This is a genomic window from Mesorhizobium sp. P2_A12 (genome assembly GCF_056405075.1).
The window spans coordinates 1-53,771 of record NZ_JBFUCU010000025.1; the positions used below are offsets into that span (position 1 = coordinate 1).

Below are 53,771 nucleotides of genomic sequence, written 5' to 3' on the forward strand. Positions count from 1 at the left end.
GTACAAAAATGGTACGCCAAATCGCAATCACCTTAACACTGCTCATTCAGTTTTCAGCTTCGGCATTTGCGGACACCTCCCAATATTGGGTCGCTAAGGATGCTGTTTCGAAGCAGTGCGAGGTGGTCACAAAGAAGCCGGACGGAACCCTGGTTATAGACCTTACGAAGGCCACATATAAGACCGAGGCGGAAGCGAAGGATGCCCTGAAGAAGCTTCCAGATTGCAAGTGACCGCGTCTGCTCGAAGCGCGTCAAAAATCGCCCGGCCTTGCCCTCGCCAGTACCGTATAGCCATCGGCGCCGTTTCCCTCAAAGCGTGCCGATAAGGCTCGGCGCCTTGCTGGTTAATGGTGCCGAACTGCAGACTTTCTCCCTGTAGGTGCTACAGGAAAATGGCCGACGCGGCTGCCCGGGTGGGAGCATTGCCTAAGCCGCGTCGGCGACTACGGCAATTTGAGGGGTTGCCGTCTGCCGGAGCTAGAGCGCGCAAACTGGCCGGCAATTGCAGACCAGCACTTGGTTAAAAACGTACAGTGAATCCTGATTGAAGCCCGCTCACAGCGTATTAAAATACCGAATGTCGCCGGCCTGAGTTATGGCGCGTCGGCGCTTGAGAGCAGAGCTAAGCTCCCGCCTATGAGGGGGTTGGCATCATGTCCCAGCCATGTGTTTCTGTGTCTGCTTTCGACTGCGATATCCTGCGCAGCGCCTTCATGAAATTGGTCACCGAAGAGAATATTCCAGAAGACCAATGGCGGTCAATCGCGGCGCTTTTGATCCGCGACTATACCGATGGCGATGACATCGATCCCGGCTTGTTGGAATGGCTGGTGCGGAAGTAGGCGTGGCACAGTTCATCTTAAGCATGTTGGTCAGGTGAGGCCCCGCGGCTACGACGTTGGATTTCGACGTCGAAGTTCAGCACCGCTTGCAGGACGATGTGGCCTCCATCGTCGCGCACTCTAATCTTCAGCTTGTGGTGGTCGCCGTCGGGAAGGCTTTCCCCGATCAATTCGACAAGAGATCGGATCGCTTCTTCCTTAACATGATCGAAGTCCCGGCAATCGGTCCCTTGGTCATCAGGGAAGTCGTGGCCATTGTCATTTACATCGAAATAAAAAAGAGCCATCGGCTACAACGAGCGTCGAAAAAGGAGGTTCCACGCGTGCTCATCAAAGCAACCCGTCTACCGCGCCGCCAATATGGCTCTGAGGGAGTTGCCGCGTCGACCCATCCAGGGCTTGCCAATTTGCCAGCAATAAATTGGTTCGCTTCCGTACCATCTTTTTTAATGAAGGACCGGTTTCTGAGGCCGTATAAATTCGCAATTGTCAACTAGGGGCGAGGACAATTGGGATGGATATCATTGAAGTAGGAGATACCGGCCGGACGGCGGTTAAAGTGGTCGGACCATGCGGTGAGTGGCACGTCCGAGTGATTGAGGCCGACCGCGAAAAAACCCTGACATTCGAGCTAAAGGTCCACGATGAGGCCGTTAGCCAGATCACAGCCGCGACGATACCTAGCCGTGGGGCCGCACACGGCCAATTGAATTGCGGCGCGGGCGGTGAAGCTCCCCGTTCCAGTGTCGCCCGATCTTTGCCGTGTTTAGCTATCAGTTCCTTTGGCTGCTGGACTGTTATGCCTGCCTTCTTGGTAAGTACTCGACCTCATAGTCCTCACTGCCCGACAGTCGGTCACGATCACGGAAATCGAGCTTGGTCTTGTCGTCGACCATTTCGGTTCCTCTCTGCGGTTGATGACGCCGGAAACGTGTAGCCGGCGAGTTTGTTGCAGCAGAAATCCATTGCCGTTCCGGAACCATTTTTAGAGCATGCCAATTGAACCGCGGTTTTGTTGAATCGCGGTTTTGCGGGTCAAGAAGCCTCCCGAAAGTGACGACTGGAGTCACGAAGTCAAATTCGACGGCTACCGCTCGAGGAAGACCTTCTAGAGGTCAATAGGACCGGCCGGCGAGATTATCCTGCATCAGCGCTGACGTGCCATGGCAGCGGTATTTGGGGCCGGGCATTCGGCGACCCGATACTGGTTGTCGCGATGTGCGGAAACCAGCTCATAGGACCCGCTAAGGCCGTCGATCACCAGATCGAGGAATGCGTTGCAGGCGGCAACCCAGTCCACACTATCAGACACCGCGAGCGAGAAGGTCGTGCCCTGGCAATAGTTGGCATACAAGACAGCTAGTGAGCCGCCTCCGGTGTACCCTATGCTTAGTTGAACCCATTCATCCGGCGATCCTGTCTGCTGGGGTGCAGCCCGGGCTGGAAGTCGACGGCGACTGCAACACTCCCCCAGGATCGATAGCCGCCGGTCAAATCCTCGGAGCTGGATCGTAGGCGATTTTCCCAACCTCTTGCGCGGCGCACGCCACCAGCCCGTCTGCGCAAGCACGGGATGGCCGAACGATTGCTTATTTACCAAGGCCGAAATGGCATCGGCCATAATTGTTCTGCGCGGAAGGTCTGCCCTCACATCAAACACCCCGCACTCATAGTATCCATCCTCGCGCATCATCATGGAATTCCAGTCTACGGCGCCGAACATTGACCAAGCAGTGACGGCACGCACGTCAATGCCCTCAGCCACGCATTCGCCTGCAGCCTCCCATCCCTCCATGAACCACCGCAGCTGTTCCTCACGGGTGCAGGCGTTGTGCACTTCTCCAATTGCCAACGGTAGAGAGTAGCGACGCCACACCTCGCGCAGGCGGGAGGCAAATCCGAGTTCGCAGGCTTGCGCGTCGGCGCGGACAGCGGCGAAGTCGACATAGGGATCGATGCCGTTGCCGCCGACCGGTTCTTGAGGGTGCCTTTCGACCCGATGATCGAGGAATCGATCGCTGGTGAGGTAGTAATCAACGCCGATGAGGTCCGGAGGGCAGGGCGCGCCCTCCAACTCTGCCAAGTGGGCTGCATCGACACCAGCGTCGAGGAGGCGTTCATGGAACGGATGGCTCTGACCGACATGCCCACAAAGCAGATCCAGCGATAACCATCGCCGGCCATTCTCGTATTCAGCCTGGTATGTCAGCTTTGGCGTCGCAAAAATCTTTCCGAAATCCTCGGTCTGCAGAAGGCGGGCATCGGGAATGACCTTGCGGATAGCCGACATTGTCATGGCTATCGCAAGGCACTGGGCAACAAGAAGCCGCAGGCAACTTGGCTCGTCCGCGCGGTGCGGATGCCAAAACCCATAAAGACCGCTTAGGCGGGCGGTTGCCATCGGTTCGTTGATCGGCGTGAAAGTCTTTACCCACGGGTACCGACGAGCAAGCCGCCCGCCAAACGCGGCGAGATGTTCCGCAAAATCGGGTGCGAGAATGGACGTCCAGCACGGCCCGCTCCCATGGTGGACAAGAGCTGCAATTGGACTGATGCCGAGTTGGCGCATGCGTTGGAACCGCTCGTCGAGCCAGTTCCAGTCATCCTGACCCTCCAAAGGCTCGACGTGCTCCCACAACGCAGGATATCGAAGTGTTTTGATACCGAGGGAAGCGACGAGATCTAAATCCTCAACGCGTTTTGAATGACCGGTTTCGGCGAGCTGATTGCGGGTCACGCCACCTACACGAACGACGCTGCATTCAATGCCGCCCCAAACTTCAACCATGACTACCCCGCCGCGCCCTTGGCAAGGGATAGCTCCTGCGCGCCCATCTTCTGAATGCGATTGAACGCGGCCAGCGCCTGACCAATTACTTGGTCCATATTGTAGTACCGGTAGGTTGCCAGCCGACCGACGAAAATCGCATCGGTCTGCTGAGCCGCGAGTGCCTCATATCGCTTGTAAAGCACTTCATTGTCCGCCCTGGGCACCGGATAGTAAGGATCGCCGTCATCCGTTGGATATTCGTAGGTCAGGCTTGTTTGAGGATGCTGCTGTCCCGTCATATGTTTGTATTCCGTGATCCTGGTGAAGGCCTCGGTCTGCGGGTAGTTGACGACGGCGACCGGCTGGAACCGTGGGGTGTCGAGTGTGACGTGCTCGAAACGCAAAGATCGGTACGGCAATTTTCCCAGCCTGAAGTCGAAAAATTCATCGATTGGACCGCTATAGATGAGGCGCCGATAGGGGATGACCTCTCGAACCTCGCGGTAGTCCGTTTGCAGCATCACCTTGATATTGGGATGGGCCAGCATCCGTTGAAACATGCGTGAGTAGCCGCCCCCTGGCATGCTTTGGAACGCGTCGCCGAAATACCTGTCATCGCGATTGGTTCGTGTCGGCACGCGCGCTGTCACTGACCTGCTCAGCTGCGACGGGTCGACCCCCCACTGTTTTCGCGTGTAGCCTTGAAAAAACTTCTGGTAGAGTTCGCGTCCCACCGTGCCCACGACCACGTCCTCGGCGGTGCGGATTTCTTGCACGCTCTCTCTCCGTTCGACCAGAAACTGCTCCATTTGCTCGGAGGTTAGCTCGAGGCCATAGAGACGATTGATCGTGTCCAGGTTAATTGGAATTGGCAGAAGCTGACCGTCAACCTTGGCTAGAACACGGTGCTCATAAGGGCGCCACGCCGTGAACTGAGACAGGTAGGCGACAATGGATTCAGAATTGGTGTGAAAGATATGCGGCCCATAGCGATGCACGAGAATGCCGGCTTCATCGTACCAATCAAAAGCGTTGCCGCCGATGTGACTCCGACGATCGACGACGAGCACTGTCTCGCCGCGCCGACTGGCTAGTCGCTCTGCCAAAACGCTTCCGGCGAAGCCTGCGCCGACGACAAGCCAATCAAACATGGTCGACCAACCTCTTGAACCCGGGGCGGCGCACAACCTTCCCGGGCTCAAACAGGGCGTGCATGGCACTCCAGGTCGAGTCCCAAGACATTCCGGAGAGGAACGCATCGACCTTGGCCATTGCACCGCGACCCTTGCGCAGAGCGGTGCTAAGGGCGGCTGGCATAGACCCTGTATCAGCAATCTCGACCAGTCCGCGACCGCCGTAGGTTCGCACCACATCGACGATAGCAGTCGAGACCACCGGCAGTCCGCCGGCTAGGAACTCAGGCGTCTTCGTCGGACTGATAAACCGCGTGGCGTCGTTCAAGGCGAAAGGCATCCACCCTACGTCCCAACCAGCCATGTATCTGGGCAGCTCGGCATACGGCTTAGCGCCCAACCAATGAATGTTTGGGCCGGCGGGCAGCGTGGCCGGGTCGATCTTGACCACTGGACCGATCGTGACGAACTGGACCGTAGGCATCGCTGTAGCGGTTCGAGCCATCAGGTCGACGTCGAACCGCTCGTCGATGACTCCGAAGAAGCCTACGCGGGGATGGGCAATGGTCTGCTGGTCGGCGGGGTCTGCCTGAGGCCGGCGCGCCTGATGGAAGTGTGCCGTGTCAATGCTGCTTGGAAATGCATGGACGGAGTGATGCCGACTGCGCTTGGACTCGTAAAGGCTCATTCCGCCCGTGAACACGACGTCGGCCTTGCCGAAGAGCTGCTCCTCAAGTCGCTCAAGTTCGGGAGGTGCGTTTTTGAAGGCAGAAAGTTCGTCCATGCAGTCGTAAATGCAGATATCCTCCTGCAGCGCGGCCGTGAACTTAAGGGCCATGGGCGTGTAGTACCAGGTCACCAGCTGGTCGTGCTCGATGCCCGCCACGAGATTCTCAAGCAGAATGGCGATGGCTCTGTCGACCTCCATTCCGGACTGGTGGTGTGGCAGTATCGGCGTCACAACGTCCAGGCTTGGCCCAACCGCTTTGCGACGAAGAAGAGGGATCTGGACGGGCGCGAAGACGGGTTCTTCGAAGAACACGACGGTGTAGTCGGCTGCGGCGCGCGTCATCAAATGTTGCGGGCGTTGAAAAACAAAATCCCACCGCAAATGGGAAAAACATAACAGAAGTGGGTTACTACAAGGCACGAGCAAGGGGTTGGATACAGTCTGATCCATTGCAACGATCCGCATTAGGTTTGACTTGTGCTGGTTCAAGTTCCGTCCGCAGATCGGGTTCCACGGACGACGGAATTTTGTCTTCCTTAGCCTGGCAACCCGGGAAACCACAGCCTGGCAACCCGACAAGCACGATTTCTCGTGATGGCTGGAACGGGCATCGCCTCCGTAAGTTGTGGGCGGGGAGGCGCCTATGATTGTCGATGCACACCTTCATACGTCGGGCCGAGAAACGACGGCAGATGTGCTACAGACGCTTGATGATGCAAGCGTGGATGTCGCGTTCCTGCTGGCGCCGTTCCTGACACCGCCCTATTCGCTGAATGACCGGGAGTCGTTGCGCGCTGGCAACCGCTACCTTTCCGACCTTATCAGAGGCCACTCGGATCGGCTCGTCGGGTTCGCGGTTGTCAATCCGCTCCATCCGCAGGCAGCCGACGATCTTGAGGAGGCAGCCGCGCTTCCCGGTATTCGCGCGCTGAAATTGGTTCCGACCGGATGGTATCCGTATGACGAGTGCGCCCATCGCGTGTACGCGGTCGCCGCAAGGCTCGACCTGCCCATTTTGTTTCATAGCGGAATTTTCATTGACGGCCGATCCGGCCGTTTCTGCCGGCCGTCTTTCTACGAGGCCGTTCGCGATCATCCCGGCCTTCGCGTCACCTTGGCTCACCTTGGCTGGCCATGGTGTGACGAAGCCAACGCGGTTGGTGTTATCGACCGGATAAATGGCGTTGACCCAGCCGAGAGCCAGTTTCGCTTCGACCTGTCCTTTGGACCACCTCCCATCTACCGCGACGAGGTCTTTCGCAAGGCAATCGACATGATCGGCCCACGCTCGCTGCAATTCGGCAGCGACCGATTCTTGCCGTGCAGTGGTCCTCATATCCACGCTGCTCTTGACGAGGTCACGGCAATTCTCGAGCAGCTCGACGTCGCAGCCGATGACCGAAATGCGATCATGTCGGGGACTGCAATGGATTGGCTAAGGCTACGCCCCTCGCAAGGAGGAAACTGATGGGCCGGACCCCGCGTGCGGTGCCAGGCGGCCAGACTGATGAGCGCACGCATGTGCTTGAGGTCTTGGGCAACGCCATCGTCGGAGGCATGGAAAACTACGTGCGTAATCTGGCTGCGAACCTGCCATCGAACGAGTTCAGAGTGTCGCTCCTGTGCCCGTATGAAAGCCCTTATACCGCATTGTTAAGGTCCGAAGGCAGAGACGTGTATATTGCGCCCCTGCGTGATGATCCACCTTGGAAGACAATCGAACTGATATGCACACTCGTCCGTGAAACCGGTGTCGACTTGCTCCACGCTCACCTGATGAACGCGCATACCGTGGCGGCAATGGCCGGCCGACTGAGCGGGACGCCGACCGTTGCCACGTTGCACGGGATGAGCTTGCATCCGCAGGAAATTAGTGTGGCGCGCACAACCGGGAGCCACACCATTGTTGTGTGCCGCGAAGCTTGGTCGCAAGCACTTGCGGTGGGATTGGCGCCGGAGCTTGTAAGTCTCGTTCCGAACGGGGTCGACCTCGCTGTGTATCATCCGATGTCGGCTGACCCCTTGGACTTCCGCCAAACGATTAACGTCGGCCCCGCCGATATTTTGGTCGGCTTTGTTGGCAGGCTGGCCTGGGAAAAAGGCCCTGACAAATTTATCAAGGCAGCCGAATTCATATTGCAAAGGCGCCCCGATGTGCATTTCGCAATGGTTGGCACCGGGTCAATGGAAAAGGATCTCACGGCCACCGTTCGACGTGCAGGGCTGGAGCCGCGCATCCATATGGTTGGCTTAGCGCGCGAACCACATCGGATTTATCCGGCATTTGATTTGCTGTTGCATACTTCGCGCGCTGATGCGATGCCGCTTACCATCCTGGAGGCCATGGCATCTGGCGTACCAGTCGTGGCGATCGGCGTCGGTGGCGTGCCGGAAATCGTCACTACGGGCGAGACCGGGATTCTCATAGGAACCACCGAATGGCCCGGCATCGTGTCGGAATATCCCGGCGACTGGGAAGGCGTCGCCCTCGCGGCTATCTCGCTGTTATCCAATCCCGTTAGGCTAAAATCGATGGCTGGCGCGAGCGTGAGGCGAGCGCAAGCGAGCTTCGATATCCGCCAGTCAGCCACTCTGACGGGTCATATTTTCCGGCAGTTGCGAGGATCTCGTCCCGATAAGGCCCGCCTCCACTCCATCCCCTGAATTCCAGGTAGCACGACCACAGGATTAGAATTTAGTGGCCCTGATCCCGGTAATGACAGGGTAAAGGGGGTCAACAACGTCGAGGCTTGCGCGGTCGATCTCCTCCAAAGCAAGACCTTGCAGAAAGGCTGTGGCGGCCAGAACATTGCCGAATTGCTGCACTTCCACTCCAGCCGAGCCAAACCTTTCCTCGAATAGGCGTCGTGCAGCACTCTGGGTCATGGCCCAGAACCACTTTTCTGGCCCGTCATGGGCGTCGATGGAAGTGATGCCTGGTACCGTCGCCAACACCACACCACTTGGTGCCAAGGCGCGGTGGATCGTTGCAAGTGCCCCCCGCACGTCGTAGATCATGTGCAGCGTCTGGGTCACGATGATGCAGTCAAGGCGCCCGCCCTCCACGGCATTCTCGTTCTGAAGATCGATGCGCATCGTGGCGTGAGGATTGGCACTCTCTGGCGAGTCGATAATGTCGGAAGTCAAAACCCGCTCCAGGCCAAAACGGAGCGTGTAGACATTGTCGCCGATCTCCGCGACGCGCCCTCGGATGTCCTCTGCGTGGCGCCGTAGGAAACTCTCGATGTAGTAGCGGTCGAGTGGCGTGCCCCGATCGCCCCCAAATTTCCGGCTTATAGGTTCGACCTCGCCAAGGTCTCCAAAGACCACCGAACCAGGTGCCGGGACAGCTCGCATCTGCGATTCAAACCTGGGAGCCAGGGGCGAGGATCTTGCTTGGGCTGTCATCACGTCGCTCCCTGAAGGCTTAGTTGGTGTGGCCTTGTCATGAATGCGAGGACCACTCGATCGACAGCATATCGCTGGCTCATGAGAGGCATGACCACCCAGATTGCTTCTGCCTCAGCCATCAGCTTTCTTCCTCGCTGCCGTCGCATTTTGACCGCTGGGGCCTGCAGTCTTTGCGTCCTTCGAGTGAGCTGCCAATGCAGGACCAGCCCCGGTCGCCTTGCACATGTCGCCCCTGCGCTTTTCTGGCTGTTCTTTTTTGCCCAAGAGGCCCGAAAATACTTGCCGAAGAACCCCATGATTTCCGCCTCGATTAAGCAATTCAGTCATACCTAATACGAATTTGCCGGGAGATGTTTTGTTCCTCCGGGAGCAACGTCGCTACGATTCCGGCTGTTCCTGGTTCAGGCGCTCTTCGTTTCAGCGCATTGGGACCCTCTTGGTGATTTGATGTCGTTCAAGATCCGGCAGGACGGCGCGATGCGTCGCGTTTTTAGCGGACATCGATTTGCGACCGACGCGGTGGAACGTCTTTACCCGATCGACGTTGGCACTGATCTCTACTCGAGGACACTTCGGTATGGTGATGTTCGCCGAGACCAAGGCTCAACACATAGCCGAAGACGGATTGCTTTCGACTGAAGAGAAGATCGCGCAGTTGTGCGAACTTGACGCTCGTCTCGACGCGTCAAGATCGAGACCGCTTTGTCTGATTAGGTCGGTCTGTAACAACGCTCGTTGGTGGCAGCTTCTTGTCTTCGGTGCACTGCGGAAAGCGTTCAGCGGTTTGGCGGGCCCGATGTCCAAAAAGGCGAGAGCCTTAATCAATTGCTGGGCAAACCGGTATCCGCAGTTCAATAGACGGCGATCGATTGTCCCTACTCAACTACCGCTACATCAACCCGGCCGGCTCAAGTCTTGACGTTCGCCGCAATGCGCGCGAATTTTGTGATCGTCGATCCACCTTGGCGATCGAGGAGCGGGCAATGCAGGGCCGCAGGTCGAGCGGACGGGGCAATACGGTGCAGACGAATTCGCATCGAAGCACGGCTTGTCCGAGAAGTCGGCGCGGCTCATTCTCAATCTTTATGGACCATCCAGGCCGGCATGCGATGCTGCCGCAGTGGCTTTCAAGGAAGCGGTCGCACAGCGGCAAGCTGGCCGGTTGATAAACCTCCTCAACATCGACTAGGACACGCGGCCCACTGCGGATAAAAGGATTCACATTAATCTCGTGATCTATGCGGCCTTTCTTGAGGGCCTCGACAAATCCGGACACATGCGCCGATGTGACGAGAAGGTGGCGACGGTCTGAGCAACAATCAGCCTGCCGAAATGCGGGTCGGGTGGCCCGACTTACCGTTTAATGTGCAGCCGGTTGTGACGGCTGCGCCCCTTGCTGATCACCGCCTGTGCTGAACTGCGGCGTTGGATTCTTGTCCACCTTGGGATTGTGATCGATCGGCTGGCTGTTAACACTGTCAGACTGAGATTGAACGCGATTGGTCGAGGCCGGGTTTGTGCTGGAGGCAGCGGGAGCCTGGCTGTCCTGCAGGTCTGTCGAGGGTCCTTTGATGATTACGCCATAGATCTCGACGACACCCCAGGCGGCAATGGCCAGCAGGAGCGCGGCTATGAGGACAATTAGGACGGGCCGCCCAAGAGGTCCTTGTCGAACTTGGTTTTCAGGAACGTTGTTAGTCATAGGACACCTTGGGAAAAGAGGGGTGGCCCGCGACTGCGGTCAAAGCTGCGCGGGCCGACGGAGACGAGTCAGCTTGGTCAGCGGCACGACCGATGAGAACGTGCTGCTCCGGCTTAACCTTGAACGATCCCAAAGGTTCCGGCCGTCTAGAGCGAGATGAGAAACGAACAATGAAGCTGAGTTCCCATCTGCGATCGGCTCATGAGTTCCGAAGTCATGAGTCTTGCCGTCAGCTGTTGCCTACCAATTGCGAGGGAGGGGAGAGACCTTGGAGTCCTCATACACCAGTAAATTTTGCCTGCGTTTTGACAAGCACCAGGCCCAGGCCTGCGCTGAGTCTCAACTCTCTGAGCCGGCGGTCTAAGCGTCTCTGGCCTGTCCTTCGGCGTCTATCAGCTTGCGCGCCTCGCGGTCGGCTCGTTCAAATTTTCCCTTGTCGATGCGATGTTTTTCCAAGGCAGCCTCCTGTTTTGCCGCCTTGCTCGAAATTTCGTCATCTACCAATGTCGAACTAGCTTTTTCCACACCGGATCCTCGCCTAGATCCGTGTGAAATCTGCGAGTGCCAAGCGTCGCCCTTCCGCATGGCGGGATAGTTAAGCGAGCTTGCCGCCTGTACGGGCTCAAGCGGCTGAGAGATAGGGGTGCTCGTGCTCTTGCCCCCAGACGGGAGGCAGAGCGTGAGCGAGGCTCAGTAATCGACCGCTCGCAATGTTGGAGGGCACCGGAGCCATTCGAGGGGTCACGATGCGCGATCGCGAGAAGCTGGAACATCTTGCTGGGCAGTCCTACGTGTTCGCGCTCCCTATCAAGCGAGGCCAGTGAGTTGGATGTGCGCTATTTCAACATCCGCTATCGCGGCCGTACCGATTATGAAGTCGACGAGTTGCCCGAGTCTTAAAGACCGCGACGAACCATGCCTACCTTTGTCTCTTAGGGAGGCTAAAGATGAACCACATTTTTCAGGCGCTCACGGTTGAGAAGGCAGCTGAAGCTTATGTTCTCTCCAGGAGCAAAGGGCCGGTTCATGTCCTGGCGCAGGCGATCCGCGCCATCAGAACGCTAATGCCGGACTGTGCATCTCCATAGATCTATAGCCAACGTCCTCCATAGTTTGAGGAAGACGTTGCCGCTTGACGAACATACGGATCGGGAGCTTGAGGAACTCATTGCGCTGATTGCTGTCGATACCGCAAACTGGATCCCACTCGGCATCAACTTGACCCCGCCTCCGTCGGCGTCGTCACCCAAACTCCCGCAGGTCTTTCGCTTCTCGTTCGAGGATAGCCGCCACCTCCTCATGACCGAGATGTGTAAGCATTACCGCGATGCAACATTCCAAATACGTGAGCGACGAGCGGCGCAAAAAGTCGGCAGTGGCGCTTTCTGCCAATCGGTCAATCCGCTCGACCTCACTCCTACGAACCTCACTCATCGCCTAACCTCTCAGCATTTTACGATCTGGCCAATCGCAGGGACAGCATGACAACTTCCGACATGCCAAGAAGTGTCATCTCAGTTTTCAGTTGTTCGTTCACAGCGATGCCCCTGCGGAGTGTGCTGGCCCGTGATTGGTAAAAATCGAACATTGAACCTTTTCCAACCACGGAAATTAGACGGCAATGGCGAGATATTTCTTCGATATACTGGATGCCGATATCGCTGATCCAAACGATCTTGTCGACGTGCATGACGCGCGGGAGGCAGGACTGCGAGCCCTCGCAGCGATCATGAGGGAATCACATCCGGACGGCACCAAACGCGCCTTCGAATTCAACGTTTGTGATGAAGTAGGCCGACACCATCTGCACCTCACCATCACACTCGAATGGAGGGATGCACCTGGCCATCCTTCAATGGCAAGCCATTAACCTGATTGAGGCCAGGAAGATCACCTTTGGTCGCCGCCGTGCTGCGCATCGATTTCGATCCAAGCCGGCGCGTGATCGCTTGGCTTCTCCCATCCGCGTGTCTCCACATCGACGCCGGCGCTTCGCAAATGGGAAGAGAGGGAAGGGCTCACCAGAAGGTGGTCCATTCGAAGTCCTGAACTTCGGTCATATCCGCCGCTATAGGAGAAGTTCTAGTAGGTGTAGATGGCGCTCTCTGGATGAGTATGACGAACGGCATCGATCCATCCTTGCGCGAGCATCCGGCTGTAGGCGTCCCTGCTTTCAGGGAAGTACACAGCATCGCCGATCCATCGCCTTGGCACGACCGCATCGCGTGGGGTCGGAACCACATTATAATCGCCGCAGAGCACGGTTGGCCTACCGGCTTCAAGCAACGACAACCGTAGCTGATGAGCCTTTCAAACCAGCCGAGCTTATAGTCGAATTTGGAGCCAGGCGCTGGATTGCCATTGGGCAGATAGAGACAGCCAACCACAAGCCCGTTTACATCGGCCTCGATATAGCGGCTGTGCGTATCGTCGGGATCGCCAGGCAAGCCGCGCCGGAGTTCTACGGGATCGGTCCCGCGGGCAAGGATTGCCACGCCGTTGTAGGACCTCTGGCCGTGCCAGATGGCGCCGTATCCGGCGTTACTGATCGCCCCCAGCGGAAAATTTTCGTCAGATGTTTTGAGTTCTTGAAGGCAAACGATGTCGTATTTGGTTTCATCCAGCCACCTGAGAAGCACCGGCAGCCGACCGTTGACGCCGTTTACATTGAAAGTTGCGATGTGGGTCATTCGCACCTCTTATTGGGCGGTGGCCTTCCTGCTGGAACGGGCGCGTCACTTATCCGGATCAAGACTATCGGCAACTTCATCCTTCTCATCGCGAGGCAGAACAGCAAAGGCACACGCCGTCGGTATGATGATGGGCCATTCTAGCTTCATGATGCCGAAGGCTAACCACGGAGACCAGCCCTTGTCTCGCGTTTTGATGATCTTCCAGGCCTGAGGCGTAAAGCTGGTCATGGAGCAGACGGTGCCAGGTAACCTACAAGAGTGACTGAGTTCATGCGTGCCGCCCTACCAACTCGGATCTTCAGACAGGCGTGCCCGCGGCGCCACTCGTCAAGATTATCGCGAAAATTACGCGGCTAGCTTCCCCGCTAAGGTGCAAACTCATGCCGGGAATGTGGTTTAGGTTAATTGCCCGCCTCTTCGAACGTGAAACACGCTGGGTTTTTCCGGCTGCAGCAGGTCTGACCCTTATGCACGGTCTTCCCGAGGCTTTCCCAGGTAGCCAACCTCCCAAATAGAAAAAATTAATAAAATCAAGGTGGTGACACGAGGATCTAGCATTGCCAATTTTCGCGACGCCCAAACCGGCCCGCTGCGGTTTCCAGAGCCAGTTCGGACACCGTCCTTAAGACCGGCCTCGCAGAGCCTGTGCTTCCCGTTCCAGTGTCTCGCGGCTGTTGCCGTGCTTTGCGATCAGGTCCCTCACTTGCTGAGGGGTGATGCCGGTCTTACTGGCGAAATACTCGACCTCGTAGTCCTCGTCCGCCGATATACGATCTCGGTCACGAAAGTCTCGTTTGCTTTTATCATCAGCCATTTTCGTTCCTCCACAGTAAAGCAATCGACCGAAACGCCATTCGAGGCGATTTGGCCGCCTTGCGAGTGTCACATCAAAGATCGCGTCCACGTCTATCCCGCTGTAGGTCTTCTCCGCTATAGACGTCGGCGTTCGGGTCGAAACCGGTCCAGCCGCCAGCCTCGTATTCATTGCGTCTGCCAGCGACGTCGACCGAATTGTATTGCTTGAGGATTTGTTCGGCATTCGGCGCAAGGTTATCGTCGACCTTGGCCGTGACCATCGTCCCACCGCGACGAACGCCTTCGGCATAGACATGGGCGTCGTTTTCGGGGACGCCGGCGTTTGTCATGGCGCCGATGATGCCCCCTGCTGCACCACCGACCACGGCCCCGCCAACCGCGCCGACAGCAGTGGCAGCCAACCACCCGGCTGCAACCACAGGTCCCACCCCAGGAATGGCCATCAGGCCGAGGCCTGTTGCCAGGCCGCCGGCGCCGCCAATGACGGCTCCCACGCCAGCGCCAGTAGCCGCGTCCTCGCCGGCGTCGGTCTCCTCATCCTTGTGCCAGCCGGTCGCATTGTTGGCCACAATGCTGATGTCATCGCGCGGGACGCCGGTGGCCACGAGTTCGCCTACGGCATCATTGGCATCGTCATAATTGTCGAACAGTCCGGTTACGATTTTCATCTGGGTCTCTCCTCGCTTTCTATTCACTTGGTGCCGGCCACAACGTTGCCTTGGTAATCGAGCGCGATCGGCGTCGACTTCCCGTCCTTGCTCGCTGTTCCGCGCCAGATGCCGTTGTCATCCTTTGTCAGCGCAGAGACGTCGGCATAACCCGCCTTTTCGATCGCGCTCTTGGCCTGGGCTTCGGTAAAGCTGTTGGCGCCGGGAACTGGAGCTGCCGGATTGGTGGCGCCGCTGGTGACAGCCGGTGTGCTACCGTCAGAAGCAGGCGCAGTCGTTGCAACCTTCTGAATCATGTCCTGATGCATCTTGAGTGTCGGCAAAGTTTCGGCCGCAAAGGATTTCAGGGCGGTGTTGTCGCCGTCCTTGGCGTAAGCCCCGAACAGACTGACCGCATCGGCATGGGCTGCCTTCTGCATCTCTGCATAAGGTACGTCTACTGGCGCGGTACCCGACTGTAGCTTGTCGACATCGCTCTTGTGCGCAGCATCGAGGTCGGCAGGCACCTTTAACTTCTGTTCGCCCGCGATGCTCTCAAGCTTCGCATTGGCTGCACCATGATCGGAGATCATCTTCTGGGCGAAGTCCTTGAGGCCCTGGTCCTGCAGCTTGTCTTGAGCAACCTTGCTCGATTGGACTTCGAACATCCCACCCATCGCGGCTTTCGTGACGAAGTTCTGGGCGGTCTCGGCAGCGAGGGCTGGCAAGGCAAATACCATCGACGCTGCTAACGATAGCGACGCGAGGCGGAAACTGTTTCTCATGAATGATATTCCTCAGTTGAGATTGATGAATCCAAACCTGCTCGCGGCGGGTTTGTTCCAGGCGATACGAACGCGCTGCGAAATTAACCAAGCCGCTGTTGGCGTTCACATGCATTGGCGCAGGCGACATGTACTCAGCGAATGAGGGGCCTGAGCAGTCCTCTCACTAGCTGACTTGTGCCCGGGCCGAATCCGTAACGGGGGCTCTCACGGGTTTCGCGGTGTGGATGTTCAAACCGAGCAATGGATCGCGCCGGATCAGAAGGCGCTGACCTGGCACGGCAAGAGTGACATACGCTGCGAGCAGGTGGATGACCCGATCATTGAGGACGACCGCGATGTCATCATCAAGGTTACGGCCTGCGCGATCTGCGGGTAGACCTTCATCTGATGGGTGGATTTGTCCCAGAAATGCACGCCCATGACGTGCTTGGGCACGAGACCATGGGCGAGGTCGACGAGGTCGGCAAGGGTCACTCCAGGTTCAAGATCGGTGAGCGTGTGGTAGTGCCGTTCACCATCTCCTGCGGCGAGTGCGGATGTGCAAGTGGCAGCTGTTTTCGCTCTGCGAGAGGTCGAATCCAGCCGGACGCCAAGCAAGCAGAGCAGATGGGTATCCAACTGCTGGGCTATTCGGCTATTCGCACATGTATGGCGGCTTCGCGGGCGGCCAGGCACGCCACCAAGCGCCAGCATCACAGCAAGCCCGATTGCGATGCACAGGGCCTGCGCGGCCGTGCTCGCCTTGTCGATCGCTGCGTTCGCGTCCGGCTGCAGCGGAAACCAGTCCGCGCTCACCCCTATGGGGCTCCCGCCGCCCATTCCCTGTCGAACACCTTATCGCTAGGCATCGTCGTGCGCGGCTCTCAAGGCGACAGCCCCTGGCCAGGATGGACCCTCGCCGGCCCCTGGTCGAAGAGGATTTTTGCGGGTCCGCGATTTTGTCATCGTTGCAACTGGGCGCCGCACCCTTGGGCTTGTAGGCGCCGATCGTCTGAACATAGCCCGCGAGCTGCCATATCTGCTCGGTCGCCATCCGGTCGCGAAACGCGGGCATGCCATGCGGCCGGCCGTCGCGGACGGGCGCAACGATGGAAGCGATCTCGGGTGCGTAGAGCCACCAGCCGTCCAGGAAGGACGGGCCCGCGCCGCCGCGACCATCACTATGGCAAGTTGGGCAGCCGAACCAGGCATAAAGACCTTGCCCTGACCCAGATTGTAGGCGTCCGTTTCATATGCCTTGCCCAACGCAAAATAACTCTCGGGCGGCGTTCCGCTGATGCCGTTTGGCATCAGCCGAAATCCATCAAGATCAGACGCGACAGGCGGATCCAGCCGAAGCTCTCGCGACTTGCCAAGCCATCCCAAGGCAGCACTGGCAATGCCGAGCGCTATCGCCGCAGCCGCAAAGGCGCCATTAGAGTAGCTCATCTCCCTCTTCATCATTCGCCTACAAGGGACTCAACCATCCTGGGACAGGGTTGATCGGCTCAAACGCACCGGCAAAAGTTTATACGAAGGGGTCTTGGACTTTGGATCGTGATGCGCCAAGGGAAACAGCGGATTTGTCTCAGGATAGTAAGCCGCACAACAGCCCTTGGGAATGTTGTACCGGACGATCCTGAGGCCACCGACGCTGCGAAGGCTGTTGTCGTCGATTGCTGTCGTCATGTCGACGATGTCACCATCGACAAAGCCCAGGCGAGCGATATCTTGTGCATTCATGAATACAATCCGGCGCGTGCCCTCAACGCCACGGAAGCGGTCGCTGTAGCCGTAGATGGTGGTGTTGAACTGGTCGTTGGAGCGCAGCGAGGCGAGATGCAAAACACCTGCTCTGTCGGCGGTTGAAAAGTCAGGGAAAAGCTTGTCCGGCGTGATAAAGTTCGCCTTCCCCGTTTTCGTCACCCATTTGCGCTCGCGCGCCGGCAGCGGTCTCGCGAATCCGCCGGGCTTGAAAAGCCGTCCGTTGAAATCCTTGAAAGTCTCGGGGTAAGTCCGCTCAATAGCATTGCGGATCTCGGCGTAGTCGCCAACCCAGGCGTCCCATGGAACCTTGTTTTGCCCAAGCGTAGCCTTGGCAATGCCGGCAATAATGGCCGGTTCGGAGAGAAGTTCAGAGCTCGCCGGTTTGGTCTTGCCCCGCGAGCCATGGAAATGGGCGATCGAGCTTTCCATGGACACCGCCTGCGGCCCACTCGCCTGCTGGTCGAGTTCGATGCGGCCAAGGCACGGCAGCAGATATGCGACCTCTCCATGCAGGACATGGCTGCGGTTGAGTTTGGTGGCTATCTGAACGCTCAAACGAAGTTTGCGCCATCCCTCTTCCATGGCGGCGGTGTCTGGCACCGCTCTGAGGAAATTGCCGCCAAGGCTGATAAAAGCACGAGACTGACCCGTCACAATCGCTTCGCACGTTTCCACCGTCGAGCGACCGGTCCATTGCGGCGGTTCAAAGTCATAGAGCTCGGAAAGTTTGTCGAGGGGGGCCAGGCCTGGCTTCTCCGTAATCCCGACGGTGCGCTGGCCCTGCACGTTGGAGTGACCGCGAACGGCACAAATATTCGCCCCTGGCTTGCCGATGTTGCCGCGCAGCAGCGCGAGGTTGCAGACCATGTGAACGTTCTCGACGCCCATGAGCTGTTGCGTCAGACCCATGCCGTAGACCATCATGACTGCGTTTGAGTTGGCGTATGTGGCGGCGGCCTTATTCATTTCGGCGCGTGTCAGCCCCGATACGCGCTCAAGCTCGTCCCATTGGTGGGCGCGCGCAGCTGCTGCGAATTCCTCGAAGCCGGTCGTGTGTTCCTTGATGAAATCGTGATCGAGAACGTGCTTCTTGGCAGCGGATGCCATCGATACCGCAAAGGCAATCATGGCTGCGTTGTCCGGGTCTTTTGGCGTCGCATCGCGTCCGGCGACAGGGGTTTGACCGGAGGCTTTCATAGCGTCGTCTGCTTCGATGAGCGCCTTGCAGACGCCGAACAACGCTGCGATATCGCCGCCGTTGTTGACCTGATAATAGTCCGACGAAATCGGTGTCTCTTTCCCGGTCAGCATCTGGACGGGTGATTGCGGATTGACGAAGCGCTCCAGCCCGCGCTCTCGCAGCAGGTTGAAAGTAACGATCTTCACGCCTCGGTTGACTGCGTCCTGCAGATCATGAAGCAGGCGTGGCGAGGATGTCCCGACATTCTGGGCAATATAGAATATACAGTCCGTGTTCTCGAAATCGGACAAAATGGCGGTGCCGACCGATGCGCCGATGCTCTCGGGAAGCGCAACGGAGGAGCTTTCATGGCACATGTTCGAGCTGTCGGGCATGTTGTTGGAGCCGTACATCCGCGCGAACAGCTGGTACATGTAGCTCGCCTCGAGTGACGCCCGCCCGGATGTGTAAAGATCGGTCTGATGCGGGTCCAGAGCGCGCAACTCCCTGCCGATCTCTTCGAATGCAGCGGGCCATTCGACCGGCACATATTTGTCGCTGGCAGCGTCCCAGCGCATCGGGTGCGTCAGCCGACCCTCCTCTTCGAGATCGTGATCCGACCATCGCTCGAGTTCGCTCAGCGTGTGCTTGTCGAAGAAAGCCGGGCCTGCACGTCGCGACGTGGTTTCCCAGGCTGTCGCCTTGGCACCGTTTTCACAGAATTCGAGCGGATGCGGCTGCGCTGGCTTTGCCCAGGCGCAGCTCACGCACATATATCCTTCAGGCTTGTTCTGGGTCGAAAGCAACCGGCTCCCTTTCAAGGGAACATGTTCTTTTAGGAGAACATCAGCCACGGATTTCGCTGAGCCCCACCCACCGGCGGGCCCTTTATATGGCTTGATAATGGCTTTTCTCGTTTTCGACGTCATTTCCCGCCTCGTTTGCCACAGCGAGATTTCCGTCGATCTCGCTCTCATTTGCCGTGGAGGTCCAAGCAACGCTACCTTGGCCACGACGTCTTCCCTTCGCCGCCCACGGGATGACTTGCTGGCTGCGACATGCTCGACAATGCGAAAGGCACGCCAATCAACGTTTCCCGGCAATATGAAACTTGGGATCTGCCTGACGGTTCCACGCATGGACTGACTCGTTGTCCTCAACTTTTGCCACCGATTTCTGACGTCAGAGAAGCGTGGCGTCGGCCGCTTCGGGATTGCATGGCGGCTCTGGAACCTCGTCTCGTGTGGAAAGTTGTCCACCGTCCTCGAAGGAGATTCCCATGGCGCGTCCAGCTAGCAGACCCGTTGTCCCGCCCACCATCGGACGTATGTGATGGAGGAAAATCGATGAACTTCGCCAACCTACAGCTGGAGGGGCTGCTGATGGCGGTCGCAGCGGTCAACAACGCCCTGGTACGGAAACTCTCGATCGATGATATCGATAGGGCCTTGAAAACCGCGGAAGCCTCGTTCACCGGCGACGAGCGCCTGTTCGAGGACATGTCACCGGCAAACCGCGATGCCGTCTGCTTCCCTTTGCGACTTCTGCAACTCGCGAACACGAACCAGTTCGAGGCCGGCGTGCCGCCGTTTTCAGAGTTGGCCAAGTAGGTCGGGCTTTACCAAACAGCCTTACAATGACCAGATGTGAAGGGAGCATAGGTATGGAGGTTCTGGAAATCGTCGTTGCCAACAACGTTGTGGAATTCCGCGGCGAGGGTGGTGACAACATACTGGTTACCGTCGCGCAACCGGCGGTCTTATCCCCTGAAGAGCTGATCGAAAAATCCAAGATCATGCTTTTGCATGCCGCCAAATTTGGTGTCGACGAAGAGAATTCTGGCGAACAGCGGATAGCCGATGCGGGGGATGAGTATCGGCTTGAGTATCATGACAATGGGGAGATCCGTGACGTGGGTGGCTTGGTCTTTCCCGATCTGGACGCGGTGCGCGACGAATGCAGGCGCTCGGCGGAGGATTTGTGGAAAGACGCCCTGTCTCGGGGTGAAGCACCGGTGGGCTGGGCCGTCAGGGCGCGTGACCGTCGCGGTGACATCGTCGCCTCAGTCGATTTTTCCGACTTGCAACGCGCCGCCGCCGAGTTGGATCAACGACCTCAGTCCGAAATTTGAGCCCGTAATTCTCAAGCGTTTCAAAGGAGAGCACTATGCCGCGTAAGCCAGCAGCCGAAGCCAGCGCATCGTCCGCCACCGTCCACGACTTGACCTTGGTCAGAGGCCAGGGAGGAGAATTGCATCAAGTTGCGGAGGGCGACACTGACGTCCTGACAACAGCCCAGGGCGGGCCGGTCTCAGATGACCAGAACACGCTCAAGATCGGCGCACGTGGTCCCACGCTGATCGAGGATTTTCATTTCCGCGAGAAGATTTTCCATTTCGACCATGAGCGCATTCCTGAGAGGGTAGTGCATGCACGTGGCTATGGCGCCCACGGCTTTTTCGAAACCTACGAGTCGCTCGCAAAATATACGCGCGCCGACATCTTCCAGCGAGCTGGAGAAAAAACGCCGGCATTCGTGCGGTTCTCGACGGTGGCCGGCAGCAAGGGGTCGTTCGACCTTGCCCGCGACGTCCGCGGATTTGCCGTGAAGCTTTATACCAAAGAGGGCAACTGGGATATCGTGGGAAACAATATCCCGGTGTTCTTCATTCAGGACGCGATCAAGTTTCCCGATGTAATCCATTCGGTCAAGCCGGAGCCTGACCGTGACTTCCCGCAAGCGCAGTCGGCGCACGACACGTTCTGGGACTTTATCAGCCTGACGCCGGAATCGATGCACATGATCATGTGGGTGATGTCGGATCGCGCCATCCCGCGCTCTTTCCGCTTCATGCAAGGGTTCGGCGTGCACACCTTCCGCCTCGTCAATGCGGCCGATGAATCGACGTTCGTGAAATTTATCTGGAAGCCCAAGCTTGGCATGCAATCAGTCGTGTGGAACGAAGCGGTCAAGATCAACGGCGCCGATCCCGACTTTCATCGGAGGGACCTCTGGAATGCCATCCAATCCGGCGATTTCCCCGAATGGGAGTTATGCCTGCAATTGTTCGACCAGGAGTTTGCCGACAATTTTGACTTCGACATCCTTGATCCGACCAAGATCATTCCGGAGGAGATCTTGCCGCCAATACCTGTCGGCCGTCTTGTTCTCGACCGGATGCCGGAGAATTTCTTTGCCGAGACCGAACAGGTCGCGTTCATGACCCAGAATGTTCCGCCTGGCATCGACTTCAGCAACGATCCGCTGCTGCAGGGCCGCAACTTCTCCTACCTCGACACGCAGCTGAAACGCCTGGGCGGCCCCAATTTCACGCATCTGCCGATCAACGCGCCGAAATGCCCATTCCATCATTTCCAGCAGGACGGCCATATGGCGATGCGCAATCCGGTTGGACGGGCCAACTACCAGCCGAATTCATTCGGCGTCGGCCCGCGCGAATCCCCTGAGCGTGGGTTCCGGTCCTTCGCTGACGGGGAGGAGGGCCAAAAGGTCCAGCTGCGGCCCGAAAGTTTCGCCGATCACTACAGCCAGGCTGCCCAGTTCTTCAACAGCCAGACCCCACCCGAGCAACGCCACATCGCTCAGGCCTTGACCTTTGAACTGAGCAAGGTTGAGACCCCAGCCATCCGCGAGCGGATGATCGCGCACTTGCTGAACATCGATGAGGGGCTTGCTGTCACGGTCTCCGACAAGCTCGGCATCACCGAGATGCCGAAGCCGGCCGACGCAGGTGTATCGCCGCGCACGGATCTCGAGCCCTCGCCAGCGCTGAGCATCATTGCCAATGGTCCGGAGAGCTTTGCTGGCCGCAAGGTTGGCGTCCTGATTGGCACCGGCACGGACGCCGGTCTCTTCAAAGCCTTACAGGCTGCCATTGAGAATGAAGGGGCCGCCATGGAAGTAATCGCGGCAAAGGTCGGCGGCGCGGTGGCCAGCGATGGCACCAAGATTGTGGCCAAGCATATGATCGATGGCGGCCCATCGGTATTGTTTGACGCGGTCGCCATCCTGCTCACCGAAGAGAGTGCCAATCCGCTGGCCGGCGAAGCAGCGGCTCGTGATTTCGTGGCGGATGCGTTTTCTCATTGCAAGTTCATCGGCTTCACACCCGGCGCCGTGCCGCTTCTGGCCAAAGCGGGCGTCGAGCCCGGGGCTGACGAGGGAATGCTGCCGCTAGCTGACAAGGCGAGTGCCACGGATTTCATTGAAAGTTGCAGGGGTCTGCGGCTGTGGGCACGGGAGGCCGCAGTCAAGCTGTGAGGCCGCGTCTTCAGGCTTGCAAAAGAGGGGCCCGCAAAGTGGGTCCTTCATTTTGCTGAATTTCTGACAGAGCACAGCCCCGAATGGTGTGCACATCGTGTCGGCGCTGACCGACGCAGCTTTTGCCGCTACGACTGCTCGCTAATGTGAACGGTTGCTACGTTTCGCTGGTGACGTTAGGCACTTCGACGACGATTCTCACGCCGCGATCTAACCATTCGCGCTCGGTAGATCCTTGAAGCTGCCGCCGTATCGTAGCTTCGGCGATCACAGTGCCAAAGCCTGCCTTTCGGATGCCCGCAGGCGGCGGGCCTCCCGTTTCTTCCCAAACGAGCGCAAGCCCTTTGGTTTGCGGGATTTCGTTCCAACTGATTGCGACCTGGCCAGTGTCCTGCGAGAGTGAGCCATGCGACGCCGCGTTTACGGCGAGCTCATGAATGAACAACGCAAGCGGTTGGACCGCATGAGCTGCAAGCATGATCTCCGGGCCGCTCAAAACTGCCCGTGTCGCCCCGTAAGGCTCTATCTGAGTCCGAATGGCCGCCCGTAGCGGAATCTGATGCCAGCCGCGCCGGGAAAGCAGAGTATGGGCTCGGGCCAGAGATTGCACACGCTGCTGTACGGAGGCCGCATACAAGGCAGCGTCGTCCGATCGAGTAAGCCGAACGATGCTGTCGACAAGCGCAAGCACATTGTTGGCGCGATGGTCCACCTCTAGCAGAAGCCGGTGCTCGGAGTCTTCGAGAGACTGGATCCTGCGATAGTCTGTGCGGTCGATTTGAGAGCCGAAGTGATATACAACACGGCCGCTGTCATCGTGAATTGGGCTGAAGTGAAGCTGGTTCCAGAAGGGCGATCCATCCTTGCGGTAGTTGAGGAGTTCGACACTGGCCTCGCGCTCCTCTCTTATCGCGGCTCGTATTTCGGAAACGGCGATTTTGGATGTTGCCGGACCCTGCAGGAACCGGCAGTTTTTGCCGAGAACCTCTCCTGCATCGTATCCTGTTAATTTCAGGAAAGCTTCGTTTGCCAACACTATAGGGTAATCCTGCTGTGTGGCATCGGTCACCACCATCGGCATGCGTGTCCGCTGAAACGCTGTGGCCGCCAACTCTTTGCGGTCTGGCAGCGCATCCGCCGTCACTGCGGCCGGCTGATCACGTGAATATGGGACAGGTCTTTTTCGTCCATTAAGGCTTCCTTGGTGCCGACTAAGACCTTGAACGTGAGAGGCGTTAAAGCGTTGCCGATCGTTGGCGAATTCGCTGCTGATGCCAATCTGGTCGCGACAATCGTTGACGAAGTTGACGCCTTCTGCCCGAGCGGTGGAACAAGGATCGGGTCCGCAGATTGACAGCGATTGAAGGTCGGGCGGTTCCCTCCAAGGGCGCCGGTCACGGTTGATCTGGGTGGAGGATCAAGATGTCACACGAGGTAGAGGAGCGCCGCCTCAAAATGCTTATCGAGCAGTACGTCGAGGTGCGGAAGAAGCGGCACGATGTTGTGTCCGTGAGTCAGGCAGCAGCGGCTGTCCTGACTGTCATGAAAGCCTGTCCGGTTTCTAGAAGCGAGCTCGACGACATGATCGCCGCAAGCGCCGTGGCTCATGGCCTGAGTGTTGCGTTCGATGTGCAGCAATCCCCGTCGCAATTTGCGATCTCGCGCTGACATGGCCGCTGACCTACGCTGCGCGAGGAACCCATTGGCCGCAACGCAGTGCACATCTGCGTCGACATGCAGGCGATGTTCCGCGACCCGTCCCAATGGTCGTTGCCATGGATGGACCGTGTGCTTCCCAGGATCGTAGATCTTTGCAGCACACAGCCGTCGAGATTGGTCTTCACGCGGTTTATACCGGCCAGGCGGCCCGGCGCCGGGCAGGGGACTTGGAAACGCTACTATGAACGATGGGCAGACATGACGCTTGAGCGCCTTGGCCCGGGAAAGGTGGACTTGTTCCGGAACTTCGAGCGTTTACGCCGCCGGCGCCAGTTGTAGACAAGCCGGTGTATTCGCCTTGGCTTGGCTCAAGCCTTCGCACTCTACTGGCGCAGCGGCGCTGCGACACAGTTATCGTCACCGGCGGCGAAACAGATATGTGCGTGCTTTCAACGGTGTTGGGCGCGGCAGACTATGGCTTGCGTACCATCGTGGTCCAGGATGCGGTCTGCAGCGCCTCGGATGAGGCCCATGATGCCATGATCGGGCTGTTCAGCAATCGCTACGGCCAGCATATCGAGACCGCGACCACTGAGCAGCTTGTAAACTGTTGGATTGGTGGGTGACCGACCCTAACGGTAAGGGCCACGACGATGTCGCCGTGGCCCTTTTTTAAGTGCGTGGGATCAAGCCGCTTTTTGCTGCTCGGCCGCCCTGTCATTCACACCTGACTCACCGAGGGAGGTGAGGGCTTCGTCGGTGGCCTTCTCCTCTTCGAGTGTGGCGTTGAGGAGTTCGACGATGTCATCCTTGCCCAGCGATGTCGCCCAGGCGATCAGCGTGCCATAGCGCGCGATCTCATAGTGTTCGACGGCCTGCGCGGCGGCGACAAGGCCCGCGTCGATCGAGGTCGAACCCTTGTATTCCTCCAAGATCTCGGATCCTTCCTCGATGATGCCGTCGATGGCGGGGCAGGTTTTGCCGCGCGCAGCAATGCCAAGGATATCAAACACCTGCTCGAGTCGCTCAACCTGGTCCTCGGTCTCGACAAGATGTTTCTCGAAGGCGGCGGACACTTGGGCGTCCTCCGCGCCCTTGGCCATCTTCGGCAGGGCTTTGAGAATTTTCTTTTCGGCGTAGTAGATGTCCTTAAGCCCGTCGAGGAACAGATCCTCGAGGCTCTTGGTGCCGGCACTGGCTTTCTTCGTGGCTGCCATCTGACAATCTCCTTTGGTTGAAACAACCCCTTCGGGTGCTAATCCAACTCCAATCTTCAAGGCAGGTTCCTGCCAAAGTTAGGTGTGACTGATTTTTCTTTAGGTCTCGAAAAGCTGTCCAAATGCGACGGGAAAGATGAGCGAGCTTTGGCGCGCGACGCGCCTGAACAAGATGCCTTGCGGCCAGCACCATAGGTGTCCCTGGTGGTCGAGGCGAGCTGGTCAATGCTACGATCGTTGATGGGTTGTCGAAATCGGATCTCTTGGCTAGGGCGATTTGGGCACGACGTGGAACAATCGCAATGGCAGACCGTTCCCAAGCGAATTTCCTAGGTTAGGGATTCCTCTTGTTGCAGCGATCAAATGAAACCCACAAAGAGCGCCCGCAAACGGCTGGCGGTTCCAGCGGGAGTGGGGCTTTACGGGGCGCGGGAAAGCATCCAGACGACAATGCCGACCCGTGTCGTTTGGTTGTTGTCTCGAATAGGCTGGGGAATATTCGCGATCTGTCGCAAGCCGGAGGCCTCGCTATAGGCGTCGCGGATGCGTTGGCCGAGCGTGGAGGTCTCTGGCTGGGAGCAAGCGCGGAGCATCGAGATACCGCTCCGGGCGACGAACCCGTCATTCACCTTGAACGCCTGGGAAGGATCGAGACAGCCGCGCTCAGCCTGCCGCGCGAGGCGTACTCCCTCTACTATAACGGCTACGCCAACAGTACCCTGTGGCCGCTTTTCCATTACCGGCTCGACTTGGTGGATCATCGCAGCGAGTTTCTTCACGCCTACAGGCAGATCAATGCGCGGTTCGCCGAGGCGCTTGCACGATTGCTGACGGGCAAAGACGACCTGGTCTGGATCCACGACTATCATCTTATCCCGCTTGCCGCCGAGCTGCGGCGGCTCGGATTCGGAAATCGGATCGGCTTTTTCCTTCACATCCCGTTCCCGCCACCTGACCTGTTGGTCGCCACATCCGACCATGAAGAACTCATCGATGACCTGCTTCAGTACGATGTGGTGGGTTTCCAGACCGAGACTGACGTGACGAATTTCCGGCGCTCCGTGCGGGCGACAAATTCGATCACCTTCGACGACAATGGCGCGGCGGAGGCCAATGGCCGGACCGTTGTGTCCCGGAGCTTTCCGATAGGCATCGATGTCGGCGCGTTCGCACGCATGGCTAACGAGGCGTCGCAGGATGTGCAGATTGATTCCATGCGTCGCCAGATTCTGGGTCTTAAACAGATCATCAGCGTCGACCGGCTGGATTACTCCAAAGGATTGCCCGGCCGCATGCAAGCCTTCGCGCGGCTTCTGGAAAGACATCCCGAACATCAGCGGGCGGCTACTTATTTGCAGATTGCGTCGCCCACGCGAGAAGAGGTCGGTGCTTACGCTGAAATAAGGGCACAGCTCGAGGCGACAGCGGGCTCTGTGAACGGTAAATACGCGGATTTGGCTTGGACACCGATCCGCTACATACACCGAGCCGTGCCACGCTCGCGGCTGGCTGGCCTGTTACGCGCCAGCCAGGTCGGGCTGGTGACGCCCTTGCGTGATGGAATGAACCTCGTCGCAAAGGAATTCATAGCCGCCCAAGACCCGGCCGATCCCGGAGTGCTTGTATTGTCTCGTTTTGCGGGCGCGGCTGAAGAGCTTGTGGAAGCCCTGATCGTAAATCCCTATTCGATCGACGACGTTGCTGACGCTATCGCCAAAGCGCTCGCGATGCCACTTGAGGAAAGGATTGAGAGGCACGGTGCACTGCTCACGCGCATCAGCCGCAATGATGCAGCAGAATGGCGCCGATCATTTCTCGCTGCTCTCATGGACGAGAGCTAGCGCCCGTAGCCCACCTACTGTCTCCGGCAGGATGGGCACTGGCAGCATGGGTCTGACAACCGGGCACGCGCAGCAGAGATCACCTCTGAAAGGCCGGGGCAAGGCGTGTAAACGATTGGGGAGGGAACATCAGTCCGAGTCCTAAGTTCAGGATCGAAGCATCCACAAAGGACACATGGTCATGATATATTGCTAGAGTTGATCGAGGAGGTGGGCTGCACTGCTCCCGGGTTTTGCACCCGCGCACGCGATGCCTGAAAAGGCCCCCGACTTTCCTAACGACCTCGAGCCAGTGATACGGGCAGGACCATCCGAGCCCGGAGCCCAAGACAAACTTGAGACCGAGACGATGACAAAGTATGAGCCCTGGCGGAGCTTATTGGAAACGCTGGACACGCCAGAGATTGTCATCACTTTCGAGCAGTTGGATAAAACCGTGCCCTTACCCAAGGCGGCCCATATGGATCCGCAATGGTGGGCAAACGGCCGGACTGGCGAGCGAACGGTCCAAGCCGAAGCCTGGCACCAGGCTGGGTTCGATGTTCAAGCCGATTTCAGTCCAAAGTCGCTACATTCAGGAAAATGAAACTCAAGTAATGCGCCCGCCCGCGATTGCTGAAACGTTGCGAAGGGCTGGGGCGGTGACCTACCGCTTATCGCCCTGGCTGGTGACTGAAAAGCGCAGCACAGATAGGCGTTTTCCTGTGCTCACTAACTTGACCTGTTTCAGGTTCAAGCGCCGCCGTTGGAGACACACGAGTTTTGAACAGCTGACGACGATCACATCGCTCCTGAACTGGTTGAAGGAACCTTATTCTTCCGGCGTGTTTCGCGATCGGACATACCGAAAGAAGCCCACCTCATGGCACCGAAATCATCTCGCGATATACTTGGGCCATGGCCTCGCAAGGACACCGATAGGGATACCCGGGAGGCCATGATCAAAACGCCTGACAAAACGAACGACTGGGATCGCGACCATGTGCATGGTGATGGCGACACCATGGGATTGAGCCTGAGCAGAGGATTGATTCGAAATAGCAATCGCCATCAGCAGGATTTTCGCCTTGTCTAGGATGTCGCACTCAGCCGCTTGGCAGCCAAATACATCAAACGCTGAAGCGACGCGCGTTCGGTTCCAACCCACTTGCTCTACTCGGTTGACTAGATCGTCAACATGGGGCGCCAAGGCGTCCTGGCAGTCCAGCGTCGTAACAGGTAGCGTTTAATCGCGTTTACCTCCCGGACCGGCTGTGTAATTGGCGTTTCCTTTGTCATGAATGGGCTCGTGGAAAGCTGGGAATGTTGGCTTCGGGGACGTACGGCATCCTCGTAGGTGTCCTGGAATTTCGAGGGATCGAAAGTGGTCCACCTTCTTGTCGATGAGCATGCCGGCGATCTCTAGCAGTTCAGGACCCGTATTTTGCCTTCGTCAAACCATCGAAGACACTCTCCATCTCGTTGTGGTTTCGCAGCTCGGTCATCACCATGCCCTTTGCCATAGGGCTGGATCACAACTTCCCGGCCGCGCTAATAGAGCACGATACAGGACCGGGCTGCGACGCCCTTGTTCTTCATCGCATCGCGGATCACGCCGTAGGCCTCAACAGCCACGCGGTCGGTTGGAATCAGGTAATAGGTTTTTTCGAGATAGCGGGTGTCGATCTCGTTGATGCTCAAACTCACCGACCCAGCGTGTGATCCGAGGTGAGCTTTAGCGCCTTGATGTCGTCGGGTTCGATCTGGACATCCTTTTCGATTTCGAAACCCTTGAGCTGGTCGTCCGTTCGACCGGCTTGCCTGTCTTCTCGTCGGCATAGATGCTTTTGACCGGCAGACCGTCCTTGCGGTTCAAATATCTTGAAGTGGATCTTCGAGGCTTCGCTGGTAGCGCCGACAATCTTCACCCCGCGAGTTACCGATCCAACTTTCAGAAAGCCCTTCCAGGCAGCACGTGGCGCAACCATCAAAATCGTTCCTCAGGGCAGCTCTGGCTGGCTGGTTCCACAATGTCGTCCGGAGGCTGATCGTCTACGATTGCTGCGGTGATTGCAGCCATTATTCCGATAAGGTGCATAAGCAGCCATTTTATCGCGGCAAGGATCAACTTTTTCCTCTGATGCACGTTGTGCCGAGCAACCGAGGAGACAGCCATGCCCACTGGAACAAATACCGACACCTCCAAAACCGTCCAAAGGCAGCTGCGAATCCAGCGCAAAGTGGATGCGGACGATCGGGCCAAAACGAAATTGAAACCGGCCGGCGCGATGCAGGCCGGTGCGCGAGAATATCCGGCGCCGCCGTTTCCGAAGCAGCATCATCCAAAACCAGGCCAAGAAGCAGAGATCAAACCGGCTCCCCTCTACGATGCACCGTTTTGGCGCGGCTCCGGCAAGCTGGAGAACAAGGTTGCCTTGGTCACCGGCGGCGATTCCGGCATCGGTCGCGCGGTCGCGGTACTGTTCGCGCGCGAGGGTGCAGATGTGGCAATTGTCTATTTATCGGAGGACGGCGACGCCGACTTGACCAAGCAGACGGTGGAAAGTGAAGGCCGTCGCTGCATTACACTCCGCGGCGATGTCGCGGACCTCGCTTTTTGCCGCAAGGCCGTGGCCAATACGGTCAAGCAACTGGGAGGCCTCGACGTCCTCGTCAACAATGCAGCGTTCCAAGTGCATTCGACGGATTTTGCCGACCTGACCGAGGAGCATTTCGACACCACAATGAAAACCAACCTCTACGGCTATTTCCATATGGCCAAGGAGGCGGTGGCGCATATGAAGCGCGGTTCAGCCATCGTCAACACCGGCTCCACAACGGGAATCAACGGCTCGAAGGAGCTGATCGACTACTCCATGACAAAGGGCGGGATACACGCCTTCACAAGAGCGCTGTCAGGCAACCTCATAGAGAAGGGCATTCGCGTCAACGCGGTCGCGCCAGGTCCAGTGTGGACGCCACTCAATCCGTCGGAAAAGCAGGCCATCGATGTCTCGAAATTCGGCGCCGATACGCCGATGAAACGCCCGGCCCAGCCAGAGGAGATCGCACCGGCCTATGTGTTTCTGGCCTCACCGCAATGCTCAAGTTACATCACCGGAGAGATTCTGCCCATCATTGGTGGCTACTGAGGAACGGCGCGCCGTTCGTCTGCCTACAGCTGGAGGACCTTTAAGGCGAAGATCGCTGCCCTTTCCGAAAAGGCCAGCGCGAGGATTCCAGTTCGAACGACCGCCTCTCCTCGCGACCGTCCTCGACCAAGCGAACGAACCATTCGCCGATGGCTTCGACGACTTCGACCACAGTTTCAAGCCGAACGTCGGTACGAATTCGTACGAACGACCGGGCGGCTGCCAAAACGCCGTAGCGGCGGTAGGATTCGAGGCTGTGGTCGAGACGGTCATGCCACGCGGCGATACTTATGACGGTCCCGTATAAATTCCCTGAAGAAGCGGCCTTTCGAGAAGGCTTTCCTGAAAGCGGCATAGGTTTCGGGGGCAACGTCCTCATAGTCATAGCGTGTGCCGCTTGGCACGAACCAAACCGAAAGGATTCCGGTTGCGGGGTCGTACTTAACATTGCGGATCACGGTCGAAGGCATCTTGGTGTCCAATCGGTCACCCGATAAACCCCGCAACGATCGTCGAGTTCCGCTAACCGCTTTTCCTCCCAACCGCCGCTACCCGAACCGTTTCGGAACTCGGGCCGTCGCCGCACTTGACCTGCTGCTTACATATTGCCTAGCGATCTTACCTTGACAATCTAGCTACGATGTCGCCGCTCAAATCGAAAACAATCAGTCTTCCCCTCGCGCTCCAGCACGATCTCTTCGGTGCCAATAACGCTCTGCCAGAAGGCTTCGCCTAACAGCCCGAATTGATCACTTCGTCAGAAGAGACTTGTCAGGCATCTCGAAGGCCTGCCTTTCCAACCTTTTTGATTTCCATGGCCATCTGGCAAACCGGCTAGTCGTCGGTTTTGGCCTGCGCTACGACTATGACAGACGTGAAGTCGTCGAGGCACCTCCAATCCCTGATTTTCTGCAGCCCCTGCGCGAAAAGGTCGCTGCCTTTGCGAGCCAGCCTCCCGAAGCCTTTGCGCAGGTGCTGATCAATGAGTATCGGCCGGGCGCTGGTATCGGCTGGCATCGTGACAAATCTCATTTTGAAGATGTAGCAGGTGTTTCACTGCTGGCGCCCTGCAGCTTTCGACTCCGGCGAAAGGCCGGAAGCGGATGGGACCGCCAAACGATCGTCGTCAAGCCAAGATCAGCCTATCTCATGACCGGTCCTTCGCGCACGGAGTGGGAGCACAGCATCCCGCCCCTTGCCGAGCAACGCTATTCGATCACCTTGCGAACACTTCGCTCTAAAAAGGCATGACTACGCTCCGCTAACATCAGACACCAGGTCTCCCACTGCTAATGCCATCACGAGTTCTTGAACTCGGACCCTCCGGAAACCTCTCAACCTCATGTTGGTTTGGAGTGCATCCAGCTTGCAGCGGTGGAGAGTCGATGGTCAGTTCGCAAACAATGTTGGTGCTGGCCAAGCCCCCGCTTCATCAGACGCCGATGGCGATCGCCAATGCTTGTTTCATCGGCACGCTGCTCACCGACGTCACCTACTGGCGAACGGCGGAAATAATGTGGGCCGACTTTTCGGCCTGGCTACTTTTCGCCGGCTGGGTCGTCGGCGCTTTTGCAGTGATTGCCGCGCTTATGGATCTGTTTACCAGACGACTTTCCCGTGCTGGCAGGCCTGTGTGGCCGTATCTTCTGGACAGCCTTGTCGTGCTTGTGTTGTCGTTTTTATGCGCGGGTGCATAGCCGGGACGCTTGGACTTCGGTCGTGCCGGGGCCTCGCCGATCCGTTGTGGCCGTAATCGTCCTGCTTCTCGCAAGCCTGACAGGATGGAGATCCAGCCGTGCTCGAGTGGAGGTGGTCGAATGATTGCCCGGCTGTTTTTCAACAGGTGTATCCGGCGGGCGGCAGGCCTCGGTCTTTTGCGCGGATCGCTTGTCGCGCTGCCCGCATGCAGCGACGACGAGCCGGATCCTGGCGACCAGGTCGGAGCGAACCCGACATTGCCGGAGCCGGCCCAGTATTTGGTTCCATCGATGCATGTTGCGTCAGTCGTCGGCTGGAAACAGGATGAGACGCCTAGGCGAATCTTCCGGCTTGGTCGTTGTCGCTTTTCTTAGTATCGGCACCACGCAATTTGCCTTCTGGACATTGACCTATCCGATCAATCAGGCGACCCGAAATTGGACCGTTCTGCCCGAAAACTGGGAGCTGCTCCGGCGCCAGTTAGGAATATTCGCACGCCATCGCCGCCTCACTCAATGCCTTGGCGTTGCTGATGCCTTTCGTAGGCACTCCGCCGCAGGGTAATGGTGTTCGCTTTTTGTCGGCATGAACCCGGGTGATGGAGAAGGGGCCAGATCGATCTGCAGTCCGCCAGTGCCTCGGCGAACTCTATCTCAGAAAGCAATGCTAGCGGCGCGGACGGCGTTTCGGGATCTGCACGACATTCTCCGACCCAGGCAGATCAAAGGCCATGGCCAGCTGACGTACAGAGGCCATCTCCACGATGAGTTCCTCGATCGAAAGGTCCGGCAAACCGGTCTTGACCCTTCTTTCTCACCTTGGAAGCAAGCTCATGAACCCGGACCGGGACGAAAAGCGGGCTGTCGTCCAGCAGCCTGCTGATTTCGATCACGACATCGGCGTCGATGTCTTTTGGGCATTCCCTCATGGGCGTGACCTTGGTCCCGAAGCAGGTGCAATGTGGATGATCAGGCGTTGCGGACCAGGCGACGGGAACGGGCCGGGTCCAGCTAGATAGGTAGAATTTCATAAATCTGCTGGTGTCGAGGTGTCACGAGGAAAGTCGGCACAAAAACAACCATCAGCGCAGTTCGCCACTCCATATGCCCGGGCAGCATGTCCCGGCGGTCGTTCACCCCTTTAAATCCCCCGAGCGTCACCCCGCTTCCTCGTACAAGCCGGAACCTGATGGATCGACGCGCATTTCCTCTCCATGCGTGGCGGACCGAACCGCCGTCGAGCAGATCAATCGGTAAACAAGGAGACTTCGATGCAACGTTCGAGTGCAATTCCGGAACATCGTCCTGGTGGACTCGCCATAGAACCGTTTGCTGGCACGGTGACGGTACGATTTTCAGATGCCATAGTTGCTGCCACCGAACGGGCAAAGGTGTTGCGGGAAGACGGGCAGGAGCCGGTATTCTATGTCCCTTTCGAGGACATCTATTTCGATCTTTTCGAGAAGACCAACACAATTAGACAGAGCCCGCTCAAAGGTACCGCGAGTTACTGGCGCGTCCACGCCGTCGGCAGTTCTTCAGACGACTTCATGTGGGCATATGAAACACCGGATTCCGCCGCTCGGGCGATCGCGCGTCACGGCACTTTCGATCCGGAAAAGGCGCGTATCGATGTCGAACCTGCCGAGGACAAGCGGCATACCCCACACGTCATTGAATAGTTAGCTCTGGCAAGGCAGCGACAGCGCGATGAGCGTTTTCTACCGGGTGCCAAGATTGCGGAGGAAGTTCACGCAGCACAACGCGATAAGACCGGACGGCCTTACATCGAGCATTGCCGCCGCATCGTCGACGCTGTCGAGACACTCGACCTCGAGCGCGACCGGTCCAAGCTCGCCTACCAGTTCGGGGACCAGCTCGGCCATGTCACGGCCAACAGTTGGCAACCGGATGCCAACCCCATCAGTGGTTCCCTAAGCTAGCCCGCTGCCTCACGGCGGCGGGCTTTTTGCTTTAACGGAACGCCCGCGGTCACGGTCCTGCAGCGCAGGTTTGTACAATTTCGTACCGTCAGATATTTCAGGAAACTCGGTCGGCTTTTTTACGTTATCGATCGCCAGCATAGTCCCCTCGCTGGTCTCTAAGAGGCCCGTCACCTCTCCCGGAGGTGGCGGGCTTTTTTACCTGTTGAACGGAACGGCCTGTTGTTCGGTTTTGCTGCATCTTGAATGAGCTACAGTCGTGTGAAATCGGCAAGCCCCAGGCGAATTCGCTGACCTTCCGCATAGGCTAGGGCGTAAGCTTCCAGCTCGAATGATCGGGTTAGCTCTTGTTCGTCTTCGACCACGCGGACGAACCACTCGCCCATCGCTTCGGTCACTTCAACTAGTTTCGGGCTGGCGCCTTCCGCCGTCCTATCCATCGCTGGTCCTGCGGCTTCTGGGGGGAAATTGGCTGTTGAGAATGTGATTTCGACAGCCCGCCGCCACATGGGCGACGGGCTTCAGCCGTAAAGTCAGTCGTAGACCTTGACGATCTTGCGAGTGCCAGCATCGACTAGAACCGTCCGCTTGTCGATCACGACATAGCGGTATTTAACGTTGGGAACTTCGTGAAGCTCGACGGTATCTGGCAGCGATGAGCCGATATTGAGTTCTACGCCGGGAACCTTCACCGACGCCAGGGGCTGCTTCTTCACATATTCACGGATGACCGTATCCTGCTCAGGCGCGATGATGACGTCCTCGGCAGCGGCCACGCCGATACCTGCAAGGAGCAGAAACGCCGCAGCGGCGCCGGTAAGGTGCATTCTCATGTTTTCCTCCTATGAGATCGACGCAGAACTCCGCGCCAGCAACCAAACTTCGAGCAGGTGCAGACGTTCCCCCGGCAGGGCTTCGGTCCAGGACATCGGACCAAAGTCTAATCGAAAACCGCATTGCGCGACGTTTTCTGAGCATCAAGGCAGCGGCGAAGGATGATCTGGAGATCCGCCCGCGACATGTCCGCGATGGTAACCGCTGTTCTCAGGCCACGGCCTTAAGTGGGTGAACTGGCCCCCGTTTCGACCGGACAGTTGGCATAACGCGGGAGGCTTGAGGCTATCCTCAAGCACAGACTAAGGCTGACGATTATCGACGGATCGAACTGATCACCGGTGAGGCCGCCGACGCTGGTCGACCGAACAGAAGCTTCAGATCATCGAGGAGAGCTTTCTCCCGGGCGAGACGGTTTCGTCTGTTGCCCGACGACGTGGCGTCGCGCCAAACCTGCTCTATCGTTGGCGCCGTTGACGATGACCGCTCCGAGTTTTCCTTTGAGCTGTTGTCCGTCGCGCCACAGGCAAGCCGGCCTTCGCGCTGATGGCTGATCGTGTGACGGGGCGATATGTCGGTTCGGCCTTCATCAACTCGCGCGGCGCCATCCGAGACCGGCTGTGGAAGCGTGTCCAGGAACACGCCGGGCCGCCGCCGGAGGGCATGAAGCGGCTGGCGACGCAATGGGTTAAGCCGGGCATTATCGGTCGCGTGAAGCACCTACGCGGCGAGGCGCCTCGCTGCAGGATTTCTGGGATGAATGAACAGAGTCGGCTAACCGCCAGCCGCTGGCGTTAAATCCAAATAGAGCGCCTCTCGCAGATTTAGGTACCCGGGATCGAAGTCTGCCGCCTCGCTTAACCCGTCCCAGTTCAGAATGAGCAACCGTCCGTCTTTGTGCTCTACAAAGCGGTCAGCGCGCAGCTTCTTCAAAATACGATTTACGTGAACAACGCTCGCCCCGATAGTCTCGCCGAGCTGAACTTGAGGGATAACCATTGTCTCTTACCAGTCCCATAACCTCCATGCGCGCATAAAGCTCACAGGCGAGGTGGGCGAACCTGCCTAACGCGTCATGCCCCCCCAACACCTTGACCCACGCGCGCGCAACGGCTGCATCAACTAAACTTTCACGCCAAAACAGATTTCCCAGGCGAGGTGATTTGCGGAGAACCTCGAGGATGCCGCGGTGCGCAATGAGGGCAACCTTGCTTCGACCGATCGACGCGAGTGTGTGATCCATGGTTCGAAGGTGCAGGCCTTGCAGATCAGGTATATCGCCGGGGACGTGAATTGAGAGTGTTTGCACAGTGCCGTTGCTCAAAGTGCTGTATCGCCGCAGGAGCCCTTCAACCACCAAGCAGCAGTGGCTTGGTTCGTTCCCTTCCAGCGCAATCTGCTCACCGGGCCTCAACGCCTTACCTATAAGCGGCATAGCTTCGACGCTCTCGCGTTCATCTGATGAAAGTCGACCGAGGCTTTCGAGCTTCCGGATTAGCGGCGTTGTCAAACTGGACATGGCTGATCTTTAGCACGTTCCATGATCAGACAACTGACGTTCGCGCTCCATCCCGTTCAAACGTTAATCCAGACACCTCACGCGAGCGCCGCCGAGCTCGACAAATACTCCGTCAGGCTTGGCTGACCGATCGTCACCGCCGATCGGATTAGTTGCGTGGTTGCTATTTCAGATGCCCCAAGAAGCCCCGACTGCACCGGCCATTACTCTACGGACGGGTAGCGCCTAGCGCCCAATGATCCGGCAGATAATGCTTTCGTCCGGCTCTTCATGGCCGGTGAGCGCGAGTATCAAGTCCTTCGCGTGCTGGACCCATTGCCGCTCGACAATCATCCCTTCTGCGACCGACGCCTTGAAGGCGTTGCGGATGATCTCGAAATCATGGGCCGAAATGAATGTGGGTGGGTGTGTCTCGTCGTCCATCGCATAGGTTCCCGCAGGGGCGGGAGTACGATGTACACTCTCAATCGCCAGCGCCCGTTCAGTGGCCAGCGACAAAGCCACAATGCGCCTTATCCGGCATGTTAGCGAGTCATTCCGCAGGGGAACCAGTAACAGTAAGTTGCGTTGGGTCGTCTAAGGGATTGTTCCGATGACTGACGAACAGGACAAGACACCCGGCAAGCCTGACGATCTTGTAATCCAGCGCTTGGTGAATGAAGCCGGTATCACCGAAGAGCAAGCTCGGCAGCTTATCGCCATTCATGGCGCACACAGTTGGTCATCGCTCTTGCGAGAGGCCCGCATTATGGCCGCCCAACAAGGCTAGACCTACTTCCGCACAATCCATTCCAGCAACTGGGGATCAATGTCATCAGTGCCGGTATAGTCGGCGATCAAACGCGCGGCCTTGGCCCGCCATTGGTCTTCAGGAATGTTCGCTTTGATGACGTATCTTATGAAGGCACTGCGAATGATATCGCAGTCGAAAGACAATACCTGATCACCTGGCTTATCCATGGTGCCACCTCCCATCCAAGGGCTGGAAACAGATTGGTAACTTGGGGATTTAATAATGCGTTCGAAGCCGCTTTCAATAGGATTCGATTGTACATTTTCGACCAAAGCCCGAGGGCGTGCTAGCGGCCCAGCAGCCAAGGGCGGGGGGCTGGGTTTGACCACTGGGCCTAACCGGCAAACGAGAGGGTGCCGGCTGGCGAACTGTACGCCGTTCTCGCTTAGTCGACTATGTCGCGCAGCGGCTTCCTGCGGGTCGGCGGCCGGTACTTCCTGACCAGTTCCACCGTACTGGCTTCGACCGTGACGCGGCCAAGCACCTGCACGGTGACACGGCCAAGATCCTCGTCGACATAGATCACTTCACCCTCGAATCTCATCCTGTCACCCGGCTCCGCCTTTGGATCGATGATCGAATAGGGATTGTTGGCCGTGAGGATGTGCAGGGTGACCACGCGCTGGTGAGGCTGCTAAAGGCCGATTTGTCCCGTAATGGGTCAATCCCGTCTGGCACCGCAATTGCACCGGCAGACGTACTGTCGGACAAACCAACACCCGGCAAGTCCCCAATTTCATCAACCTCCCTGGGGGCGACCCGCCGCTGCCGTGAATGGAGCGGCGGGCTCTGTTTTGGAAATCCTTCACCGTGAAAGATTTGTTCGCCGCGCTCTCCCCGCAAAAGCGCGGGCTTTAGCTGGCCAGGGGAGAGCGCGTGGTGAAGCGGCTTTAGATGTCCCGCAACGGATCAATTAAACTTGGCACCGTAATTGCTTCGTAGATCAAACAGCTAGACGTCTCTCTAGATGATGAAAACGCTCCTAAGATTGTCTGCAATTCATGCAGGGTGCCCCTTGGCAGCGTCAGTGAGCCGCAAGGGTCCGACCCCTTATCTTGCCCCAATTGCCAGGTTTCCGACACATACGACAACGTCATGCTTGAACTTGGCCAGCGGACTGCGGACGCACTTTCGCGCGCGCTCTACCGACCTGTTCCCTCGAGGGTCTATCGTTTCGCCCTTCTCGATCAGAGCGTGATCTCCAAGCCGATACGCTCAACCCTACCGGACAGGCGGAAGAGGCGTCGCGTACGCAAGCCTCGCCCCGCGCAAGGGCGTGCTTGACGATTTGAGAGCGTCAACCTGATCGCCGGATAACCTGCCGTACTCCACCGGAGCCGCCGCGACGCGTTCAATCAATGCCCGGTGTTGGATAACGGCCAAACGCGCCTTCGCTCTTAGGCGAGCCTCATGGCCGTCGAAGACATCGTCGCCAACATTGGAGCTTTGCTGAGCGAAGGACTGGCGAAGCTCAAGGCTGGGATTGCGGCACTTGAAGCAATCCGGGCGAACGGCGGACAGCCCGACCGCAACTGAGCCTGCGCAAACTTGCGCATCCCAGGCCGCTGGCTCACGGTGGCGGGCTTTTTTTCGTTCGGGTTTCGCCAATTCAGCGTGTGGCTGGCGAGAGTGCAGACGCCGAGCGTACGCTTGCGCTGGAGAAAACCACGAAGGCGAAAAGCAGCACGGCTGCAGCCACGATCAGCGAGCCGACGGCAACGACCGGTTCGATTGCCGTATAGCCTCCATGCAGCATCAGATACAAAGCGGGAAGCATGATCATAAGCCCGACGTTATATAAGCCGTAGTGGATCATCGCGATTTTCCGCTCGGCCTTTGCCGGGTTAAGGGCGTAGTAACCGCCGAAGATTGCACTTGTAACCCATCCGAGAAGATTGATGTGCGCATGCGCCGGAAAGGCACTGTGGTCGCCCGAAATCGCCATCTGCAAGCCGGCGCCAATCCCCAGGATGAGCCACACGACTGCCGTCTTAAAGAAGAGATCCGAAACCTTAGGCATGACACTTCCTCCCCGTAATGCCGATTTCAACGGGGGGATATTAAGGTTCCCTAAAAAAGCAATGCAATCAAAATCAAAGAGCATCCACAGGCCCCCATCGCGCCTTACAGTGGAGCGCCGTTAACTGGGGCTACCAGGAACAAGTGAGCGGCGGCCCTGTTTCAGAGGACAGGAGGAAGAGCAATGCCAAACAAAACCAAAGAACCGCCGCTGAAGCCAGATCCGAGGAAGACGCCTGTCCGTCCCGACAAGGATGCATCGCCAGAGCCGGAACATGTCGATCCGCCACCGCGAGACGTGAGAGAGGCACCGGCGCCCAATCCAAATGGCAACAAGAAACCCTAACGTCCGGCTCCCAGCGCTACGTGCCCGCTGCCTGACGGTGGCGGGCTTTTTCATTCAGGCGGGTTTGGAAAATCCGGCCTGCCTTCTGGCCAGGCCCGACGCGAGTCCAATGGCGCTGCCTCACGGTGTCGGATTTCAGCGTTGGCGAGCCCTGCCGTTAGTTAGCCCCCTTGAGGAGCCGCCCACCGATGAGGACATATTGCTTCTAACGGAAACAAGACCGGAGCTTTCGCATTGTGGCAACGCAATTCCGCAGCCTGTTGCGCATTTGCTACATGGAAAGTGGACCAATCGGATTACATTAGCCTAGGCGAATGAGTCCACTGGGCTGGGGTGTTCACATGAAAAGCTTGCTCCTTGCGTCGTTTGCGGTGTTCGCGTTTGGCGGATCAGCCGCTTGGGCAGCCGACCCTCTGATCCCCATGGCCGACGCGCCAGTGGCGTCCTGGACGGGCTGCTACGTCGGCGGCAATGTCGGTGGCGGCTTGGTCCCATGTCGACCAGACGCAGGTGGGCAAGGTCGACGGCACGGTCTTGCCGGACACCGACTTTGGATCCGGCAGCGGCAGCGGTTTTATCGGTGGAGCCCAACTCGGCTGTGACTACCAGATGGACCGCTGGGTGTTCGGCGTCCAGGGCATGTTTGATTTCGGCGACATCAAGGGCAGCCACGCCATTACAGCATTCCCGACCTTCGATGTGGAAGACAAGGTCAAGGACCTTTTCACGTTCACCGGCAGGGCAGGTTATCTCTTTGATCCGGCCGTGCTGGGTTACGTCAAGGCCGGCGGCGCCTGGGCTCGCGTGGATAGTGCCGTCCACGGCACGGTGCCATCTCCCTTTCTGTCGGAAACCGCTGACTATGACCGGCTGGGCTGGACTGTCGGTGTCGGCGCCGAGTGGAAATTCGCTAGGAACTGGTCGGCCTTTGGCGAATATAACTACATTGGTTTCGGCAAGCACGACGTGAATTACTCGGCGGCGCCGGGGACCGTTGGGCAGGCAGACGTCGTTTCTACGAAACTTACCGTACAGCAGGTGGTTGTCGGCGTGAATTACAGGTTCTGATAACCCGGCGCCATGTCGTCAAAATTGCGTCCTTCGCGGATGCTCCAAGCCCGTTGCCGATGGTCTCGGGCTTTCTTATCTTGTGGCAGAAAAGTCACGCAGCTTGAATATGCAGAGCTTCAACCGGCGCGAGCTTATTGTCCAGCTAAGCGAGGCGTACCGTCTTTTTGCGGGCAAAGTGGGGCTGCCCGACCTCCTCCCGAACTAGCGCCCGCTGCTTTCCCTGGCAGCGGGCTTTTTCATTGCCGATCGTGGGTTTCTTTGAAGCCGCAGATCTTGCAACGATAAGCATGGTCTGGCTCCTCCACGGAAAGGAGCCAAGTGATAGCGCCGCGTTCAAGCCAGCAGATTGGGCAGGAGTAATCGCTTCCATACTTCGGCTTGTAACTTTTTTAGGCGCTCGGCCGCCATATCTGACCCCTTGAGATGCTCGGACAACTCAGCCAGACTTTTGTAGGCTTCCGCGATTTAGTGTTTCTCCGTCCTCAGCTTGGGCGTGTGCTTTTTCCTTCGCGCGAATAACGAGTTTCGCGGCAAACCCTTGCATTGCAACCCCTCCCGACGTTGCGCCCATGTCGCGTGGATCTTGCCGATACGCAGAAACAATTGGCGCCGCAATTGGCACTGGACAGCCAGCGCGCTGCCCGACGGTGGCGGGGTTTTTCCACTGATAGGAACCTTACGCAGCCGCTGCCGTTGGGCATTCACAATCAAGGAGTCTGAAGATGGCCGATGATCAAAATGAAGCCGAACAGCCTGGTATGACAGCGCTGCCGATCGGGCGGGCCGTACGGTCCAGGCGCTTCGGACCGGGGCTAATCGGTTTCCGGTACCGTCCAAGACAATCCGGGTACGGTGTCGACCGCCCTTGAAACACAAACTGCCAGGCTGAAGGCAGAAGGCTGCAGCATCATCCGCTCAAAGAAGGTCTCTGGGCCAGCCAGACCTGCTGACCGTTTTGAAAAGCAAGTCGGCAACACCGGGGTTTTCCGCCTCGATAGAGGTCGTATCAACCGAATTGACTGTTGACCGCCCGACAAGGGCTGCAGATCATGCAAAGGCGTCAGAAGTCGGAAACGCTGACCTCTAGCCCCTAACTTGCGACGGACGCCTCCACGGCGGCCAACGGGGCTTCCAAGCTCCAGGTGACCCCATCCGGGCCGTGGTCAAGATTTCCCTGCCCTCCAACCGCCGCTGGCGCCACCCGCTTCAATACGACGGTTCCAAAGCCGCCCTGTCCGATATCCTGGACTTCCGGCCCATCGGTTTCGGCCCAGGTAAGGTGAAAGAGCCTCGAAGCACCGGAACCGTTGATGCCCCACGTGACCGAAATCCGGCCCTCGTCTCCCGAGAGCACTCCGTATTTGGCCGAGTTGGTCGCCAGTTCATGGAAGGCGATCCCGAGATACTGCACCGCATTGGGACTAAGGACCAAGGATGGGCCTGACATCTCGATAACATCACCCCGTGGGAAAGGCTGGGCCTGGGCCGCCAAGAGTTCATTGATGGTGGCGCCCTTCCAGTCGGCCGACACCAGCAGGTCGTGGGATCGCGACAGCGCCATGATGCGCTCGCGGACCTGGGATTCAAATTGCTTGGGCGTCTCCGATCGCTTGTTGGTCTCCCGGATCATCGACAGAATGACCGAGTACTGGTTTTTCACCCGGTGGTTGACCTCGCGCATCAGCATGCGGATGCGGTGCTCGTTTTCCCTCGCCAACGTGATGTCCCGCGCAATCTTCGATGCGCCGACGATCTGCCCAGTTGCGTTACGCACGGGCGATATCGTCAGCGAAACCGGAACCAGGCTGCCATCCTTGCGCTGGCGGGTCGTTTCGAACGGTTCGACGCGTTCGCCACGGCGAATGCGTTCGAGAATTCGGGGTTCTTCGTCCTGGTGGTTATCCGGGATCAGGATGGTCACCGACTGACCGATCGCTTCGTCGGCGGTATAGCCGAACAGGCGCTCGGCGCCATGGTTCCAGCTCTTGATGATGGTGTTGAGATCCTTGCTGACGATTGCATCGAACGAGGATTCCACGATCGCCGACAAATGCTGCCTGGCTTCTTCAGCACGCTGGCGGTCCGTCAGGTCGAGCAGCATATTGACTGCACCGATGAGGTTGCCGTGCTCATCCTGCAACGGCGTGGGGTAGGGTAGGAACGGAAAGAAGGATCCGTCCGGACGTTGCGCCACGGCCTCCTCATTGCGGACCGGCCGGTTTTCCTTGAGCGCAATCGCCATCGGGCACTCGTCATGCGGCAGTTCCTTGCCGTCGGCCGTGAACAGCTTGAACGTCACACACCATTTGTCCTTGCCGATGGCGGGCTCCCGTCCTGCCAGATCGGCAGCAGCGCGATTGTAATAGGTAATGGTGCCGTCCTGGTCAGTCGTATAGATGGCGACCGGAAGGCCGTCGAGGATTTGGTGATAAGTATTGTCCTGCTGCCTGAGGTCCGTACGGGTCCGCTCAAGGTCGGTCACATCGACCATAAAGCATCTCGTGTTGATCAGCTTGCCGTCGCGGAAATGCCCGCTCGAAGTGATTTCGACATGCTTGATGGATCCGTCGCGGGCTCTCAAGCGCGCCGGATATCTCGGGATGCGCTCTCCCCTGGTGAGGCGTGCCAGAATGTCCTCTATGACGTCCCGGTCGGGATAGAAGTCTGCGATATGGCGGCCGACATAGTCTTGGGCAGGATAACCGAGAAGGTCGAGCTCCGCCTTGTTGGCTTGCAGAATGATGCCATCAGCGCTCACCAGGTGAAGCGCGACGGCGCCATTCTCGAAAAAATCCTGATAATCAAAATTCAGGCTGTCATTGGCGGGCATTTCTGGGTTCTTGAAGGCGACAACATTTGCCTGCCGCAGCTCGTCCATCCCGGTCCCCCAATCTAGCTTAAGCGTCCACAACGCAGCTCGTGCCATTTCGTTCCAAGATCGTTTTTAGTGCGTTGCACGGGACCGGCATGCCATCCAGTGACCGGATAGCTGAGCCCGCTTAAGGGTGGTCTTTGCGAAGCCTAACTCAGGCGTTGGCGGAGCAACTGCCGCGCTTCACGGAGGAGTCGGTGCCGATCAGGCGAATGAGCTCGCGCGCCTGATCCTCTGTGATGCCGGGCGCGCGGGCGCAGTCTCCCTGGCAATGGACTGCGCCAGTGTTTCAATCCCGGCCTCACGCGACCAGCGCTTCCAAAAGCGGGTGGCCGGGCGCCACGAGTTCGGCCTTCGGGTGACCGACGATCAGAGACTTCTCGAAGGTGATGCGGGCGTATCGATCAAGCACCGGATCAGACCGCCGGATACGCCCCGCCGAGCATCGTGAAAGCCTCGCGGAAGAATGCGCCGATGAAATGCGGTTGTGCCGCCGGGTTTCCTTCACCTCGCCGCCGAAATAGGAAGCGGCCATGCGGTGCGCCTCGTCACAGATGATCAGATCCCAATCGCCGGCCGCCTCCAGCTTCGCCTTCAACTCGTCGGAAGCGCGCCGCCATGTCCAGGCGCATAATCAGCCGGTTCTTCTCGACGAAGGGATTGCCGGTGACCGATGCTTCGATCTGATCGCGGGTAAGAAGATCGAAGTGCAGGCCGAACTTCTCGGCCATTTCCTCTTGCCATTGTTCGACGAGGCCGCCGGGCGCGACAATCAGACAGCGCTCCAGATCGCCGCGGATCAGAAGCTCCTTGATCAGCAACCCGGTCATGATCGTCTTGCCGGCGCCGGATCGTCGGCGAGCAGGAAACGGAGCGGCTGGCGCGGGAGCATCTCGCCATAGACGGCCGTGATCTGGTGCGGGAAGCACCTCGATCTGCGAAGCGCTCACGGCCAGGTACGGATCGAACAGATGGGCAAGCCGGATGCGGTAGGCTTCGGAAGCCAGGCGTAAGAGGCCGCCGGCCGCGCCGAAGGCGTAGCGCCAACCTGGTTGTGGTGCCGGTGTAGCTGCTGTTGCAGCCGCTCGCGGTGGCGATGGTTAGCCTTACGTTCTTGGTGGATGAGCCCGCGCGGCACCGACTTTTTGTACAAATGGATAGGCGCCAACGTTCCAGAAACGGCGGGGGCAGATATCATTTCAGTTGCCGAGCTCACGCAGAAGCTGTTCGCCGACGCCAAGTCGATAGGCATCTCAGCACGGAGATCGAGGAAGACACCGGCAGCGTCTATGAGACAATCCTTGACGTGTGAGCGTGTTCGAGACACCGCACTGGCGGACCGTGCTGACCACCAAGGACTCATCATTGCATGCGGGGTGAAAGTGCGATGATAATCGGATGGTCACTGAGCGTAATTTCGACCGAACGCACGTTGCTCAGTGTTCCGACAGGCTCAACGCCAATTGTTGGATCGTAGGTTCTTACCAACGCGCGCGTCTCGCCAAAATGGACCGTCACACGATCTTGACCGCTCAACCGTTCGCCCCACACAATAAGTTGGAACGTGCCGTCGCTGTGCTGGAGAAGTAGATCGTGAACGGTCTCGGGTTGGCCTGCGATCGTGAAGTCGAGTTGGCCGGGTTTGGCGAGGGTACCTTTGTCCGCCAAAATCGTCGTAAGGTTGTGAAGGTAGATCGCGGCCAAGCGGCGTGAATAATCAGCCTTATAGAAGCCGAAAGATTGGTTGCCGTCTTCGTCGGTACGGTCCCGCAACAGATAGACCGATGTATAGGCGTAGCCGCGCTTATACTGCGCGAGGTACAAGCTCATCAAATTCAAGCCGTGCATTTGCTCCGTGACCGGACCTCCGATCGTGGTCCCGGTCTCGGTCGTGACACGCGGCAGCGTATTGAGTTGCTCCTGGGTGTAACCCCGAAACCCTCTCGCCCACGTGACGCCGAAGTTGCCGAAAAGCCCGTCCACTTTGGATGCGGCGGTTGGATCAGCAGCGTGCCACGTCTTGTTGTCCGCTGGATACGGCGAATGTGAGTGATAGATGTAGTTGTGCACATTGGCGTAGTCGGCATACGTTGTGCCGTCCGGCATCTTGGTTCGGGCGCCGGGTGGGATCGTAAGGAACTGAAGGCCAACGTTGTCTCGCTGTGCGCCGGGTTCGGAGATCGACCAGACAGGATACGTCGCAAGCACCGGATCACTTTTGACAGCCTGGTAAAGATCGCGCTGAAGCTTTGCGACCGCCATCCATGAAGGCTCCCCACCGCCGCCTTTCTCGCCCAGATAGGTGACACCCCAGTTGTTCGGCTCGTTGTCGCCCTCGAACGCGAGTAGCGCGCCAGCTTCAGCAAGCACCTTACCTGTTTCGACCAACCTCTTCACATCAGTCCCACCACTGACCAATCCCCAACTCAGGCGCACGCCGGTTTCGCGATGTAGATCCAGAAAGGTTTGGATGGTTGTGGGACCCTTGTCGCTCAGACCTTCTATTCCCGCCCTTACCCATCGAAAGCCGCAATAGCGGACCATCTCGATGGTTCTAGCCAACGGCTGGCTGCGATCGGGGAATGTGGTAACGACGCCGATACTATTGAGAAAGTCGTTCGTCGCAACCGCGGTTTTGGGCGCAGCAAATGAATGGCGAGGTGATATGGACACAACAGCCAACGCCCCCCATGCGCCGACGAGGAAGCGAAGCATTTTGGAAGGGATGATCGTCATCGCCTGGAACTCCACCCTTCTCGCCATGGCGCATCGCATTCCCTCGGCAACACCTGGCGGGTCTTCCGTAGGCGTACCCCGGCGCCGCCGCCATTCTCGGCGATGAACTCGACGACGGCGAGGGGCACGCCCAAGGCCGGGAGATGCTTCGCAAGCTCCGCCATCCCGAACCGTTGTTGACCATCGTTGGACCGTTCCCCGGTTTCAGGTTTGACGCTAAATCCGGCAACTGGCGGAATTGGCCCACTGCCACGAGATGGCGGGCTTTTCATTTGTCGCGCTGTGCCGCGATCCGTTTTAATGATGGCCATTGGGTGGGCACGGGCGGGTTTCATGAGCGCGAACGAGATGAGGGTTTTTCTCCGGCACGACGGGAGCATTCGGAATGATCCAGGTCCGCCGCTGAACAAGCTGTACGAGAGTATTACGATCAAAACATCATCAGAGGAATATGTGTTCAACGGACGAAGCGACACGGCCCGAGGGGCGCTTGACTATTCGGTTGGCTCACGCCAAACACGGAACAGCGACTCCCAAGGATAAGGCTTGCCATGCTGCGATCAAAGCGGACAAAGGCGCCGTTGCCCACATTGTCTTCAAGAACGGCTAGCGAACGGACTGCAGCCTCACGGATGGCGGGTTTTTCTCTAATACGGGCAACGCCATGCTTTTAAGCAGGGCGGTGAAAACGAGTGTCGCTGCAGGCTTTTGCCTATCCTCCGAGTGCTCCACCAACTACTTGCAGACATCGTCCCGACCTGCTGCCCCCGACCTCCATCGGGAATGGGGTGTCAGCCTTAGCTACCCAAGCGCCCACCTACAGCCACCTGCCGGGATATAAGGTCGATATTTCGCGCGGCCATCGGATCGGCCGCGTTTCATCGGAATGGTTCTCACGCCCCGACGATCAACGCTATCTTTCGCTGGGCAAGCTTCTCGCGGCCGTTCGCGCGCATAGTCGAGCTGCCGCGGCCCGGGCGATGAAGACTGGGTGGAGGGAAAGCTGGCGTGGCCTTCGTCGCCTTCGACATCATGTATCTCGACGGCCATGACCTCCGGGCGCTGCCAGCGATCGAGCGCGAACGCAACCATGGGTGTTTCGCACTTTCAGGCAGGGAACCTATTGCAAAAAGTGGAGTTCTGACCCTGCTCGGCCGTCACTCGCCGAGCACCCACACAACTTCCCGCCATCGTTTCCCGGTGGCGGGCTCTTACGACCAACGTATGCGGAGTTATTTGCGTCGATGGTCGGTTGCTCGTTCAGCAACGTGGAAAGAGCCGTGATGATCTGGACCAAGACCAACCGCTTCGTGATCATCACGCTATTAGGCACGCCCTCAGCGCCCCAATGAATGCCGCTATCGCCGCTGATGTAGATCACGGGGAATGGAGTTGGCTTGCCGCAGATGCCTAGCCACCTCCCAACCGGACTGGCCTGCCCCTAGGCGGATATCTGTAATGAGGCCCTTAAATTTGTCAGGAGATGCATCGAAAGCCGTTATAGCTTCGGCGGAATCTCGGGCCGACGCCACTTCAAAGCCAGCTTCCTCCAATGCCGATTCGAGATCGAGCAGGATTAGGGGCTCATCCTCAACGACAAGAACCGCCCCGACGTACATTTGTTAATGTCCCCAGTGTGCGCACCCACTACGCGCAACACCGGTATTTGTTCCATATAAACAACTGCCGAAAGCATGCACTTTTCGGAAGAAAGTTACTGAGCCAGCTAACGTCCCTCTGCTGGCGTCTTCCGAGCAGCCCGCGTCACCTTTTACCCAAGGCTGCAGGCTTTTTTTGTGCGCAAGAAAGGGATCCTGCTTCGTCCCCTCAACCAGTGGGCCTGTCACGGCGTCCTCCGTGGCGGCTTTTATTAGTCAGGCTGAGACCAGCCTTGGGCCCAGCAGTTTATGCCCCGGCTCTTCATGCCAGATGACTTGCCGCAAATCACGCATGTCGACCTTCTGGCCGCAGATGGGACAATTATAGAAATGGTCCCGTTCATCCGTCAGCGGCGCGCCATGCAGCTTGCCGGGTGGTCCAAGGTCTGAAGGCTTTTTCATCTTGTTCGAACAGGCCTCGACAGTGTGGCGTTACGAAGCGTTTTCAGGCCGGGCAGAATCGACGGGCAAATCCAGCGTCAGTCGCCGCTCAGTTATGGAAGCTGCAGGCTCAACCGCCGGTCCGGATCGTGGCGTCTTGATTTCTTCGGCAATAACCAGAAGCGCTTCAACGGTCATTGCAATGCCCGACATTAGCGCGGAAATATCGGCCTTGCCGCCCGGCAATGCGAGCTCTGCCGCCCTGGCCTGCATGCTGGTGCTAAGTTCCTTCAATTTGAGGCGCATATCGTCGTCCATGACATACCTCCATCGGCTGGAGGCCTAACGCCGCGGTTGGCGACCCGTTCCTTCTATGCAAACGGCCCAGCCTGACGGCGCCCTAGCTAGGGCTGAAGCAGCGCAGCACCGTATTGCGTCCACAACTGCTCGCAGTCTTTTGCCCTCAGGCTTGGCGTTCCCGGTTCGCCATAGAAGACCATCGCCGAACGAACATCGTAACCCAGCACGGTGGCATTAGCCACGAACTGGATGGCCATTCCCAAACTGACATCGTTGATTCTAGCAGTAGCGCCGAAATTTTTGGCGTGGTCGACGCGACCAATAATGCCGAAACCAACCGGTCCTGGTGAAGGCGCGCGCCCCAGCCCAATCGAGGATCAGCTGGGCGCGGAAGCCGTCATAATTGATCTCGTGCAGCCAGTCGTCGCAAGGGCCTCGAGCACCAGTCGTGGTTCCTGGGGCTTGATGAACTTCAACCGCTCACGGTCGCTCCGCATACTCACACGCTCCCCACTCGGCATTAAATAAGCTTTAGCTAAAATGGTTCTGGAACCTTTACCGAGGTCGGTGGTTCCAGCAACCATGACAAAGCTGAGCGAACTGGGCCCGCCCATTCCCGGCCAAGCGAACCGCAGGACGAGCGGGAGAATTTTTACCCCTGCCCAACCTGCGGCTTCGTTCTGCCGGCCGAGTATGGCGGGGCAGCTGCTGATAGGCTTATCGCGGGAGGAGGCCGATGGTTTTGCGGCAAGGGCGAACAATGAAATCCTGCAGTGGAGGCCTGGTTCAAGGTCCAGGGTGTCATTGAGGGTTGTTTGAACCGATGGGAAAGCAATGCTGGCGACTGTAGGGGCGGTATGGGCAGCCAGGAACATCGACTGGTCGAAACGCTATTGGCCAGTGATCGGCGCAGCGGAAAAACTGCCGGCGAAGTCGTTCATCATCGACGGCGAGATGATCGCGCCCGATCTCGACGGCCGGCCCAACTTCCACCAGATGCATTCGCGCATGGCCTGGAACGCCGAACTACTCGCCTTCGTCGCCTTCGATGCACAAGAATGGGGAGGATCTGCGGGGCTTGCCGGCGATCGAGCGCAAGGCGATCCTGTGGGATCTGGTGAAGCCAGCCGACGGCATCATCCAGTACAGCCAGCACGTCGAGGGCGACGGCGCCGCGTTCTTGGCCGAGCAGGTGCCGACGTTCCCCGGCAGGGCTTCGGTCCCACGGGACATCGGACCAAAGCCTGATCGAAAACCGCATTGGTCTTACCCGTGACGTTGCCTGGGAACAGCTTACTTTCGCGGATGTTGTTTCTCGGAAAGTTCGGAGAAATCAGATGGATAGAAGTGTCAGTCAAGCGCACTGGTTGCTTGCACCGCTCTTTGCGACGGCCGTCACGTTTCTCGTGATCGGAATAGTTGTTGGCTGACATTTTGCGTTCGGCGCAGGCAAGTCCCATCCTGCGCTGATAGGGTTCGCTCGCCTGCCGAGAGGCGGGCGAACCCTCTATCTTCAACGATGCCCATGAGGCGATAATGTTGAGCGACAAAGAGACCCGGCTTCTAGAGACAAGCTTGCTCCTGGTAGTGCCTGTCTGCGTGGCGGTCACGGCGCTGTTCGCTTTCGCCTTGGCCTTTTGACGGACAATGGTTGGAATGAACCGCTTCCTTTTCGTCGCGGCCGACTTTCTTTCCCGACCCCCTGGATTCTATGCGATGCTCATGGCCATGGTGCTTTGCACAGCGCTGGTACCTTTTGGCCTGACAAATACGGTTACGTATGCCCTGTCAGTCGCGGCCATCGTGATCACCGGTGTTGTCCTGATATAGGGCTATCGCGACACCGCCGCCATCCACGCCAAACTCGATGAGATCATCGTTGCTCTTGATGAAACCCGAAACGACGTTGTCGGGCTGGAGCATTCTGACCCAGAGGAGATCAAGGAAAAGCTTGTGAAGCTCGAAGAAGAAGCAGGGAAAGCATTGGCCACGTTCCAATCATTATCAGATAATCGAGATCGTCCGGAAGCAATAGGAGGAGATCATGAATAATATCATTTGGCTCATTGGAGCGGTAGTCGTCGTATTACTGATACTAAGCTTTTTTTGGCCTTCGGTAAGCCTACGACGAGTCATCAACGGCATGCGGATACCGTTCTAGATGATCGGAGACACTCCTAGGATCGGCTGCAGTCGATGCAAGGTGCCCTTGGGCGGCGTCAGCGAGCCGCGAGGGTCCGATCTCTTATCTTGCCCCAGTTGCGGGGTTTCCGACACATACGAGAACGTCATGCTTCAGCTTGGCCAGCGCGCTGCGGACGCACTATCTCGGGCGCTCTGTCGACCTGTCCCCTCACGAGACTTTCGTTTCACCCTCCTTTTTCGGGCGGCGAACTCGAAGCCGACGAGTTCAACGCCACTGCAAGGGCCAGACCTGGCGATGGGTGATGAGACTGATGGCGGGGAGGGCTTGCAACGGAAGAGGCATCGACCCTCGCAAGGGCTCGCGTGACGCGTGGCTAATGACTAAAAGATTCCACAGGCCGTCTTGATGATCAAGGAAAATGTTCCTTATTCGTTCTCATGGATGGTCATTTACCTCCCTGTGACCTGCTAAGTTGAATCAGCTCCCGTGATGCGGCTCTTTCGTTTGATCTCCCTGCGAGGGCCAGGGCTCGACGAGCCCCGGCCTTCCTTCGCGAACCTCATTTGCTGCCGTTGATTGCAATGCGCTTGGCGTTTGCCTGCGCCTTTTTGGTCTTCGGCAGTGTCACGGTGAGCACACCGTTCCTGAACGTGGCCGCCACCTTGGCGTCTTCAACCTCGCGGCCGAGACTGAAGCGCCGCTCAAAGCGCCCATAATAGCGTTCGCTGAACTGGCGGTCCTTGTCCTCGGTTTCTGCTTTCTTCTCGCCGCGAAGCGTCAGAACACCATCATCCAGCATGACCTCGACGTCGTTTTCATCGAGGCCCGGGATTTCGGCCGTCACCCGGATTTCCTTATCGGTTTCCGAGAACTCCACGCTTGGCCAGGTGCCGTTGAGAGGGGCCATGCGGCCCAGCACCGAAGGCGTGTCAAAACCGCGGAACACCTCGTCGAATAGCCGGTTGACGTTGCGGTGCAACGACAGGAACGGATCCATGTCGTCACTGCGATAAATGCTCGGTGCCTGGCTGCCGTCACGGCTCCAGGGAATCAGGTCACGTACGCTCATTTGTCCTTCTCCTTTCCGTTTTGTGGGTCGCCCCGGCCCCCCACGGCAGGGACGGGGTGTCTGCTGCAGGCCGACACAAAGATTAGGCCGCCGCGCTTTCAATGCGCTTGGAGGCCGCCTTCTTGTCGGTCTCGACATTAATCGCGATGCGGCGCGGCTTCATCTCCTCGGGAATTTCCTTCTTGAGGTCGATGATCAGCAGACCGTTTTCGAGCTTTGCCCCGACAATGGTCACATGATTGGCGAGTTCGAAGCGGCGCGCGAACGACCTCAGCGCCAGGCCATGATGGAGGTACTGAATCCCGTCGTTCTCTGTCTTGGCGCCCTCGATCACGAGCATATTTGGCTCATGCGTGATCGCAAGCTCGTCTTCACCGAAACCGGCGACCGCGAGGACAATGCGGTAGGTGTCTTCGCCGAGCTTGGCGATATCGTATGGCGGCCAGCTATCCGCGTTCTGCTGGGGGCTGGCATTTTCGAGCAGGTTGAAGATGCGGTCAAAGCCGATGCTCGACCGATAGAAGGGGGAAAAGTCCAGGTTCGTTCTCATAACTACATCCTCCTTGGAGCAACATAGATACGAGGGAACGCCAAGAAGCCCCGGCGCTCCCTGACAGATCGGCCCCTTGCGCGGCGACCGACGAGAATGAATTGGGAATTGACTTCCGCGGCGTCAAGAGGGTCCGCGCCAAGGCAGTTTCGCGACCGCCTTCAAATGGCTGGTGGCAAGCGTTCCATCGAATACCCATCTGCTTCGCTGGTATTTCGAACGGAGGAAAGGGATGCCCATGACACGCCAAGACGTTGTCTCGGTCCTCGGATCCATAGACGACGCGACGATTGCGGAGATCATCGCGTCCGGTGCCTCGCTCGAGGAATTGAGAGAGGCGTGGGCCTGGGCCTTTGGTGATGAGGCGCTGATGAGCCAGGGGCGACCGCTGCCGGGAACACGGGTGGCAGCGCTAATGGACCTGATCGAGCCCGACGACGAAGGCGACCTGGCAGATCCGGCCCAGGTGCATCCAGGCGAAGCGTGAAGATGCCGCCGGCGGCTTGCCATTCAGGCAGACGCGCTTAATCGCGCGATCCGCTTGGTAGTTTGTCTGTGCTGACGGCACTTATATGAACAGACAACGAAAAGGGACTCGGCTTTCCGCTCCCCATGCCCCGGTGACGAACCGCTTTGATGCTGCGGCGGTAGATTGCCGCCGCAGTACTAACCCTGACTATCTAAAGACGGTCTACTTTGCTGATCTTCGGCCCTATCATCCAGTGCGGCGCTGCGGGCAGATCCTCGATGACGGCGGTACCGAGTCATTCCGATCCTACCGTTGCCGGGGACAACCGGCGTCTATTTCTTCTACACATTTCGTCTGGATCCCCAATCCGTGCGGGTGTAGCGCGTGCTTCATCAACAGCTTCATCCATCGACTTTGGTTGACCACGGACCTTCAAGGCAGTGCCGATTGGGAATAAGCGCCTTGATCGAAGATCGCGAGATGGTTGCTATAAGTGGACTTTCACACGGCCAACCGGATTAGAACAGCAAGCAAGGATATAGCCGTCGGCCATCTCTTCGTCGGTGATGCCGCCATTGTGGACCATATGCACGTCGCCTTCGGTTTTGCGAACCTTGCAGGTCCCGCATACGCCCATACTGCAGCCCGATCGGATCACCAGACCGGCGGCCCGTGCCGCAGCCAGGATCGTATCCGTTTCGACGCATTTCGCGGAGACGCCTATAGGACAAATTCGATCTCGGCCTCGTTGTTCTCGGCGGGAACAAAGTCATCCGGGA

At 58.1% G+C, this 53,771-nt stretch carries 58 protein-coding genes and 10 pseudogenes (1 of these 68 running past the window's edge); 29 read left to right on the forward strand and 39 right to left on the reverse strand.

From position 1 onward, the window contains the following. On the forward strand, positions 1-233 hold a 233-nt coding region (locus AC1DZU_RS31200), incomplete at its 5' end, for a hypothetical protein (protein WP_477290709.1). Between the two features lie 482 nt (positions 234-715). After that, positions 716-844, forward strand: coding sequence for a hypothetical protein (locus tag AC1DZU_RS31205; protein ID WP_477290711.1), 129 nt, complete (start codon positions 716-718; stop codon positions 842-844). Positions 845-861: 17 nt separating this feature from the next. Here the strand turns inward: AC1DZU_RS31205 and AC1DZU_RS31210 are convergent, their stop codons facing one another. From AC1DZU_RS31210 to AC1DZU_RS31225, 4 genes are all read right to left on the reverse strand, one after another. Further along, on the reverse strand, positions 862-1,131 hold the full coding sequence (locus AC1DZU_RS31210; protein ID WP_477290713.1) for a DUF6894 family protein: 270 nt from the start codon (positions 1,129-1,131) through the stop codon (positions 862-864). A gap of 860 nt (positions 1,132-1,991) precedes the next feature. Continuing rightward, complete coding sequence (locus tag AC1DZU_RS31215) at positions 1,992-3,632, reverse strand: glycoside hydrolase family 1 protein (protein WP_477290715.1); 1,641 nt, start codon at positions 3,630-3,632, stop codon at positions 1,992-1,994. 2 nt (positions 3,633-3,634) lie between these two features. After that, on the reverse strand, positions 3,635-4,765 hold the full coding sequence (gene glf / locus AC1DZU_RS31220) for a UDP-galactopyranose mutase (protein ID WP_477290717.1): 1,131 nt from the start codon (positions 4,763-4,765) through the stop codon (positions 3,635-3,637). Further along, positions 4,758-5,927: a glycosyltransferase family 1 protein gene (locus AC1DZU_RS31225; RefSeq protein ID WP_477290719.1), complete on the reverse strand. Its 1,170-nt coding sequence runs from the start codon at positions 5,925-5,927 to the stop codon at positions 4,758-4,760. The genes glf and AC1DZU_RS31225 overlap by 8 nt, the downstream gene beginning before the upstream one ends. Before the next feature lie 193 nt (positions 5,928-6,120). Here AC1DZU_RS31225 and AC1DZU_RS31230 point away from each other — a divergent pair, with 193 nt between their 5' ends. Further along, the gene (locus AC1DZU_RS31230; RefSeq protein ID WP_477290721.1) at positions 6,121-6,945 is read left to right on the forward strand and encodes an amidohydrolase family protein; all 825 of its coding nucleotides are present in this window, start codon (positions 6,121-6,123) and stop codon (positions 6,943-6,945) included. After that, positions 6,945-8,141, forward strand: coding sequence for a glycosyltransferase family 4 protein (locus AC1DZU_RS31235; RefSeq protein WP_477290723.1), 1,197 nt, complete (start codon positions 6,945-6,947; stop codon positions 8,139-8,141). The genes AC1DZU_RS31230 and AC1DZU_RS31235 overlap by 1 nt, the downstream gene beginning before the upstream one ends. A gap of 24 nt (positions 8,142-8,165) precedes the next feature. Here the strand turns inward: AC1DZU_RS31235 and AC1DZU_RS31240 are convergent, their stop codons facing one another. The 3 genes from AC1DZU_RS31240 to AC1DZU_RS31250 form a co-directional block, all read right to left on the reverse strand. Next, positions 8,166-8,885 (reverse strand): methyltransferase domain-containing protein, encoded by a 720-nt coding sequence (locus AC1DZU_RS31240; protein ID WP_477290725.1) that lies wholly within the window; start codon positions 8,883-8,885, stop codon positions 8,166-8,168. Positions 8,886-10,248: 1,363 nt separating this feature from the next. After that, positions 10,249-10,590 carry a hypothetical protein gene (locus AC1DZU_RS31245; protein WP_477290727.1) on the reverse strand — a complete coding sequence of 114 codons (342 nt, stop codon included), beginning with the start codon at positions 10,588-10,590 and terminating at the stop codon, positions 10,249-10,251. Between the two features lie 360 nt (positions 10,591-10,950). After that, positions 10,951-11,115 (reverse strand): hypothetical protein, encoded by a 165-nt coding sequence (locus AC1DZU_RS31250; protein ID WP_477290729.1) that lies wholly within the window; start codon positions 11,113-11,115, stop codon positions 10,951-10,953. Positions 11,116-11,715: 600 nt separating this feature from the next. Here AC1DZU_RS31250 and AC1DZU_RS31255 point away from each other — a divergent pair. Next, positions 11,716-12,075: a hypothetical protein gene (locus tag AC1DZU_RS31255; protein WP_477290731.1), complete on the forward strand. Its 360-nt coding sequence runs from the start codon at positions 11,716-11,718 to the stop codon at positions 12,073-12,075. A gap of 136 nt (positions 12,076-12,211) precedes the next feature. Further along, positions 12,212-12,460, forward strand: a complete 249-nt coding sequence (locus AC1DZU_RS31260) for a DUF6894 family protein (RefSeq protein WP_477290733.1) — start codon at positions 12,212-12,214, stop codon at positions 12,458-12,460. 20 nt (positions 12,461-12,480) lie between these two features. Here AC1DZU_RS31260 and xth read toward each other — a convergent pair. The 5 genes and pseudogenes from xth to AC1DZU_RS31285 form a co-directional block, all read right to left on the reverse strand. After that, positions 12,481-13,280 (reverse strand): annotated as a pseudogene (gene xth, locus AC1DZU_RS31265) (exodeoxyribonuclease III). 45 nt (positions 13,281-13,325) lie between these two features. After that, on the reverse strand, positions 13,326-13,511 hold the full coding sequence (locus AC1DZU_RS31270) for a hypothetical protein (RefSeq protein WP_477290735.1): 186 nt from the start codon (positions 13,509-13,511) through the stop codon (positions 13,326-13,328). Positions 13,512-13,905: 394 nt separating this feature from the next. Then, complete coding sequence (locus AC1DZU_RS31275) at positions 13,906-14,097, reverse strand: DUF3606 domain-containing protein (RefSeq protein WP_477290737.1); 192 nt, start codon at positions 14,095-14,097, stop codon at positions 13,906-13,908. 73 nt (positions 14,098-14,170) lie between these two features. Then, positions 14,171-14,767 carry a hypothetical protein gene (locus tag AC1DZU_RS31280; protein ID WP_477290739.1) on the reverse strand — a complete coding sequence of 199 codons (597 nt, stop codon included), beginning with the start codon at positions 14,765-14,767 and terminating at the stop codon, positions 14,171-14,173. Between the two features lie 23 nt (positions 14,768-14,790). Beyond that, positions 14,791-15,531 carry a DUF4142 domain-containing protein gene (locus AC1DZU_RS31285; protein WP_477290741.1) on the reverse strand — a complete coding sequence of 247 codons (741 nt, stop codon included), beginning with the start codon at positions 15,529-15,531 and terminating at the stop codon, positions 14,791-14,793. A 247-nt stretch (positions 15,532-15,778) separates the two neighbouring features. On the opposite strand from AC1DZU_RS31285, the pseudogene AC1DZU_RS31290 reads away from it, so the two are divergent. Continuing rightward, positions 15,779-16,214: pseudogene (locus AC1DZU_RS31290) on the forward strand (alcohol dehydrogenase catalytic domain-containing protein); the annotation flags it as partial. A gap of 183 nt (positions 16,215-16,397) precedes the next feature. On the opposite strand, the pseudogene AC1DZU_RS31295 reads toward AC1DZU_RS31290, so the two are convergent. Together AC1DZU_RS31295 and AC1DZU_RS31300 are read right to left on the reverse strand one after the other, a co-directional pair. After that, positions 16,398-16,962, reverse strand: a pseudogene (locus tag AC1DZU_RS31295) (c-type cytochrome). 30 nt (positions 16,963-16,992) lie between these two features. Further along, complete coding sequence (locus tag AC1DZU_RS31300; RefSeq protein ID WP_477290742.1) at positions 16,993-19,389, reverse strand: FdhF/YdeP family oxidoreductase; 2,397 nt, start codon at positions 19,387-19,389, stop codon at positions 16,993-16,995. Between the two features lie 417 nt (positions 19,390-19,806). On the opposite strand from AC1DZU_RS31300, the pseudogene AC1DZU_RS31305 reads away from it, so the two are divergent. From AC1DZU_RS31305 to katE, 3 genes and pseudogenes are all read left to right on the forward strand, one after another. Further along, positions 19,807-20,110: pseudogene (locus tag AC1DZU_RS31305) on the forward strand (hypothetical protein). A 13-nt stretch (positions 20,111-20,123) separates the two neighbouring features. Beyond that, positions 20,124-20,591 (forward strand): DUF6894 family protein, encoded by a 468-nt coding sequence (locus tag AC1DZU_RS31310; protein WP_477290743.1) that lies wholly within the window; start codon positions 20,124-20,126, stop codon positions 20,589-20,591. Between the two features lie 35 nt (positions 20,592-20,626). After that, positions 20,627-22,741: a catalase gene (katE, locus tag AC1DZU_RS31315; protein WP_477290745.1), complete on the forward strand. Its 2,115-nt coding sequence runs from the start codon at positions 20,627-20,629 to the stop codon at positions 22,739-22,741. A 157-nt stretch (positions 22,742-22,898) separates the two neighbouring features. Here katE and lov read toward each other — a convergent pair whose 3' ends face one another. Next, positions 22,899-24,014: a blue-light-activated histidine kinase gene (gene lov, locus AC1DZU_RS31320; protein WP_477290819.1), complete on the reverse strand. Its 1,116-nt coding sequence runs from the start codon at positions 24,012-24,014 to the stop codon at positions 22,899-22,901. Between the two features lie 149 nt (positions 24,015-24,163). Between lov and AC1DZU_RS31325 the strand changes: the two genes are divergently transcribed. Beyond that, positions 24,164-24,409 carry a hypothetical protein gene (locus AC1DZU_RS31325; protein WP_477290747.1) on the forward strand — a complete coding sequence of 82 codons (246 nt, stop codon included), beginning with the start codon at positions 24,164-24,166 and terminating at the stop codon, positions 24,407-24,409. Between the two features lie 338 nt (positions 24,410-24,747). Further along, positions 24,748-25,026: a cysteine hydrolase family protein gene (locus tag AC1DZU_RS31330; RefSeq protein WP_477290749.1), complete on the forward strand. Its 279-nt coding sequence runs from the start codon at positions 24,748-24,750 to the stop codon at positions 25,024-25,026. 60 nt (positions 25,027-25,086) lie between these two features. On the opposite strand, the gene AC1DZU_RS31335 is transcribed toward AC1DZU_RS31330, so the two are convergent. Next, entirely contained in the window at positions 25,087-25,617 is a 531-nt protein-coding gene (locus AC1DZU_RS31335) for a YciE/YciF ferroxidase family protein (protein WP_477290751.1), read from the reverse strand. Between the two features lie 350 nt (positions 25,618-25,967). Between AC1DZU_RS31335 and AC1DZU_RS31340 the strand changes: the two genes are divergently transcribed. The 3 genes from AC1DZU_RS31340 (at position 25,968) to AC1DZU_RS31350 (ending at position 28,533) form a co-directional block, all read left to right on the forward strand. Then, entirely contained in the window at positions 25,968-27,458 is a 1,491-nt protein-coding gene (locus AC1DZU_RS31340; protein ID WP_477290753.1) for an alpha,alpha-trehalose-phosphate synthase (UDP-forming), read from the forward strand. A 349-nt stretch (positions 27,459-27,807) separates the two neighbouring features. After that, entirely contained in the window at positions 27,808-28,044 is a 237-nt protein-coding gene (locus AC1DZU_RS31345) for a DUF7662 domain-containing protein (protein WP_477290755.1), read from the forward strand. A 351-nt stretch (positions 28,045-28,395) separates the two neighbouring features. Then, positions 28,396-28,533: a hypothetical protein gene (locus AC1DZU_RS31350; protein WP_477290757.1), complete on the forward strand. Its 138-nt coding sequence runs from the start codon at positions 28,396-28,398 to the stop codon at positions 28,531-28,533. A 455-nt stretch (positions 28,534-28,988) separates the two neighbouring features. Here the strand turns inward: AC1DZU_RS31350 and AC1DZU_RS31355 are convergent, their stop codons facing one another. Both AC1DZU_RS31355 and AC1DZU_RS31360 read right to left on the reverse strand, forming a co-directional pair. Beyond that, positions 28,989-29,138: a Ku protein gene (locus tag AC1DZU_RS31355; protein ID WP_477290759.1), complete on the reverse strand. Its 150-nt coding sequence runs from the start codon at positions 29,136-29,138 to the stop codon at positions 28,989-28,991. A gap of 2 nt (positions 29,139-29,140) precedes the next feature. Beyond that, positions 29,141-29,425 (reverse strand): Ku protein, encoded by a 285-nt coding sequence (locus AC1DZU_RS31360; protein WP_477290761.1) that lies wholly within the window; start codon positions 29,423-29,425, stop codon positions 29,141-29,143. Between the two features lie 186 nt (positions 29,426-29,611). On the opposite strand from AC1DZU_RS31360, the gene AC1DZU_RS31365 reads away from it, so the two are divergent. Next, a complete protein-coding gene (locus tag AC1DZU_RS31365) occupies positions 29,612-30,589 on the forward strand; it encodes an SDR family oxidoreductase (RefSeq protein ID WP_477290763.1) in 978 nt (325 codons plus the stop codon). A 269-nt stretch (positions 30,590-30,858) separates the two neighbouring features. Here AC1DZU_RS31365 and AC1DZU_RS31370 read toward each other — a convergent pair whose 3' ends face one another. Next, a complete protein-coding gene (locus AC1DZU_RS31370; RefSeq protein ID WP_477290765.1) occupies positions 30,859-31,071 on the reverse strand; it encodes a KTSC domain-containing protein in 213 nt (70 codons plus the stop codon). A gap of 286 nt (positions 31,072-31,357) precedes the next feature. Between AC1DZU_RS31370 and AC1DZU_RS31375 the strand changes: the two genes are divergently transcribed. The 3 genes from AC1DZU_RS31375 to AC1DZU_RS31385 all read left to right on the forward strand — a co-directional run bounded on the left by AC1DZU_RS31375 (position 31,358) and on the right by AC1DZU_RS31385 (position 33,968). Continuing rightward, positions 31,358-31,840 (forward strand): alpha-ketoglutarate-dependent dioxygenase AlkB, encoded by a 483-nt coding sequence (locus AC1DZU_RS31375; protein WP_477290767.1) that lies wholly within the window; start codon positions 31,358-31,360, stop codon positions 31,838-31,840. Positions 31,841-31,974: 134 nt separating this feature from the next. Continuing rightward, on the forward strand, positions 31,975-32,286 hold the full coding sequence (locus AC1DZU_RS31380; RefSeq protein WP_477290769.1) for a DUF2231 domain-containing protein: 312 nt from the start codon (positions 31,975-31,977) through the stop codon (positions 32,284-32,286). 1,271 nt (positions 32,287-33,557) lie between these two features. After that, positions 33,558-33,968 carry a DUF427 domain-containing protein gene (locus tag AC1DZU_RS31385; protein ID WP_477290771.1) on the forward strand — a complete coding sequence of 137 codons (411 nt, stop codon included), beginning with the start codon at positions 33,558-33,560 and terminating at the stop codon, positions 33,966-33,968. A 39-nt stretch (positions 33,969-34,007) separates the two neighbouring features. On the opposite strand, the gene AC1DZU_RS31390 is transcribed toward AC1DZU_RS31385, so the two are convergent. The 4 genes from AC1DZU_RS31390 to AC1DZU_RS31405 all read right to left on the reverse strand — a co-directional run bounded on the left by AC1DZU_RS31390 (position 34,008) and on the right by AC1DZU_RS31405 (position 35,062). After that, a complete protein-coding gene (locus tag AC1DZU_RS31390; protein ID WP_477290773.1) occupies positions 34,008-34,172 on the reverse strand; it encodes a hypothetical protein in 165 nt (54 codons plus the stop codon). A 66-nt stretch (positions 34,173-34,238) separates the two neighbouring features. After that, complete coding sequence (locus tag AC1DZU_RS31395; RefSeq protein ID WP_477290775.1) at positions 34,239-34,370, reverse strand: hypothetical protein; 132 nt, start codon at positions 34,368-34,370, stop codon at positions 34,239-34,241. 110 nt (positions 34,371-34,480) lie between these two features. Continuing rightward, positions 34,481-34,669: a hypothetical protein gene (locus AC1DZU_RS31400; protein ID WP_477290777.1), complete on the reverse strand. Its 189-nt coding sequence runs from the start codon at positions 34,667-34,669 to the stop codon at positions 34,481-34,483. Between the two features lie 93 nt (positions 34,670-34,762). Further along, positions 34,763-35,062 carry a DUF1236 domain-containing protein gene (locus tag AC1DZU_RS31405; protein ID WP_477290779.1) on the reverse strand — a complete coding sequence of 100 codons (300 nt, stop codon included), beginning with the start codon at positions 35,060-35,062 and terminating at the stop codon, positions 34,763-34,765. A 346-nt stretch (positions 35,063-35,408) separates the two neighbouring features. On the opposite strand from AC1DZU_RS31405, the pseudogene AC1DZU_RS31410 reads away from it, so the two are divergent. After that, a pseudogene (locus tag AC1DZU_RS31410) lies at positions 35,409-35,537 on the forward strand (transposase); the annotation flags it as partial. A 300-nt stretch (positions 35,538-35,837) separates the two neighbouring features. On the opposite strand, the gene AC1DZU_RS31415 reads toward AC1DZU_RS31410, so the two are convergent. The 3 genes from AC1DZU_RS31415 to AC1DZU_RS31425 all read right to left on the reverse strand — a co-directional run bounded on the left by AC1DZU_RS31415 (position 35,838) and on the right by AC1DZU_RS31425 (position 37,005). After that, positions 35,838-36,062 (reverse strand): helix-turn-helix domain-containing protein, encoded by a 225-nt coding sequence (locus AC1DZU_RS31415; protein WP_477290781.1) that lies wholly within the window; start codon positions 36,060-36,062, stop codon positions 35,838-35,840. Continuing rightward, positions 35,977-36,582, reverse strand: a complete 606-nt coding sequence (locus AC1DZU_RS31420) for a Crp/Fnr family transcriptional regulator (RefSeq protein ID WP_477290783.1) — start codon at positions 36,580-36,582, stop codon at positions 35,977-35,979. Before AC1DZU_RS31420 ends, AC1DZU_RS31415 begins: the two co-directional genes overlap by 86 nt. Before the next feature lie 225 nt (positions 36,583-36,807). After that, entirely contained in the window at positions 36,808-37,005 is a 198-nt protein-coding gene (locus AC1DZU_RS31425; protein ID WP_477290785.1) for a hypothetical protein, read from the reverse strand. 169 nt (positions 37,006-37,174) lie between these two features. Here AC1DZU_RS31425 and AC1DZU_RS31430 point away from each other — a divergent pair, with 169 nt between their 5' ends. Beyond that, positions 37,175-37,351, forward strand: coding sequence for a hypothetical protein (locus AC1DZU_RS31430; protein WP_477290787.1), 177 nt, complete (start codon positions 37,175-37,177; stop codon positions 37,349-37,351). Positions 37,352-37,353: 2 nt separating this feature from the next. Here the strand turns inward: AC1DZU_RS31430 and AC1DZU_RS31435 are convergent, their stop codons facing one another. Both AC1DZU_RS31435 and AC1DZU_RS31440 read right to left on the reverse strand, forming a co-directional pair. Beyond that, a complete protein-coding gene (locus AC1DZU_RS31435; protein WP_477290789.1) occupies positions 37,354-37,542 on the reverse strand; it encodes a hypothetical protein in 189 nt (62 codons plus the stop codon). A gap of 218 nt (positions 37,543-37,760) precedes the next feature. Then, a complete protein-coding gene (locus AC1DZU_RS31440; protein ID WP_477290791.1) occupies positions 37,761-37,994 on the reverse strand; it encodes a hypothetical protein in 234 nt (77 codons plus the stop codon). Positions 37,995-38,785: 791 nt separating this feature from the next. On the opposite strand from AC1DZU_RS31440, the gene AC1DZU_RS31445 reads away from it, so the two are divergent. Next, the gene (locus AC1DZU_RS31445; protein ID WP_477290793.1) at positions 38,786-38,911 is read left to right on the forward strand and encodes a hypothetical protein; all 126 of its coding nucleotides are present in this window, start codon (positions 38,786-38,788) and stop codon (positions 38,909-38,911) included. 73 nt (positions 38,912-38,984) lie between these two features. Here AC1DZU_RS31445 and AC1DZU_RS31450 read toward each other — a convergent pair whose 3' ends face one another. Further along, a complete protein-coding gene (locus AC1DZU_RS31450) occupies positions 38,985-39,395 on the reverse strand; it encodes a hypothetical protein (RefSeq protein ID WP_457155560.1) in 411 nt (136 codons plus the stop codon). Between the two features lie 813 nt (positions 39,396-40,208). Here AC1DZU_RS31450 and AC1DZU_RS31455 point away from each other — a divergent pair. Further along, positions 40,209-40,808: pseudogene (locus tag AC1DZU_RS31455) on the forward strand (outer membrane protein); the annotation flags it as partial. A gap of 1,093 nt (positions 40,809-41,901) precedes the next feature. Here the strand turns inward: AC1DZU_RS31455 and AC1DZU_RS31460 are convergent. The 3 genes from AC1DZU_RS31460 to AC1DZU_RS31470 form a co-directional block, all read right to left on the reverse strand. After that, entirely contained in the window at positions 41,902-43,689 is a 1,788-nt protein-coding gene (locus tag AC1DZU_RS31460) for a PAS domain S-box protein (RefSeq protein WP_477290795.1), read from the reverse strand. 295 nt (positions 43,690-43,984) lie between these two features. Then, positions 43,985-44,218, reverse strand: coding sequence for a hypothetical protein (locus AC1DZU_RS31465; protein ID WP_477290797.1), 234 nt, complete (start codon positions 44,216-44,218; stop codon positions 43,985-43,987). Positions 44,219-44,231: 13 nt separating this feature from the next. After that, positions 44,232-44,513: a DEAD/DEAH box helicase family protein gene (locus AC1DZU_RS31470; RefSeq protein ID WP_457155642.1), complete on the reverse strand. Its 282-nt coding sequence runs from the start codon at positions 44,511-44,513 to the stop codon at positions 44,232-44,234. Positions 44,514-44,804: 291 nt separating this feature from the next. Here AC1DZU_RS31470 and AC1DZU_RS31475 point away from each other — a divergent pair. Then, positions 44,805-44,995, forward strand: a pseudogene (locus AC1DZU_RS31475) (DUF768 domain-containing protein). Between the two features lie 50 nt (positions 44,996-45,045). On the opposite strand, the gene AC1DZU_RS31480 reads toward AC1DZU_RS31475, so the two are convergent. Continuing rightward, positions 45,046-46,419 (reverse strand): glycosyl hydrolase, encoded by a 1,374-nt coding sequence (locus AC1DZU_RS31480; RefSeq protein ID WP_477290799.1) that lies wholly within the window; start codon positions 46,417-46,419, stop codon positions 45,046-45,048. A gap of 788 nt (positions 46,420-47,207) precedes the next feature. Here AC1DZU_RS31480 and AC1DZU_RS31485 point away from each other — a divergent pair. Both AC1DZU_RS31485 and AC1DZU_RS31490 read left to right on the forward strand, forming a co-directional pair. After that, positions 47,208-47,408: pseudogene (locus AC1DZU_RS31485) on the forward strand (DUF932 domain-containing protein); the annotation flags it as partial. Positions 47,409-47,427: 19 nt separating this feature from the next. After that, positions 47,428-47,703 carry a hypothetical protein gene (locus tag AC1DZU_RS31490; RefSeq protein WP_477290821.1) on the forward strand — a complete coding sequence of 92 codons (276 nt, stop codon included), beginning with the start codon at positions 47,428-47,430 and terminating at the stop codon, positions 47,701-47,703. Between the two features lie 74 nt (positions 47,704-47,777). Here AC1DZU_RS31490 and AC1DZU_RS31495 read toward each other — a convergent pair whose 3' ends face one another. From AC1DZU_RS31495 to AC1DZU_RS31505, 3 genes are all read right to left on the reverse strand, one after another. Then, on the reverse strand, positions 47,778-48,038 hold the full coding sequence (locus AC1DZU_RS31495; protein WP_477290801.1) for a response regulator: 261 nt from the start codon (positions 48,036-48,038) through the stop codon (positions 47,778-47,780). Between the two features lie 471 nt (positions 48,039-48,509). Further along, complete coding sequence (locus AC1DZU_RS31500) at positions 48,510-48,776, reverse strand: hypothetical protein (RefSeq protein ID WP_477290803.1); 267 nt, start codon at positions 48,774-48,776, stop codon at positions 48,510-48,512. A gap of 86 nt (positions 48,777-48,862) precedes the next feature. Then, positions 48,863-49,015 (reverse strand): hypothetical protein, encoded by a 153-nt coding sequence (locus AC1DZU_RS31505; protein WP_477290805.1) that lies wholly within the window; start codon positions 49,013-49,015, stop codon positions 48,863-48,865. 821 nt (positions 49,016-49,836) lie between these two features. Between AC1DZU_RS31505 and AC1DZU_RS31510 the strand changes: the two genes are divergently transcribed. Then, entirely contained in the window at positions 49,837-50,034 is a 198-nt protein-coding gene (locus AC1DZU_RS31510) for a hypothetical protein (protein ID WP_477290807.1), read from the forward strand. Positions 50,035-50,414: 380 nt separating this feature from the next. Beyond that, positions 50,415-50,810 (forward strand): annotated as a pseudogene (locus tag AC1DZU_RS31515) (low affinity iron permease family protein). Positions 50,811-51,463: 653 nt separating this feature from the next. Here AC1DZU_RS31515 and AC1DZU_RS31520 read toward each other — a convergent pair. Continuing rightward, entirely contained in the window at positions 51,464-51,973 is a 510-nt protein-coding gene (locus AC1DZU_RS31520; RefSeq protein ID WP_477290809.1) for an Hsp20/alpha crystallin family protein, read from the reverse strand. Positions 51,974-52,055: 82 nt separating this feature from the next. Beyond that, positions 52,056-52,523, reverse strand: a complete 468-nt coding sequence (locus AC1DZU_RS31525) for an Hsp20 family protein (protein WP_477290811.1) — start codon at positions 52,521-52,523, stop codon at positions 52,056-52,058. A gap of 232 nt (positions 52,524-52,755) precedes the next feature. Here AC1DZU_RS31525 and AC1DZU_RS31530 point away from each other — a divergent pair, with 232 nt between their 5' ends. Beyond that, the gene (locus tag AC1DZU_RS31530) at positions 52,756-53,010 is read left to right on the forward strand and encodes a hypothetical protein (RefSeq protein ID WP_477290813.1); all 255 of its coding nucleotides are present in this window, start codon (positions 52,756-52,758) and stop codon (positions 53,008-53,010) included. A 469-nt stretch (positions 53,011-53,479) separates the two neighbouring features. Here AC1DZU_RS31530 and AC1DZU_RS31535 read toward each other — a convergent pair. Then, positions 53,480-53,771 (reverse strand): annotated as a pseudogene (locus tag AC1DZU_RS31535) (FAD-binding oxidoreductase); it runs 773 nt beyond the window's last position.

What these genes read in the sequence shown, in the direction of transcription:
- AC1DZU_RS31495 (WP_477290801.1), bottom strand. Translation starts at nt 48,038, where the DNA reads ATGTACGTCGGGGCGGTTCTTGTCGTTGAGGATGAGCCCCTAATCCTG.
- AC1DZU_RS31500 (WP_477290803.1), bottom strand. Translation starts at nt 48,776, where the DNA reads ATGGACGACGATATGCGCCTCAAATTGAAGGAACTTAGCACCAGCATG.
- AC1DZU_RS31380 (WP_477290769.1), top strand. Translation starts at nt 31,975, where the DNA reads ATGGTCAGTTCGCAAACAATGTTGGTGCTGGCCAAGCCCCCGCTTCAT.
- AC1DZU_RS31275 (WP_477290737.1), bottom strand. Translation starts at nt 14,097, where the DNA reads ATGGCTGATGATAAAAGCAAACGAGACTTTCGTGACCGAGATCGTATA.
- AC1DZU_RS31345 (WP_477290755.1), top strand. Translation starts at nt 27,808, where the DNA reads ATGACAAAGTATGAGCCCTGGCGGAGCTTATTGGAAACGCTGGACACG.
- AC1DZU_RS31530 (WP_477290813.1), top strand. Translation starts at nt 52,756, where the DNA reads ATGCCCATGACACGCCAAGACGTTGTCTCGGTCCTCGGATCCATAGAC.
- AC1DZU_RS31520 (WP_477290809.1), bottom strand. Translation starts at nt 51,973, where the DNA reads ATGAGCGTACGTGACCTGATTCCCTGGAGCCGTGACGGCAGCCAGGCA.
- AC1DZU_RS31415 (WP_477290781.1), bottom strand. Translation starts at nt 36,062, where the DNA reads ATGGTTATCCCTCAAGTTCAGCTCGGCGAGACTATCGGGGCGAGCGTT.
- AC1DZU_RS31365 (WP_477290763.1), top strand. Translation starts at nt 29,612, where the DNA reads ATGCCCACTGGAACAAATACCGACACCTCCAAAACCGTCCAAAGGCAG.
- AC1DZU_RS31525 (WP_477290811.1), bottom strand. Translation starts at nt 52,523, where the DNA reads ATGAGAACGAACCTGGACTTTTCCCCCTTCTATCGGTCGAGCATCGGC.
- AC1DZU_RS31205 (WP_477290711.1), top strand. Translation starts at nt 716, where the DNA reads ATGAAATTGGTCACCGAAGAGAATATTCCAGAAGACCAATGGCGGTCA.
- AC1DZU_RS31435 (WP_477290789.1), bottom strand. Translation starts at nt 37,542, where the DNA reads ATGGATAAGCCAGGTGATCAGGTATTGTCTTTCGACTGCGATATCATT.
- AC1DZU_RS31385 (WP_477290771.1), top strand. Translation starts at nt 33,558, where the DNA reads ATGCAACGTTCGAGTGCAATTCCGGAACATCGTCCTGGTGGACTCGCC.
- AC1DZU_RS31280 (WP_477290739.1), bottom strand. Translation starts at nt 14,767, where the DNA reads ATGAAAATCGTAACCGGACTGTTCGACAATTATGACGATGCCAATGAT.
- glf (WP_477290717.1), bottom strand. Translation starts at nt 4,765, where the DNA reads ATGTTTGATTGGCTTGTCGTCGGCGCAGGCTTCGCCGGAAGCGTTTTG.
- AC1DZU_RS31480 (WP_477290799.1), bottom strand. Translation starts at nt 46,419, where the DNA reads ATGACGATCATCCCTTCCAAAATGCTTCGCTTCCTCGTCGGCGCATGG.
- AC1DZU_RS31445 (WP_477290793.1), top strand. Translation starts at nt 38,786, where the DNA reads ATGGCCGTCGAAGACATCGTCGCCAACATTGGAGCTTTGCTGAGCGAA.
- katE (WP_477290745.1), top strand. Translation starts at nt 20,627, where the DNA reads ATGCCGCGTAAGCCAGCAGCCGAAGCCAGCGCATCGTCCGCCACCGTC.
- AC1DZU_RS31335 (WP_477290751.1), bottom strand. Translation starts at nt 25,617, where the DNA reads ATGGCAGCCACGAAGAAAGCCAGTGCCGGCACCAAGAGCCTCGAGGAT.
- AC1DZU_RS31350 (WP_477290757.1), top strand. Translation starts at nt 28,396, where the DNA reads ATGATCAAAACGCCTGACAAAACGAACGACTGGGATCGCGACCATGTG.
- AC1DZU_RS31425 (WP_477290785.1), bottom strand. Translation starts at nt 37,005, where the DNA reads ATGGACGACGAGACACACCCACCCACATTCATTTCGGCCCATGATTTC.
- AC1DZU_RS31405 (WP_477290779.1), bottom strand. Translation starts at nt 35,062, where the DNA reads ATGAGAATGCACCTTACCGGCGCCGCTGCGGCGTTTCTGCTCCTTGCA.
- AC1DZU_RS31430 (WP_477290787.1), top strand. Translation starts at nt 37,175, where the DNA reads ATGACTGACGAACAGGACAAGACACCCGGCAAGCCTGACGATCTTGTA.
- AC1DZU_RS31245 (WP_477290727.1), bottom strand. Translation starts at nt 10,590, where the DNA reads ATGACTAACAACGTTCCTGAAAACCAAGTTCGACAAGGACCTCTTGGG.
- AC1DZU_RS31240 (WP_477290725.1), bottom strand. Translation starts at nt 8,885, where the DNA reads ATGACAGCCCAAGCAAGATCCTCGCCCCTGGCTCCCAGGTTTGAATCG.
- AC1DZU_RS31390 (WP_477290773.1), bottom strand. Translation starts at nt 34,172, where the DNA reads ATGGCCGAGCTGGTCCCCGAACTGGTAGGCGAGCTTGGACCGGTCGCG.
- AC1DZU_RS31225 (WP_477290719.1), bottom strand. Translation starts at nt 5,927, where the DNA reads ATGGATCAGACTGTATCCAACCCCTTGCTCGTGCCTTGTAGTAACCCA.
- AC1DZU_RS31420 (WP_477290783.1), bottom strand. Translation starts at nt 36,582, where the DNA reads ATGTCCAGTTTGACAACGCCGCTAATCCGGAAGCTCGAAAGCCTCGGT.
- AC1DZU_RS31270 (WP_477290735.1), bottom strand. Translation starts at nt 13,511, where the DNA reads ATGACCAGCTTTACGCCTCAGGCCTGGAAGATCATCAAAACGCGAGAC.
- AC1DZU_RS31235 (WP_477290723.1), top strand. Translation starts at nt 6,945, where the DNA reads ATGGGCCGGACCCCGCGTGCGGTGCCAGGCGGCCAGACTGATGAGCGC.
- AC1DZU_RS31325 (WP_477290747.1), top strand. Translation starts at nt 24,164, where the DNA reads ATGTCACACGAGGTAGAGGAGCGCCGCCTCAAAATGCTTATCGAGCAG.
- AC1DZU_RS31360 (WP_477290761.1), bottom strand. Translation starts at nt 29,425, where the DNA reads ATGGTTGCGCCACGTGCTGCCTGGAAGGGCTTTCTGAAAGTTGGATCG.
- AC1DZU_RS31505 (WP_477290805.1), bottom strand. Translation starts at nt 49,015, where the DNA reads ATGGCCATCCAGTTCGTGGCTAATGCCACCGTGCTGGGTTACGATGTT.
- AC1DZU_RS31465 (WP_477290797.1), bottom strand. Translation starts at nt 44,218, where the DNA reads ATGGCCGCTTCCTATTTCGGCGGCGAGGTGAAGGAAACCCGGCGGCAC.
- AC1DZU_RS31215 (WP_477290715.1), bottom strand. Translation starts at nt 3,632, where the DNA reads ATGGTTGAAGTTTGGGGCGGCATTGAATGCAGCGTCGTTCGTGTAGGT.
- AC1DZU_RS31230 (WP_477290721.1), top strand. Translation starts at nt 6,121, where the DNA reads ATGATTGTCGATGCACACCTTCATACGTCGGGCCGAGAAACGACGGCA.
- AC1DZU_RS31395 (WP_477290775.1), bottom strand. Translation starts at nt 34,370, where the DNA reads ATGCTGGCGATCGATAACGTAAAAAAGCCGACCGAGTTTCCTGAAATA.
- AC1DZU_RS31210 (WP_477290713.1), bottom strand. Translation starts at nt 1,131, where the DNA reads ATGGCTCTTTTTTATTTCGATGTAAATGACAATGGCCACGACTTCCCT.
- AC1DZU_RS31460 (WP_477290795.1), bottom strand. Translation starts at nt 43,689, where the DNA reads ATGGACGAGCTGCGGCAGGCAAATGTTGTCGCCTTCAAGAACCCAGAA.
- AC1DZU_RS31310 (WP_477290743.1), top strand. Translation starts at nt 20,124, where the DNA reads ATGGAGGTTCTGGAAATCGTCGTTGCCAACAACGTTGTGGAATTCCGC.
- AC1DZU_RS31260 (WP_477290733.1), top strand. Translation starts at nt 12,212, where the DNA reads ATGGCGAGATATTTCTTCGATATACTGGATGCCGATATCGCTGATCCA.
- AC1DZU_RS31450 (WP_457155560.1), bottom strand. Translation starts at nt 39,395, where the DNA reads ATGCCTAAGGTTTCGGATCTCTTCTTTAAGACGGCAGTCGTGTGGCTC.
- AC1DZU_RS31285 (WP_477290741.1), bottom strand. Translation starts at nt 15,531, where the DNA reads ATGAGAAACAGTTTCCGCCTCGCGTCGCTATCGTTAGCAGCGTCGATG.
- AC1DZU_RS31400 (WP_477290777.1), bottom strand. Translation starts at nt 34,669, where the DNA reads ATGGATAGGACGGCGGAAGGCGCCAGCCCGAAACTAGTTGAAGTGACC.
- AC1DZU_RS31470 (WP_457155642.1), bottom strand. Translation starts at nt 44,513, where the DNA reads ATGACCGGGTTGCTGATCAAGGAGCTTCTGATCCGCGGCGATCTGGAG.
- AC1DZU_RS31300 (WP_477290742.1), bottom strand. Translation starts at nt 19,389, where the DNA reads ATGACGTCGAAAACGAGAAAAGCCATTATCAAGCCATATAAAGGGCCC.